50 protein-coding genes (2 of these 50 running past the window's edge) are annotated in these 56,621 nt (G+C 69.2%); 16 read left to right on the top strand and 34 right to left on the bottom strand.

Features of this window, described 5'->3' with window-relative positions:
* Positions 1-653, top strand: the 3' portion of a protein-coding gene (locus AC07NS_RS03370; RefSeq protein ID WP_494601443.1) for an NAD-dependent deacylase. It extends 52 nt beyond the left edge of the window; only the last 653 of its 705 coding nucleotides appear in the window; its start codon lies beyond the left edge, outside the window; the stop codon is at positions 651-653.
* 182 nt (positions 654-835) lie between these two features.
* Here the strand turns inward: AC07NS_RS03370 and AC07NS_RS03365 are convergent, their stop codons facing one another.
* From AC07NS_RS03365 to AC07NS_RS03345, 5 genes are all read right to left on the bottom strand, one after another.
* The gene (locus tag AC07NS_RS03365; RefSeq protein ID WP_494601442.1) at positions 836-1,321 is read right to left on the bottom strand and encodes a tetratricopeptide repeat protein; all 486 of its coding nucleotides are present in this window, start codon (positions 1,319-1,321) and stop codon (positions 836-838) included.
* Between the two features lie 34 nt (positions 1,322-1,355).
* Positions 1,356-2,249, bottom strand: a complete 894-nt coding sequence (locus AC07NS_RS03360; protein WP_494601440.1) for a LysR substrate-binding domain-containing protein — start codon at positions 2,247-2,249, stop codon at positions 1,356-1,358.
* Between the two features lie 28 nt (positions 2,250-2,277).
* Positions 2,278-2,469, bottom strand: coding sequence for a hypothetical protein (locus tag AC07NS_RS03355; RefSeq protein ID WP_494601439.1), 192 nt, complete (start codon positions 2,467-2,469; stop codon positions 2,278-2,280).
* A gap of 251 nt (positions 2,470-2,720) precedes the next feature.
* Positions 2,721-3,143, bottom strand: coding sequence for an SWIM zinc finger family protein (locus tag AC07NS_RS03350; protein WP_494601437.1), 423 nt, complete (start codon positions 3,141-3,143; stop codon positions 2,721-2,723).
* On the bottom strand, positions 3,140-3,541 hold the full coding sequence (locus AC07NS_RS03345; protein ID WP_494601435.1) for a metallopeptidase family protein: 402 nt from the start codon (positions 3,539-3,541) through the stop codon (positions 3,140-3,142). The genes AC07NS_RS03350 and AC07NS_RS03345 overlap by 4 nt, the downstream gene beginning before the upstream one ends.
* A gap of 123 nt (positions 3,542-3,664) precedes the next feature.
* Here AC07NS_RS03345 and divL point away from each other — a divergent pair, with 123 nt between their 5' ends.
* Complete coding sequence (gene divL / locus AC07NS_RS03340; protein ID WP_494601433.1) at positions 3,665-5,974, top strand: cell cycle protein kinase DivL; 2,310 nt, start codon at positions 3,665-3,667, stop codon at positions 5,972-5,974.
* Between the two features lie 4 nt (positions 5,975-5,978).
* On the opposite strand, the gene AC07NS_RS03335 is transcribed toward divL, so the two are convergent.
* From AC07NS_RS03335 to AC07NS_RS03315, 5 genes are read right to left on the bottom strand one after another with little or no spacing between them, the layout of a single operon-like run.
* Positions 5,979-6,794 (bottom strand): hypothetical protein, encoded by an 816-nt coding sequence (locus AC07NS_RS03335; RefSeq protein ID WP_494601432.1) that lies wholly within the window; start codon positions 6,792-6,794, stop codon positions 5,979-5,981.
* Positions 6,795-6,825: 31 nt separating this feature from the next.
* Positions 6,826-7,404: a GNAT family N-acetyltransferase gene (locus tag AC07NS_RS03330; RefSeq protein ID WP_494601430.1), complete on the bottom strand. Its 579-nt coding sequence runs from the start codon at positions 7,402-7,404 to the stop codon at positions 6,826-6,828.
* Positions 7,379-7,906: a phage tail protein gene (locus tag AC07NS_RS03325; RefSeq protein ID WP_494601429.1), complete on the bottom strand. Its 528-nt coding sequence runs from the start codon at positions 7,904-7,906 to the stop codon at positions 7,379-7,381. The genes AC07NS_RS03330 and AC07NS_RS03325 overlap by 26 nt, the downstream gene beginning before the upstream one ends.
* A 15-nt stretch (positions 7,907-7,921) precedes the next feature.
* Entirely contained in the window at positions 7,922-8,455 is a 534-nt protein-coding gene (locus AC07NS_RS03320) for a phage tail protein (RefSeq protein ID WP_494601428.1), read from the bottom strand.
* Positions 8,456-8,480: 25 nt separating this feature from the next.
* On the bottom strand, positions 8,481-9,023 hold the full coding sequence (locus AC07NS_RS03315; RefSeq protein WP_494601426.1) for a phage tail protein: 543 nt from the start codon (positions 9,021-9,023) through the stop codon (positions 8,481-8,483).
* Positions 9,024-9,502: 479 nt separating this feature from the next.
* Between AC07NS_RS03315 and AC07NS_RS03310 the strand changes: the two genes are divergently transcribed.
* Positions 9,503-18,109 carry a putative Ig domain-containing protein gene (locus AC07NS_RS03310; RefSeq protein WP_494601424.1) on the top strand — a complete coding sequence of 2,869 codons (8,607 nt, stop codon included), beginning with the start codon at positions 9,503-9,505 and terminating at the stop codon, positions 18,107-18,109.
* Between the two features lie 306 nt (positions 18,110-18,415).
* On the opposite strand, the gene AC07NS_RS03305 is transcribed toward AC07NS_RS03310, so the two are convergent.
* Complete coding sequence (locus AC07NS_RS03305; protein ID WP_494601422.1) at positions 18,416-18,742, bottom strand: hypothetical protein; 327 nt, start codon at positions 18,740-18,742, stop codon at positions 18,416-18,418.
* A 176-nt stretch (positions 18,743-18,918) separates the two neighbouring features.
* Positions 18,919-20,769: a DNA helicase RecQ gene (gene recQ / locus AC07NS_RS03300; RefSeq protein WP_494601421.1), complete on the bottom strand. Its 1,851-nt coding sequence runs from the start codon at positions 20,767-20,769 to the stop codon at positions 18,919-18,921.
* A gap of 313 nt (positions 20,770-21,082) precedes the next feature.
* Here recQ and AC07NS_RS03295 point away from each other — a divergent pair, with 313 nt between their 5' ends.
* The 4 genes from AC07NS_RS03295 to AC07NS_RS03280 all read left to right on the top strand — a co-directional run bounded on the left by AC07NS_RS03295 (position 21,083) and on the right by AC07NS_RS03280 (position 25,220).
* Positions 21,083-21,391 (top strand): metalloregulator ArsR/SmtB family transcription factor, encoded by a 309-nt coding sequence (locus tag AC07NS_RS03295; protein ID WP_494601420.1) that lies wholly within the window; start codon positions 21,083-21,085, stop codon positions 21,389-21,391.
* Positions 21,388-22,080 carry an SdpI family protein gene (locus AC07NS_RS03290; RefSeq protein ID WP_494601418.1) on the top strand — a complete coding sequence of 231 codons (693 nt, stop codon included), beginning with the start codon at positions 21,388-21,390 and terminating at the stop codon, positions 22,078-22,080. Before AC07NS_RS03295 ends, AC07NS_RS03290 begins: the two co-directional genes overlap by 4 nt.
* A gap of 117 nt (positions 22,081-22,197) precedes the next feature.
* Entirely contained in the window at positions 22,198-24,171 is a 1,974-nt protein-coding gene (locus AC07NS_RS03285) for a transglycosylase domain-containing protein (RefSeq protein ID WP_494601417.1), read from the top strand.
* A gap of 203 nt (positions 24,172-24,374) precedes the next feature.
* Complete coding sequence (locus tag AC07NS_RS03280; RefSeq protein ID WP_494601416.1) at positions 24,375-25,220, top strand: DUF1206 domain-containing protein; 846 nt, start codon at positions 24,375-24,377, stop codon at positions 25,218-25,220.
* Here AC07NS_RS03280 and AC07NS_RS03275 read toward each other — a convergent pair.
* Positions 25,217-25,603, bottom strand: coding sequence for a MerR family transcriptional regulator (locus AC07NS_RS03275; RefSeq protein WP_494601415.1), 387 nt, complete (start codon positions 25,601-25,603; stop codon positions 25,217-25,219). The two genes, AC07NS_RS03280 and AC07NS_RS03275, sit on opposite strands and share 4 nt — an antisense overlap.
* Before the next feature lie 69 nt (positions 25,604-25,672).
* On the opposite strand from AC07NS_RS03275, the gene AC07NS_RS03270 reads away from it, so the two are divergent.
* Entirely contained in the window at positions 25,673-26,422 is a 750-nt protein-coding gene (locus AC07NS_RS03270) for a MauE/DoxX family redox-associated membrane protein (RefSeq protein WP_494601414.1), read from the top strand.
* Positions 26,423-26,595: 173 nt separating this feature from the next.
* Here AC07NS_RS03270 and AC07NS_RS03265 read toward each other — a convergent pair whose 3' ends face one another.
* On the bottom strand, positions 26,596-28,344 hold the full coding sequence (locus tag AC07NS_RS03265; protein ID WP_494601413.1) for an acyl-CoA dehydrogenase: 1,749 nt from the start codon (positions 28,342-28,344) through the stop codon (positions 26,596-26,598).
* Between the two features lie 186 nt (positions 28,345-28,530).
* Between AC07NS_RS03265 and AC07NS_RS03260 the strand changes: the two genes are divergently transcribed.
* The 5 genes from AC07NS_RS03260 to AC07NS_RS03240 all read left to right on the top strand — a co-directional run bounded on the left by AC07NS_RS03260 (position 28,531) and on the right by AC07NS_RS03240 (position 35,829).
* A complete protein-coding gene (locus AC07NS_RS03260; RefSeq protein ID WP_494601412.1) occupies positions 28,531-29,154 on the top strand; it encodes a YceI family protein in 624 nt (207 codons plus the stop codon).
* A 27-nt stretch (positions 29,155-29,181) separates the two neighbouring features.
* A complete protein-coding gene (locus AC07NS_RS03255) occupies positions 29,182-30,528 on the top strand; it encodes a YceI family protein (protein ID WP_494601410.1) in 1,347 nt (448 codons plus the stop codon).
* Positions 30,459-31,436: an L-threonylcarbamoyladenylate synthase gene (locus tag AC07NS_RS03250; RefSeq protein ID WP_494601408.1), complete on the top strand. Its 978-nt coding sequence runs from the start codon at positions 30,459-30,461 to the stop codon at positions 31,434-31,436. The genes AC07NS_RS03255 and AC07NS_RS03250 overlap by 70 nt, the downstream gene beginning before the upstream one ends.
* A 138-nt stretch (positions 31,437-31,574) precedes the next feature.
* On the top strand, positions 31,575-33,179 hold the full coding sequence (locus AC07NS_RS03245) for a hypothetical protein (protein ID WP_494601406.1): 1,605 nt from the start codon (positions 31,575-31,577) through the stop codon (positions 33,177-33,179).
* A 241-nt stretch (positions 33,180-33,420) separates the two neighbouring features.
* Positions 33,421-35,829: a TonB-dependent receptor gene (locus AC07NS_RS03240; RefSeq protein WP_494601405.1), complete on the top strand. Its 2,409-nt coding sequence runs from the start codon at positions 33,421-33,423 to the stop codon at positions 35,827-35,829.
* Positions 35,830-36,036: 207 nt separating this feature from the next.
* Here AC07NS_RS03240 and AC07NS_RS03235 read toward each other — a convergent pair whose 3' ends face one another.
* From AC07NS_RS03235 to AC07NS_RS03215, 5 genes are all read right to left on the bottom strand, one after another.
* Positions 36,037-36,798, bottom strand: a complete 762-nt coding sequence (locus tag AC07NS_RS03235; RefSeq protein WP_494601403.1) for an ABC transporter permease — start codon at positions 36,796-36,798, stop codon at positions 36,037-36,039.
* The gene (locus AC07NS_RS03230; protein WP_494601860.1) at positions 36,795-37,739 is read right to left on the bottom strand and encodes an ABC transporter ATP-binding protein; all 945 of its coding nucleotides are present in this window, start codon (positions 37,737-37,739) and stop codon (positions 36,795-36,797) included. The genes AC07NS_RS03235 and AC07NS_RS03230 overlap by 4 nt, the downstream gene beginning before the upstream one ends.
* A 249-nt stretch (positions 37,740-37,988) precedes the next feature.
* Positions 37,989-38,453, bottom strand: a complete 465-nt coding sequence (locus AC07NS_RS03225; RefSeq protein ID WP_494601401.1) for an NfeD family protein — start codon at positions 38,451-38,453, stop codon at positions 37,989-37,991.
* 4 nt (positions 38,454-38,457) lie between these two features.
* Positions 38,458-39,435 (bottom strand): SPFH domain-containing protein, encoded by a 978-nt coding sequence (locus AC07NS_RS03220; RefSeq protein ID WP_494601858.1) that lies wholly within the window; start codon positions 39,433-39,435, stop codon positions 38,458-38,460.
* 77 nt (positions 39,436-39,512) lie between these two features.
* Positions 39,513-39,956 (bottom strand): TIGR02301 family protein, encoded by a 444-nt coding sequence (locus AC07NS_RS03215; protein ID WP_494601399.1) that lies wholly within the window; start codon positions 39,954-39,956, stop codon positions 39,513-39,515.
* A 215-nt stretch (positions 39,957-40,171) separates the two neighbouring features.
* On the opposite strand from AC07NS_RS03215, the gene AC07NS_RS03210 reads away from it, so the two are divergent.
* Positions 40,172-40,381 (top strand): hypothetical protein, encoded by a 210-nt coding sequence (locus AC07NS_RS03210; RefSeq protein WP_494601397.1) that lies wholly within the window; start codon positions 40,172-40,174, stop codon positions 40,379-40,381.
* A 296-nt stretch (positions 40,382-40,677) separates the two neighbouring features.
* The gene (locus AC07NS_RS03205; RefSeq protein ID WP_494601395.1) at positions 40,678-41,448 is read left to right on the top strand and encodes a Crp/Fnr family transcriptional regulator; all 771 of its coding nucleotides are present in this window, start codon (positions 40,678-40,680) and stop codon (positions 41,446-41,448) included.
* Between the two features lie 18 nt (positions 41,449-41,466).
* Here AC07NS_RS03205 and AC07NS_RS03200 read toward each other — a convergent pair whose 3' ends face one another.
* From AC07NS_RS03200 to AC07NS_RS03140, 13 genes are all read right to left on the bottom strand, one after another.
* Positions 41,467-42,807, bottom strand: a complete 1,341-nt coding sequence (locus tag AC07NS_RS03200) for a PI-PLC domain-containing protein (protein WP_494601393.1) — start codon at positions 42,805-42,807, stop codon at positions 41,467-41,469.
* 130 nt (positions 42,808-42,937) lie between these two features.
* Entirely contained in the window at positions 42,938-43,903 is a 966-nt protein-coding gene (locus AC07NS_RS03195) for an NAD(P)H-dependent flavin oxidoreductase (protein WP_494601392.1), read from the bottom strand.
* 112 nt (positions 43,904-44,015) lie between these two features.
* On the bottom strand, positions 44,016-44,162 hold the full coding sequence (locus AC07NS_RS03190) for a hypothetical protein (RefSeq protein WP_199228323.1): 147 nt from the start codon (positions 44,160-44,162) through the stop codon (positions 44,016-44,018).
* 179 nt (positions 44,163-44,341) lie between these two features.
* Positions 44,342-45,052 (bottom strand): PA4824 family protein, encoded by a 711-nt coding sequence (locus AC07NS_RS03185; RefSeq protein WP_494601391.1) that lies wholly within the window; start codon positions 45,050-45,052, stop codon positions 44,342-44,344.
* A gap of 22 nt (positions 45,053-45,074) precedes the next feature.
* Positions 45,075-46,388: an ABC transporter ATP-binding protein gene (locus AC07NS_RS03180; protein WP_494601389.1), complete on the bottom strand. Its 1,314-nt coding sequence runs from the start codon at positions 46,386-46,388 to the stop codon at positions 45,075-45,077.
* Positions 46,389-46,400: 12 nt separating this feature from the next.
* Complete coding sequence (locus AC07NS_RS03175) at positions 46,401-48,158, bottom strand: ABC transporter permease (protein WP_494601388.1); 1,758 nt, start codon at positions 48,156-48,158, stop codon at positions 46,401-46,403.
* A gap of 279 nt (positions 48,159-48,437) precedes the next feature.
* Entirely contained in the window at positions 48,438-48,869 is a 432-nt protein-coding gene (locus AC07NS_RS03170) for an NUDIX hydrolase (RefSeq protein WP_494601386.1), read from the bottom strand.
* Positions 48,866-49,939 (bottom strand): patatin-like phospholipase family protein, encoded by a 1,074-nt coding sequence (locus AC07NS_RS03165; RefSeq protein WP_494601385.1) that lies wholly within the window; start codon positions 49,937-49,939, stop codon positions 48,866-48,868. Before AC07NS_RS03165 ends, AC07NS_RS03170 begins: the two co-directional genes overlap by 4 nt.
* A 175-nt stretch (positions 49,940-50,114) precedes the next feature.
* Positions 50,115-50,912: a 3-hydroxybutyrate dehydrogenase gene (locus AC07NS_RS03160; protein ID WP_494601384.1), complete on the bottom strand. Its 798-nt coding sequence runs from the start codon at positions 50,910-50,912 to the stop codon at positions 50,115-50,117.
* Positions 50,913-51,017: 105 nt separating this feature from the next.
* Positions 51,018-51,785, bottom strand: coding sequence for a peroxide stress protein YaaA (yaaA, locus tag AC07NS_RS03155; RefSeq protein WP_494601383.1), 768 nt, complete (start codon positions 51,783-51,785; stop codon positions 51,018-51,020).
* Positions 51,786-52,024: 239 nt separating this feature from the next.
* Positions 52,025-52,771 carry a type I methionyl aminopeptidase gene (gene map / locus AC07NS_RS03150; protein ID WP_487290372.1) on the bottom strand — a complete coding sequence of 249 codons (747 nt, stop codon included), beginning with the start codon at positions 52,769-52,771 and terminating at the stop codon, positions 52,025-52,027.
* Positions 52,768-53,010, bottom strand: a complete 243-nt coding sequence (locus tag AC07NS_RS03145; RefSeq protein ID WP_494601381.1) for a ParD-like family protein — start codon at positions 53,008-53,010, stop codon at positions 52,768-52,770. The genes map and AC07NS_RS03145 overlap by 4 nt, the downstream gene beginning before the upstream one ends.
* A gap of 285 nt (positions 53,011-53,295) precedes the next feature.
* Positions 53,296-54,447 carry a lipase family protein gene (locus AC07NS_RS03140; RefSeq protein WP_494601379.1) on the bottom strand — a complete coding sequence of 384 codons (1,152 nt, stop codon included), beginning with the start codon at positions 54,445-54,447 and terminating at the stop codon, positions 53,296-53,298.
* Positions 54,448-54,598: 151 nt separating this feature from the next.
* On the opposite strand from AC07NS_RS03140, the gene AC07NS_RS03135 reads away from it, so the two are divergent.
* Entirely contained in the window at positions 54,599-54,907 is a 309-nt protein-coding gene (locus tag AC07NS_RS03135) for a hypothetical protein (RefSeq protein ID WP_494601377.1), read from the top strand.
* A gap of 6 nt (positions 54,908-54,913) precedes the next feature.
* Here the strand turns inward: AC07NS_RS03135 and AC07NS_RS03130 are convergent, their stop codons facing one another.
* The gene (locus AC07NS_RS03130) at positions 54,914-56,323 is read right to left on the bottom strand and encodes an FAD-binding oxidoreductase (protein WP_494601375.1); all 1,410 of its coding nucleotides are present in this window, start codon (positions 56,321-56,323) and stop codon (positions 54,914-54,916) included.
* 214 nt (positions 56,324-56,537) lie between these two features.
* Positions 56,538-56,621: the final stretch of a prephenate dehydratase gene (locus AC07NS_RS03125; RefSeq protein ID WP_494601373.1), read on the bottom strand. The gene runs 765 nt beyond the window's last position; the window shows 84 of its 849 coding nt (coding positions 766-849); its start codon lies beyond the right edge, outside the window; the stop codon is at positions 56,538-56,540.

Genomic DNA, 56,621 nt, shown 5'->3' with positions numbered 1-56,621 from the left:
GGCTGGGCACCTTCCGCGACGAGGGCGGGGTGTGGACCCAGTACGACCTTTCGGAAGTGGCCACGCCGCAGGGCTTCGCCCGCGACCCGGCCAAGGTGAGGGCCTTCTACAACGCCCGCCGCGAGAACCTGGCCGGGGCGGCGCCCAACCCCGCCCACTTCGCCCTGGCGCGGCTTCAGACCGAACTGGCGGCGCGGGGCGGGCGGCTCTTCCTCTGCACCCAGAATGTCGACGACCTGCACGAGAAGGCCGGCTCGACCGACGTCGTCCACATGCACGGCGAACTGGCCGTCATCCGCTGCCATGCCTGCCAGGCGATGCGGCCCGATCCGGGGCCGCTCGACGGCGAGGCGGTCTGCGCGGCTTGCGGCGAGGCCGGCATGGCGCGGCCGCACGTGGTCTGGTTCGGCGAGACGCCGCTGTTCCTGGACGAGATCTTCGACGCCCTGGAAGAGGCCGACCTCTTCGTCGCCATCGGCACGTCTGGCTCGGTCTATCCGGCCGCCGGCTTCGTGGGCGAGGCGCGGCGGATGGGGATCCGCACCTGCGAGATCAATCTCGAACCCTCCGACAACGCCCGGGCCTTCGACGAGCGCCTCTACGGTCCGGCCGGCGAGGTGGTGCCGCGCTGGGTGGAGAGCGTGCTGGCCTGAGGCGGCTCGGCATTCATCGGCCTGGGCTCATTTTTCGCCGAGCATCCCCGCGAAGGCGGGGATCCAAGCCGAGGTCGCAATCAATCCAGAGCCGCGCCTCATCCTGAAATCCAGCTTGGGTCCCCGCCTTCGCGGGGATGCTCGGATTTGAAAGTCGCGAACGTTTGATTGCCGATACGGCCCTAGGCCAGGCGCGGCCGGAACTGCTCCATCAGCGCCTCGGCCTCGTCAGTGTCGTCCTCACAGACGGTGTCGGACGACAGCACCTTGGCCAGGCACCGCACGGCCGCCTCGACCGAGCGCCGCACGCCGATGCCTTGCAGGTAGCACTTGGCCAGTTGCAGGCAGGCGGAGCCGTCGCCCGCCGCCGCGCCGCGCGCGAACCAGCGGACCATGGCGCGGTGGTCGCCGCGCTCGCGATAGAGGATGGCGATGTTGTTGGCCGCGACCGTGCAGCGGGCCTGCCGCCAGGCCCGCTGATAGAGGCGCATGGCCTCGTCCTTGTCGGGCGGGGCGCCCAGGCCCGTGTCGTGCATGTAGGCCAGGTTGGTCAGGCCGGTGATGTCGCCCAGGTCGGCGCAGCGGGCGTAGCCCTCTCGGGCGCGGGCGTAGTCGCCGGCCTGCTCGGCTTCGCAGGCGATGTGCAGCAGGGCTTCGGTCTCGATCATCGCCCCAGCTATGGCACAGGCGCGGCGGGGCGGCCTAGTCCTTCGCCGCCGGTTGCGGGATCAGTTCCAGGAAGTTGCGCACCAGTGGCGAGGCGTCGCCGGCCCGGGTGGCCAGGGCCAGGGGCACCTTCGGCGTCGCGCCGTCGAGCGGGCGATAGACCACCCCGCGCACGGCCAGTTGGGCGATCGAGCCGGGGATCATGGCCACGCCCAGGCCCGCGGCGACCAGGTTGATCATCGCCACGATGTGCGGCGTCTCTTGGGCGACGACGGGCTCGAAGCCCTCCTGGGCGCAAGCCTCGCGGATCAGCCCCAGGAAGGTGCGGCCGATCCCCTGGGAGAAGATCACGAACGGCTCGCCGCGCAGCGCCGCCACCGGCACGCGGGCCTGGGTCGCCAGGCGATGGCCGGCCGGCAGGGCCAGCACCAGTGGCTCCTCGCCCAGCGGCAGCAGGTCCAGCCCCTCGACCGCGACATTGCCCGGCCGCACGAAGGCCGCGTCCAATTCCGCGCGCCGCAGCCGCTCGGCCAGGCGGGCCGAATGGCTTTCCTCGACGATCAGGCTGGCGTCCGGATATTTCCAGTGAAAGACGGCGAAGGCCTCGGTCACCGCCGGGTGGAAATTGGCCGACGAGGTGAAGCCCACCCGCAGCGCCCCCACATGGCCGCCGCCGGCCCGGCGGGCGGCCTGCAAGGCGCGGTCGGCCTGCTCCAGGATCTGGCGGGCCTCGGCCAGGAAGACGCGGCCGGCCTCGGTCAGTTCGGCCCCGTGCGGGCGGCGCAGGAACAGCGGATAGCCGATCTCGGCCTCCAGGTCGCGGATCTGCTGGCTCAGCGGCGGCTGGCCGATGCCCAGGCGCGCGGCCGCCCGCGTGAAGTTCAACTCCTCCGCAAGGGCGACGAAATAGCGGACGTGGCGCAGTTCCATGGACGGGACGGGGACTCGAAAAGCGGGTTCAGGCTGGTGGAAACTTGCCCGGAGGCGCCGGCCGGCTGGCCTTCCACAGCATGACGGCCAGGGCCGCCAGCGCCGCGGGAACCAGGGCGACCAGCCATACCAGCACCACGGCCGTCAGTTGCAAGGCCGAGAGCAGGACCACGAGGGTCTTGTTCTCCGGCCTGTCGACCTTGGCGCGAGGGGTGAACACGGGACGCAATCTCTCGCAACGCGGCTGACCGCCACGCGTCCACGTCGTGGAGCGTCGGGCGGCCAGTCGTCAGCGGTGTTGCATCAACCTCCGACGAATCTGCGGAAAGTATTGCGCAGAATCCGTGATATTCAATCGCAAACTCTCGTGACGAGGGATATTGTGCTTTTACGCACCGATCATTGAGCGAAACCGGGCGATAATCGCCGTTTTATCCTCTGGTATCTCCAGTAAGTCTTGATCGATTGCTTTTAGCTATCGCTGTTACCCTCAAGCGTAGCCAGAACCTTCGGGTTGTGGCGGGCCAGGTCGATCAGGCGTTCGACCAGCGCCTCGCGGCTGTCCAGGGCTAGGCCGTCGCGCAGGCGGGCCATGCGGTCGCGCACCGCCTGCAGGCCCGGCTCGTCCAGGCCGTTGGACGCCACGACCACGGCCGCCTGGTGCTTGCAGGCGCCGAACTTCTCGAAGCCCGGACAGTCGCAGCGGCCCTCGCCGGCGGGGCTGCGCAGTTCGACCACATAGAGGTCGCCGGCGCTGCCGGTGACGTGGGCGGTCACCGCGTCGTCCTCGATCGCCACCAGGTCGACGTCGCCCTTCTCGGCGATGGCGACGCCGCTTTCGAACCAGCGCTCGTCCATGCGCTCGCGCCAGGTTTCGGTGTCGAAAAGGCTCATGCCTCGTCCTCGATGCGGTGGATGTCGTCGTCCGACAGTCCGAAATGGTGGCCGATCTCGTGGACCAGCACGTGCTCGACCAGTTCGCCCAGGGTGACGTCGCCGCGTTCGCTCCATTCGTCCAGGATCGGGCGGCGATAGAGGAAGACCATCGACGGGTTGGGCAGGCTGTCCAACACCGAGCGGCGCGACAGGTCCACGCCCTGGTAGAGGCCCGTCAGTTCGAACGGATCCTCGATGCCCAGGCTGGCCAGCACGTCGTCCGTGGCGAAGTCGTCGATGCGGAAGACGACGTCGCCGGTCAGGCGGCGGAAGTCCTCGGGCAGGGCGTCGAAGGCGGCCTTGGCCAGGGCGGCGAAGTCGTCCAGCGAGGGGGCGAGGCGGTCGGTCCAGGTCATGAGGATTGAAATAGCGTCATTCGCCGCGTGGGGAAGGGGTTGATCGCGCTTGCGACGTCGCCGGTCTAAGCTGCCAAATCTGATTCGACCTTTCCGCCTTGTTGGGGCCTAGCGACACGCCGGATGACATCGCTTGATCTGATCCTGGCCGCGGCGGCCGGCGCGGTCTGCCTGGCGATCTGCGCCACCCTGTGGGCCCTGGCCCAGCGGCGCGCCTTCGACGCCCGCATGGCCGCCATGCTGCGCCGCCTGCAAGAGCTGGAAAGCGGCTCGCTGGCCACCCAGGCCTCGTCCGAGGCCTTCGACAACGCCCTGGTCGCGGTCGAGGACGGCGCCGCCCGCCTGGTCTCCGGCGAGGACAGCCTGGCCGCCTGCGCCCAGGTGCTCGACGTGGCCGCCAACCCCGACGCGGTGGTTGAAGCCCTGACCGCCGGCGATCCCGACCACGCCGCCCGCCTGAAGGCCCTGTTCGAGCGCGGCGAGGCCTGCGCCTTCGAGGCCCGCGGTCCCGGCGGCCGGGTGATCGTCGAGGGCCGCGCGGCCGGCGCTCTGGCCTGGCTGCGCCTGGCCGCCCAGACCGGCGATGCGGGCCTGCCCAGCGCCGCCCGCTTCGCCGCCTTCGTCGATGGTTTGGCCGAACCGGCCTGGATCGCCGCCGCCGACGGCGCCCCGACCTGGGCCAACGCCGCCTATCTGCGCGCCACCGGCGTCGACAACGCCCTCCAGGCCGCCCGCGACGGCAAGACCTTCGACCGCGCCGTCGACGCCCTGGCCGTCGAGACCGCCGCCAAGGGCGAGCGCCGCGAGACCGTGCGCTGGACGCCGATCGACGGCCGCCGCCGGGCCTTCCGCTTCACCGTCAAGCCGCTGGAAGGCGGCGGGGCCGGGGTGTTCAGCGCCGACGTCACCGAGGTGGAAGACGTCCGCGAGACGCTGAAGAACCACGTCGCCGCCCACGACGAGACCCTGAACCACATCGCCGACGGCGTGGCGATCTTCAGCGCCAGCCGCCGCCTGTCGTTCCACAACACCGCCTTCGCCGACCTCTGGGGCCTGGAGCCCGCGTGGCTGGCCGAGCGGCCGACCCATGGCGAGGTGCTCGACCGCCTGCGCCAGCGCCGCCGCCTGCCCGAGACGGTCGACTACGCCAAGTGGAAGGCGGCCGAGCTGGCCCGCTACGAGGACCTGGGTCCCCAGGCCGACGAGCTGTGGGATCTGCCCGACGGCCGCACGCTGAAGGTGGTGCGCCAGCCCCACCCGCTGGGCGGCATGCTGCTTCTCTATTCCGACATCACCGGCGAGCTGCGCCTGAAGGCCCAGTACAACGCCCTGATCCAGGTGCAGCAGGCCACGCTCGACAAGCTGAACGACGCCGTGGCCGTGTTCGGTTCGGACGGCCGCCTGCGCCTGCACAACGAGGCCTTCGAGACCTTCTGGAACGTCACGCCCCTGGCTCTCCAGGCCGCCGGCGACTTCGAGGGCGTGGTCGAGCTGTGCGTGCGCCGCCTGCACGACCTGACCTTCTGGCGCGAGCTGAAGGGCCGGGTGGCCGATCCGGATCCGCAGATGCGCGCGCCGACCTCGGGCGAGGTGCGCACCTCGGACGGCCGCATCGTCGTCTACCAGAGCCGGCCGCTACCCGACGGCGCGACCCTGATCGCCTTCGCCGACGTCACCGACACCCGCCACCTGGAAAGCGCCCTGGCCGACCGCTCGGCCGCCCTGGCCGAGGCCGAGCGGCTGAAGCGCGACTTCGTCGGCAACGTCTCCTACGAGCTGCGCACCCCGCTGACGACGATCATCGGCTATTCGGAGCTGCTGGAGCGGGCCGAGGGCCTGCACGAGCGCGGCAAGGGCCACGTGGCCGCCGTGCGCGCCGCCGCCACCCAGCTGGCCCGCTCGATCGACGACGTGCTCGACATGGCCCAGATCGACGCCGGCGAGATGGCGCTGGAGATCGAGGACATCCGCGTCGGCGACCTGCTGCAAGGCGCCTTCGAGCGCGGCGGCAAGGACGCCGAGATCGGCGGCGTGACCCTGGAAGTGATCTGCGACGACGACGTCGGGCTGATCCGCGGCGACGCCAAGCGCCTGAACCAGACCGTCGACCACCTGGTCGAGAACGCCCTGCGCCAGACCCCGCCGGGCGGCAAGGTGACGATCTCGGCCACGCGGGCCCTGGGCGAGGTCAAGCTGCATGTGACCGACACGGGTCGGGGCGTGCCGTTCCACGTCCAGGCCCACATCTTCGACCGCTTCGTCGGCCGCGATCGCGGCGGTCCGGGCCTGGGCCTGGCCCTGGTCAAGGCGCTGGTCGAGCTGCACGGCGGCTGGGTGGCGCTGGAGAGCGAGCCGGGCGCCGGCTCGACCTTCACCTGCCACCTGCCCGAAACCCAGCACCCCGGCGCGGCCCAGCCGGAGTTCGGGTTCTAGCCCTTCAGCTCTCGGTGTAGCGCAGCAGCAGCCAGTCGCGGCCGGTCAGCAGGCGCGCCAGGGCCTCGGCCCCGCTCGGCGGCGTCCCGGCGTAGAAGGCGGCCAGTTCGCTGGCCACGGCCCGCGCCGTCTCGCCGTCCAGCGGCGCCACGCGGCGGAAGGCCAGGAAGCGCGAGCCGATCCCGAACAGGTCGAGGCCGTGGGCGGTCTCCAGCCGCCGGGCCAGGGCATGGTTCTGCATCGGGTTGAGGTCGGCGGCGAAATAGCCGTTGGGAAAGGCCGCTATCAGGTCGGCCGCCGCGGTCACGGGGACGAACTGGAACAGGACCTCCTTCTCCCGGGCGAGCCGCAGCGCGGCGTCGGGATCGCCGTTGACCGTCACCGGGTCGTTGGCGTCGCCGGTCGTTTCCCAGTCCAGCAGGCCGACCACCTGGTCGAATTCGACCTCGCGGGCGCGCGCCTGCAGATTGGCCAGGCGCAGCGGAAACTCGGCCGAGGTGCTGAACCAGCCCAGATGACGGCCGTCCTCGAACGCCTCGGCGGGCAGGGCGGAAAGGTCGTGGCCGGTGATGTCGTCCAGCTCGTGGGCGTCGACGCCGTGGCCGGAGGTGTAGAAGGCCTGGCCCAGGTCGTCGAGCGTGGCCAGGACGCGGCGGTCTGGATGCTCGGCCTGCAGCCGGGCGTGCAGCTCCAGCAGGGCGGCGAACGAGGGCAGGTGGTGCGCGGTCACGCCGTCGCACAGCAGTGGCGTGAAGCCGCGCGGCGGAGCTTCGGCGAACGGGACGAGCCTCAGGGGCTTCTTGCGCGGGAAACCGAACATCGCGGCATGACGATGGGCTGGGAGGCCGGTGTCAAGGCGGGGCGGGGCCCTGCGCGGTCCAGTCCATCCGCCAGTGGGTCGCGGTCTCGCCGGTGGTCGTAAAGCCGAGACGCTCGTAGAGCGTCCGTGCACGGATGTTGTCCTTGAGCACGTGCAGCCAGACGCCGGGCGCGCCCTGGCGGCGGGCCTGGGCCTGGGCGGCCTTCAGCAGGTCGCCGCCGATCCCCTTGCCGCGCACCAGCGCCAGCAGGCCGATGTCGACCACCAGCAGGCCCTCGGGCGTGTTGTCCAGATAGAGCCGGCCGACGGACTTGCCGCGCCGCTCGACGATCAGCCGCCAGGCGTGCGGATGGGCGCGGCCGAAATGGGCGTCCTGCAGGTCGTACTGGCTGTCGGTGAAGGCGCGCTTCTGGGCCGGCGGCCAATCGACGGCCGCCAGTTCCTCGGCGCGCAGGTCGGCGTAGAGGTCGCGCAGGAAGAACACGTCCTCGAAACGGATCGAGCGAAGGGCCAGGCCCTTCGCTCGCCAGTTCGCGGGTGCGAAGTGCGGCGGCGGGACAGGTCCCGCCGCCGACGCCGTCAGGTCAGTTGAAGCTGGGGAAGACGCCATAGAGCGCGATCGACCAGTTCAGAGCCAGAAGCGGCGAGTTGTTCTCGTGCGGCAGACCGCCGCCCGTGGGCAGGATGGTGTTGGGCGCCAGGGACGTATTAGGCGACTGGGCGGCCAGGAACACCTTGGTGGCGCCTTGCGAGATCAGCGCGCCCGAAGTGGGGGCGGCCGACCGCGTGGCGGTGCCGCCGCTATAGGTCTGGAAGGCGTGGGTGTGCTGCGGGATCGTGCTGGTCGTCAGGGTGACGGTGGACGTCCCGAAGCTCTCGCCGATGGTGCGGTCCGACAGGCCCGCGCCCTGGCCCTGGTTGGAGACGCCGCGGTTGACCAGGTTGGGCAGCTGGTAGGTGGTCGTGCCATTGCCGCCGTATTGGGTGCCCAGCAGGGAGAACAGCGCGGTGTTCTGCTGGATTGGCATGGTCACGCCGTTGCACAGAGCCCATTGGTAGGGCGCGTAGCTGAAGGCGAAGAGCTGGATCTCGCCGACGAAGGGTTCGCTCATGGTTGGATCTCCAGCTCAGTTTTGCGACGGGAAGACGCCGAAGGCGGAAATGCAGATCGACACGGTCAGGGTCGGGGCGCAGTTCTCGTGCGGCTGGCTGCCGCCCGTCAAGCCGACGGCCTCGGTGTCCATGGCGACCACCGTCGTGCCCGCGGCGTCCGGCAGGTAGAGCGTGTCGGCGCCGCCGATCGTGCCGGGGAACAGGGTCGGCCCGGGGGTGATGGCGGTGGCGGCGCCGGCGACCGCGACCATGGTGTGGTTGTGGGACGGGATCTGCTGGGTGATCAGCGTCACTTCTTCCGTGCCCGACTTCTGGCCCAGAACATAGGTGCTGCCGCCGGGCAGGGTGCCCCAGTGGATCGGGCGGCGGCCCTTCAGGTCCGGAATCCCGAAGGTGGTCACGCCGTCGCCACCGAAGGTGGTGCCGAGCAGGGTGTAGAGGACCTGGTAGTCCGCGATCGACAGCAGTCGTCCATCGCAGGGAAACCATCCCGTGGGCGTGCGCGAGAAACCGAACGCACGAATTTCGCCGACATACGGCTGGCTCATTTTAGAACTCCGTTCTGACGGCTGATCAGTTGCGCGAGGGGTAGATGCCCGACAGGGCGATCACGAACGTGATGGCCTCATAGGGCTGCAGGTTCGGGTGCGGCTGGGTGCCGCCCGTCACGCCGATCGTGGCCGGATAGAGCGGCTGCAGGGCGCCTCCGCCTTGGGCCACATAGGCCGACGTCGTGCTGACGCCCGAGGTCGCGAACAGGCCGCCGGTCGGGTTGCGCCCGCCGCCCACCTGGGTGGTGGCCGTCGCGGTATGGGTGTGCGACGGCAGGTTGCTGGTCAGCAGCGTGACGTTCTCCACGCCCGTGACCGTGCCTAGCTGGTAGGGCGAAGGCTGCCACGACGGATCCACCGAGCTGCCAAAGCCGACCGGCGTCCGGCCACGCAGGTCAGGCAGGGCGAAGTTGGTGGTGCCGTTGCCGCCGTAATAAGTGCCCAGCAGCGAAAACAGCGCCGTATTCTGATTGATGGGCAAAAGCTGCCCGTTGCAGAAGGCGAAATACTTCTGCGCGAAGTTGTAGCCGGTCATCATGACCTGGCCCATGAAGAATTCTGCCATAGCCCTCCCCCGGGATAGACGCGCAAAAAGTGCGCGCCCAGGCCAAGCATGGCCCGGGATAAAATCAACTGTAAAGCGAAAAACCGAGATCTCGGTTTTTGTCCGGACTGTCAGGTTCCAGACCGACAGCAACCAAAGAATGCGAATTTTTTGAAATCTGTGCATAAATGCACTGGAGCGGGCATTTAATTCGCTTTAGCGTTGAGATGGGGCGGCTGTGCGTTTTGGCCGCGAAACGCGTTTGGATTGTGCACCGCGGGGGCGGTGCGTTTGGGGGACGGCTTTTGAAAAGCGTCAGCATGCTTCGCGCCGGTTATCCGGCTGCGGAATCTTCGTCCGTGTTCGCCAAGATCTTTTCGGCGTTCGCGTCCCGGTTCGGCAAACTTCTCGCTGTTCCATTGGTCTTCGCCACCGTGCTTCTCGGGGCGAGCCTCGGTACGCCGACGGAGTCGAGAGCCGCTGACTGCACCCTCTCAGCCATGACCTTCACCTCGGTGGGAGCCACGCAGACGCTCAATGCGAGCAGCTGCGACATCTTCATCACCTATGCGGGCGACAGCTTCTGGACCGGGATCCACTCGATCCAGGGCGAGAACGGGATCGACTATCCGGGGGAGGGGTACAGCAACATCTACCCCTATCCATCCGCGGACACGACGGTCACGACGGCGAACGCGACCTACAAGTTCAGGTCCAACAGCGCCTATTCCGACGCCTCGGCCACCGACATCTTCACGGTGACCCTGATGTCGGTGAACGCCAACGCGCCGGCGACCGAGACCCTGACGCTTTATACCTGTCCGTCCTACGGCGGGGGGGCGACCTGTAACGCCACCAAGTCGGTGGGCATCACGGTGAACCTCAACGTTCCGCCGGCGGTGAGTTCGCTCAGCCCGACCAGTGGTTCGACGGCGGGCGGCACCAGCGTCGTTCTGACCGGCTCCAACTTCGTCAACATCACCGCCGTCACCTTCGGCGGCACGAACGCGACCGGCTACACGGTCAACAGCGCCACCCAGATCACCGCGACGGCCCCCGCCGGCTCGGCTGGCACGGTCAACGCCCGCGTCACCTCGTCCACCGGCGGCCAGAGCGCCACCGCGGCCGGCAACCAGTACACCTACGTGGCCCCGCCGACCGTGACGAGCATTTCGCCGACCGCCGGTCCGACAGCGGGCGGAACAAGCGTCGTCATCACCGGCACGAACTTGAGCGGCGCCTCGGCCGTGACGTTCGGCGGCACGGCGGCGACCGGCTACACGGTCAACAGCGCCACCCAGATCACCGCGACCGCCCCGGCCGGTTCGGCCGGTACGGTTGACGTTCGCGTCACCACCACCGGCGGCACCAGCGCCACCAGCGCGGCCGACCAGTACACCTATGTCGCGGCCCCGACCGTGACCGCTGTCTCGCCCACCGTCGGTTCCACCGCGGGCGGCACCAGCGTCGTCATCACCGGCACGAACCTGTCGGGCGCCACGGCCGTGACGTTCGGCGGCACGGCGGCGACCGGCTACACGGTCAACAGCGCCACCCAGATCACGGCGACCTCGCCGGCCGGTTCGGCCGGCACGGTGGACATCCGCGTCACCACCGTGGGCGGCACCAGCGCCACCAGCGCCTCCGACCAGTTCACCTATTCGGCGGCGCCGACCGTGACGGCAGTCTCGCCAACGGCAGGTCCGACGGGCGGCGGCACGAGCGTGACCATCACCGGTACGAACTTCACCGGCACGAGCGGTGCGGCGGGCGTGAAGTTCGGCGCGACCAACGCAAGCAGCTACACGGTCAACAGCAACACCCAGATCACGGCGACGGCTCCGGCCGGTTCGGCGGGCACGGTGGACATCACGGTCACCAACAGCAGCGTGACCAGCGCCACCAGCGCGGCTGACCAATATACCTATGTCGCGGCTCCGACCGTGACGGCGGTCTCGCCGACGGCGGGCCCGACGGGCGGCGGCCAGACGGTGACCATCACCGGCACCGGCTTCTCGGCCGCGGCCGGTACGGGCGCCGTCAAGTTCGGCGCGGCCACCGCCACCTACACGATCAACAGCAACACCCAGATCACGGCGACGTCGCCGGCCAACTCGGCGGGCACCTACGACATCACCGTGACCACGGCGGGCGGCACCAGCGCCACCAGCGCGTCCGACCAGTACACCTATGTCTCGGCCCCGACCGTGGCCTCGGTGTCGCCGATAGCGGGCCCGACGGGCGGCGGCACGAGCGTGACCATCACCGGCACCGGCTTCGCGGCGGCTCCGGGTACGGGCGCTGTCAAGTTCGGCGCCAGCAACGCCACCTACACCATCAACAGCAACACCCAGATCACGGCGACGTCGCCGGCCAATTCGGCGGGCACCTACGACGTCACCGTCACCACGCCTGGCGGCACCAGCGCCACCAGCGCGTCCGACCAGTACACCTACATCAGCGCCCCGACGGTGACCTCGGTGTCGCCGACGGCGGGTCCGACCGCGGGCGGCACGACGGTGACCATCACCGGCACGGGCTTCGCGGCGGCTCCGGGTACGGGCGCCGTGCTGTTCGGCGCGACCACCGCCACCTACACGATCAACAGCAACACCCAGATCACGGCGACGTCGCCGGCCGCCTCGGCGGGCACCTATGACATCACGGTGACCACGCCCGGCGGGACCAGCGCCACCGGCGCGTCCGACCAGTACACCTATGTCGCGCCGCCGGTCGGCAGCTCGCAGACCTACGGCTCGATCGTCGCCTATAACGACGGCTCGAACCTGACGACCAACATCGACCTGTCGCTCTACATCACGGGCGGCGGCACGCCGACCAACTACGCCGTGGGCTCGGCCACGACCGCCCAGGGCGGCTCGGTCAGCGTCAACAGCAGCGGGATCGCGACCTACACGCCTCCCATCGGCTATCGTAACGCCAACGACAGCTTCACCTACACGGCGTCCAACGTCGGCGGCACCTCGGCGCCGGCCACGGTCACCGTCACGATCGGCAATCCGACGATCACCGTGACCCTGCCGTCCAGCACGGGCACGGTCGAACGCGTCTACAATTCGGGCGCCGCCGCCGTGACCTTCTCGGGCGGCCGGGCCAGCTACACCGTCAACAGCATCAGCGGTCTGCCCTCGGGCCTGACCGACGCCGGCGGCGGCGTCATCAGCGGCACGCCGGCGGTGAACGGGGTCTTCACGGTCACGGTCAACGTCACCGACAGCTCGCTGGGCGCGGGTCCGTACAACGCCAACACCACGGCGACCCTGACGGTCAGCCTGCCGCCGGCCCCGGTGGCCTCGTCCTTCTCCATCAGCGGCCTGACCTACAATAGCGGTTCGGCCACGGCGACGACCTTCAGCGCCGCCCCGCACGCCACCGAAAGCCCGACCGGCTACCAGGTCGGCGCCTCGTCCTACGGCGGCACGGTCAGCGTCGATAGCGCCGGCCTGATGAGCTACACTCCGCCGGTCGGCTTCCGCGGCACCGACACCTTCAACTGGGTCGCCACCAACGCGGGCGGCACGTCGAACGTCGGCCAGGTCTTCGTGACCGTGAACGACCCGGTGTTCTCGGTCACCCTGCCGGCCTCCACCGGCACGGTGGGCGTCGCCTACAACACCGGCGCCTCGACCGTGACCATCAGCGGCGGCAATCCGCCCTACAACAACTTCTCGGCCACGGGCCTGCCCGCCGGCCTGACGATGGACAGCTCGGGCGTCATCAGCGGCACTCCGACCACGGCGACCACCGCCACGGTCGTGGTCACCGTCACCGACAGCTCGGGCGGCAACGGCAGCTACACCAGCTCGGCCTCGGCCAACCTGACCATCGCCGCGCCGACCATCGCCCTGTCGCCCGCCGCGGGGGCCCTGCCGGGCGCCCAGGCCGGCGTCAGCTACAGCCAGACCTTCACCAGCACGGGCGGCGTCACGCCGACGACCTTCGCCGTCACCGCCGGCGCCCTGCCTCCGGGCCTGTCGCTGGGCGCCAGCGGCGTGGCCTCGGGCACGCCGACGTCGACGGGGACCTACAACTTCACGGTCACCGCCACCGACAGCAGCGGCAACAACTACACGGGCTCGGCCAGCTACAGCATCACGGTGAGCGCTCCGACGATCGTCGTGTCGCCCTCGAGCCTGCCGGCCGGAAACGTTGCGGCCGCCTACAGCCAGACCTTCACCGCCAGCGGCGGCACGACTCCCTATGTCTTCTCTCTCGACAGCGGGACTCTGCCTGCCGGCCTGACCCTGACGACCGGAGGGGTGCTCTCGGGCACGCCGACGGAAGGCGGCTCGTTCCCGATCACCATCAAGGCGACGGACGCGACCACGGGCGGCTCCTATAGCGGCACGCAGGCCTACACCCTGGTGATCGGCGCCCCGTCGATCGCCCTGTCGCCCGCCTCGGGCGCCCTGGCCGGCGGTCTCATCGCCACGGCCTACAGCGATACGATCACCGCCAGCGGCGGCACGTCGGCCTACACCTTCCAGGTGACCGCCGGCAGCCTCCCGCCTGGTCTGACCCTGTCGACCGGCGGCGCCATCTCCGGCTCGCCGACGGGCGGCGGAACCTACAACTTCACGATCACCGCCACCGACTCCAGCACGGGTTCGGGTCCCTATACGGGCGCGGCCGCCTACAGCATCACCGTCGCCTCGCCGACGATCACGCTGTCGCCGACCTCGCTCGCCAACGGCATGGTCGCTTCGGCCTACAGCGCCACGATCACCGCCAGCGGGGGCACCACGCCCTACAGCTACGCGGTGAGCAGCGGCGCCCTGCCGGCCGGCCTGACCCTGTCGACCGGCGGCGCGCTCTCGGGCACGCCGACCGCTGGCGGTACCTTCACCTTCGACGTCACCGCCACCGACAGCTCGACGGGGACCGGCGCGCCGTTCGCCGGCGTGCGGAGCTACAGCCTGACCATCGTGACGCCGACCATCACGGTCTCGCCGACGACCCTGACCTCGGTCGCGGTCGGTACGAGCGTCAACGAAACGATCACCGCCAGCGGCGGCACCAGCGGCTACACCTACGCGGTGACCGCCGGCGCCCTTCCGGCCGGGGTCACCCTGTCCGGCGACGTGCTCTCGGGCGCGCCGACGGCCGCGGGTTCGTTCAACTTCACGATCACCGCCACCGACTCCAGCACCGGTACGGGTCCCTATACAGGGGTGCGCGCCTACAGCTGGACCATCGGCGCGCCCACGATCACGGTCGCCCCGACCTCGGTGTCGAACGGCCAGGTCGGCGTCGCCTACAGCGCCACGATCACCGCCAGCGGGGGCACCGCGCCCTACAGCTACGCGGTGACCAGCGGCGCCCTGCCGGCCGGCGTCACCCTGTCGACCGTCGGCGCGCTCTCGGGCACGCCGACCGCGGGCGGGACCTTCACCTTCGACGTCACCGCCACCGACAACTCGACGGGGACCGGCGCGCCGTTCACCGGCGTGCGGAGCTACACCCTGACCGTTTCGGCGCCGACCATCACGGTCTCGCCCACCACCCTGGGCACGGTCGTGGTCGGCACGGCGGTCAACCAGACGATCACCGCGTCGGGCGGGACCAGCGGCTACACCTACGCGGTGACCAGCGGCGCCCTGCCGGCCGGTCTCACCCTGACCGGCGACCTGCTCTCGGGCACGCCGACGGCCTCGGGTTCGTTCAACTTCACGATCACCGCCACCGACTCCAGCACCGGCGTCGGTCCCTATACGGGTTCGCGGGCCTATAACGTCACGGTCGACGCGCCGACCCTGAACATGAGCCCGGCCAGCCTGTCGGCGGCGACCCAGCACACCGCCTACAACGAGACGCTCACCGCCACTGGCGGCACGGCGCCCTACACCTACACCTTGACGTCCGGCACGCTGCCGACCGGTATCACCCTGTCGACCGGCGGCGCGCTCTCGGGCACGCCGACCGTCACGGGAACCTTCAGCATCATCATCCGGGCCACCGACTCCACGACCGGCGGCGGACCGTACATCGTCGAGAACTCCTACAGCCTGGTCGTGAACGTGCCCGCGCCGCCGACGCCGGGGGCGGTCTCCACGACCGTCGCCGCCAACAGCAGCGACAACGTGATCACCCCGGCCCTGTCCGGCGTGCCGGCGACCTTGGTCACCGTCGCCACCGGCCCGGCTCACGGGACGGCCACGGTCAGCGGCATGACCTTCCTCTACACGCCGACGGCCGGTTACTCGGGCGCCGACAGCTTCACCTACACCGCCTCCAACGCCGGTGGAGCTTCGGCTCCGGCCACGGTCTCGATCACCGTGACCGCCCCGGTCCTGGTGGTCGCCGGTTCGCCTCCGGGCGGCACGGTGGCGGCGGCCTACGCCGGCGCGACCTTCACGGCCACGACCGGTACGGTTCCCTACACCTTCACGGGTGCGGGCCTGCCGCCCGGCCTGACCCTCAGCACCGCCGGCGTCCTTTCGGGCACGCCGACCGCCGGGGGGACCTACAGCACGGTGATCACCGCCACCGACGCCTACGGCGCCACCGGTTCGGCGATCTTCTCGATCACCATCGCCGCGCCGACCCTGTCGGTGACGCCGACCTCGCTGCCGACGGCCGACTACGGCACCGCGTATAGCCAGACCTTCCACGGGGTCGGCGGCGTGGCGCCCTACACCTACGCCCTCACCGGGACCCTCCCGACGGGCGTGTCGTTCAACACCTCGACCGGCGTGCTCTCGGGCTCGCCGACCGAGGACGGCAGCTTCCCGCTGACGGTCACGGCCACCGACTCGGCCGGCGGCTCTGGTCCCTACTCGGCCAGCGTCTCCGTCACCCTGTCGGTCAACGTGGCTCCGCCGCCGGTGGTCGAACCGACCAACACCTCGACCCCGGCCGGCGCGCCGACCACCATCGACGTCGCTCCGCTGATCGACGGCTTCTACGACACCGTCATCATCGTCGACCCGCCGCAACACGGCACGGCGACGGTCAGCGGCAGCGCGTCGCGGATGCACTCGCAGGGCTCGGGCTCGGTCCAGATCATCTACACGCCGAACCCCGGCTACTATGGTCCGGACAGCTTCACCTACGCCGCCACCGGTCCTGGGGGCACCTCGTCGCCGGCCGCGATCAGCGTCGCCGTCGCCGCCCCGGCCCCGGTCGTCGTCAACGACACCGCCACGCTCGCCGCCAATGCGACGGTGAACATCGCGGTGACCGCCAACGACACCGGTCCGATCAGCACCATCGCCATCGCCACGGCTCCGAGCCACGGCACGGCGACGGTGTCGGCCCTGACCGTCAACTACGTGCCGGCCACCAACTTCTTCGGTACCGACACCTTCACCTACACGGCCACCGGCGAAGGCGGCACGGGCGGTCCGGCGACGGTCACCGTCACGGTCACCCCGCTGGCCACGCCGACCCAGACCGCTCAGGTCATCACCGTCCTGGCCGGCCAATCGGCCACCCTGGCGGCGACCCAAGGCGCCACGGGCAGCCCGTTCACGAGCGTCACCGTCGCCACCGCCCCGACCAAGGGCACGGCCACGATCAACGGTCTGAACATCGTCTACACCCCGGCCGCCGGCTTCTCGGGCGCCGACGCCTTCACCTACCGGATCAACAACCCCTTCGGGGCCTCCGATCCGGTGCCGGTGACGGTGACGGTCAACCCGGCGCCGCTCACGGCCCCGCCGATCACCGTCGAGATCCTCGCCGGCCAGAAGGCGGTCGTGAACCTGGTGACCAACGCCAGCGGCGGGCCGTTCATCGGCGCGGCTGTGGTCAGCGTCACCCCGGCCAACTCCGGCGCGGCGGTCATCACCAACCCCTCGACCGGCGCCTACACCCTGACCTTCACCCCCGACAACGCCTTCGCGGGCACGGCGGTGGTGACCTACACGCTGAGCAACGCCTTCGCGACTTCGGCCCCCGGCCGGATCAACGTGATCGTCACCGCTCGTCCCGATCCCTCGCAGGATCCGGAAGTGAAGGGTCTGGTCGCGGCTCAGGACGCGGCGGCCATCCGGTTCGCCGACGCCCAGATCAGCAACTTCAGCCGTCGCCTCGAGCAGCTGCACAACGGCGGCGGCGCGGGTCGCGGGTTCGGGGTCAGCGTCCGCGGCGGCAACACCGAGCGGGAAGATGGGCTGGAAGCGCGCGAGCGGTTCCGCAAGTACGCCAGCCTCGGCATGAACGACGCGGCCGATCCGTCCTCGCCGCTGCTGCCGGCTGCCTCGTCGGCCGACGCGGCGCCCGGGAACGACGGCGAAGACGGCCAGGCCGGTCCCCAGCGCTGGGGCGTGTGGGCCGCGGGTTCGGCCGACTTCGGGATGCGTGACACGGTCGGTTCGCAAAGCGGCTTCCGCTTCACGACCGACGGCATCACCGCCGGCGTCGACTACCGGGTCAACGGGCAGTTCGCCTTCGGGGTGGGCCTCGGCTACGGCCGAGACTCCAGCCGAGTGGGCAAGAACGGCACCAAGAGCCGGGCCGAAAGCTACAGCGCCGGCCTCTACGCCAGCCTGCAGCCGAGCGAGAAGACCTTCGTCGATGGTGTGGTCGGCTTCGGGTCGCTCGACTTCGACAGCCGCCGCTACGTCACCACGACGGGCGAGCTGGTGACCGGCAAGCGTGACGGCGACCAGACGTTCCTGGCTCTGACCTTCGGGTACGAGCACCGGACCCCGACCAGCCTGCTGTCGCCCTACGGGCGCATGGCCTACAGCCGGTCGGTTCTGGACGCCTTCTCGGAGAACGGCGGCGGACCGTACGGTCTGACCTACCACGAGCAGACCGTGCGCAGCCTGACCGGCACGCTGGGCCTGCGCGGGGAGTTCGCCCGCAAGACCGCCGCCGGCCTGCTGGCGCCGCGCTTCCGGGTCGAGTACTCGCACGACTTCGAGAAGGCCGCTGACGCCATGCTCAGCTACACCGACTGGGTGGGCGGTCCGACCTACCGCTTGGCGGTGGATCCGATCGACCGCGACCAGCTGCGGCTGGAGCTCGGGGCCGACCTGACGGTCAAGAGCGGCTGGAAGATCGGTCTGGACTTCGACAACTCGGTGTCGAAGGACAGCGACAGCCAGGGGGTCCGCCTCTCGGTCCAGTCGCCCTTCTGATCCTGACCCGGAGCCCTCTCCCCTTGCGGGAGAGGGTGGCCCCCGCGAAGGCGGGGGTCGGGTGAGGGGTCTCTCAGACGTCGAACGCCGCGACAGCCGATCAGCTGTCGCGGCGTTTTTCGTGGGTGCGACCCCTCATCCGTCGGCGGAGTTTATCCTCGGGCCGGCCTTTGGCCGGACCAGGGGGGGCGACACCCCGGATCAAGTCCGGGGCAGGCTCTTCTCCCGCAAGGGGAGAAGGAACACACGAAAAACGCCCGGCGGGTCGGACCCGCCGGGCGTTCTCGTCTTCAGTGATGCGGATGATCAGCGGTCGAAGTTGCGGGCCAGCAGGAAGCCGAACACCGCGCCGGCCACGAAGGTGCCCAGCGCCAGGGCCAGGGGATGGTCCTCGGCGGCCTTGTGGGCGGCTTCGGCGCGGGGCTTGGACCAGGCGATGGCCGCGTCGGTCTTGTCGTGCACGTAGTCGCGGGCGACCTGGGTCTTTTCGCTGGCGGTCTCGGCGACGGTGGCGGCGGCCTTCTTCACCGCGGCGGTGGCCTTGGCGGCGGTCTTCTTGGCGCTGCTCTTGGCGCGGGCGGAAGCGGCGCTGGCCTCGCCGGCGAGATCGGTCTTGATGGTGGCGTCGGTCATCGGCGTCTCCCAATCTGGGGGTGTGTTCTAGGGCGCGGCGCTACGGCGCGCGCGGCGGTGCGTCTGGAGACTAACACCTGGCGAGCCGGTTTGGTTCGGACAAGAGGCGCGGGCGACAGCTTTTGCGTGCATCGCCTCCTGGCCGTCCCGCAGGCGTTCGCCGAGGGGAGGCGACCTCAGTTGTCGCGCACCACCTTCAGCACCGCCTCGCCGTAGCGGTCGAGCTTGCCCTGGCCCACCCCGCCCGACTTGCCCAGGGCCGGCAGGGTGAGCGGCCGGGCGGCGGCGATCTCGGCCAGGGTGGCGTCGTGGAAGATGACATAGGGCGGCACGTGCTGGGCCGAGGCCTGCTCCTTGCGCCAGGCGCGCAGGGCCTCGAACAGCATCTGGTCGCCCGGCGGCACGGTCAGGGCCTGGCGTCGGCGCAGGCTCTTGCCGCCGGAACCAGCCTTGCCGCCGCCGGCGTCGCCGCCCGGGGCCTGGCGAAGCGACACCTGCCGCTCGCCGCGATAGACGGCCCGCACGCCCTCGCCGTCGCCCAGGCCGATCAGCGGCCGACCGTCATTGGGGTCCTCGCGCAGCAGGCCTTCGAACACCAGGGTGTCGAGCAGGTCGCGCCAGCCTTGCGGGCTGAACTCCTTGCCGATGCCGAAGGTCGACATCTGGGCTTCCTGCTGGGTGACGTCCTTGGTCTTGCCCAGCAGGTGATCGATCAGGCGGCCGCGTCCGAAGCGCCCGCCGAGACGATGCGCGGCCGACAGGGCCTTCTGGGCGGCCTGGCTCGCATCTATTCCCGTCGGCGGCGAGACGCAGATGTCGCAGGTTCCACAGCGCTCCACCCCTTCCTCGCCGAAATAGCGGCGGACGGCAGCGGCGCGGCAGGTCATGCCTTCCAGCATGGCGTAGAACTGCCGCAGCTTGCGGCTCTGCACCTGCTTGACCTCGTCGGGGGCCTCGCGGCTGTCGATGCGGCGGCCGGCCCAGGCCAGGTCGGCGCTGCTGTAGAGAGTGATGCCCTCGGCCGGCTGGCCGTCGCGCCCGGCCCGGCCGATCTCCTGCCAGTAGGCTTCGATGGCGGCCGGCGGATCGGCGTGGATCACGAAGCGGACGTCGGGCTTGTCGACCCCCATGCCGAAGGCGATGGTCGCCACCATCACCGCCTCGTCGGCCTCGAGGAACTGCTCCAGGCGGCGGGCGCGGACGGTCTTGTCGAGGCCGGCGTGATAGGCCAGGGCCGGCACGCCGTTGTCGATCAGGGCCTGGGCCAGCTTCTCTGTCGAGTCCCGGCTGCCGGCATAGACGACGCCGGCGCGGCCCGGACGCTCGGTGACGAGCTCGATGACCCGGTCGTGACCCTTGCCGCGCTTGCGTTCGGCGTTCAGGGCCAGCTCCGGCCGGGCGAAGCTGTCGACGAACTCGGCCGCGCCCTGCAGGCGCAGTTCGGTGCGGATGTCGTCGCGGGTGCGGGCGTCGGCGGTGGCGGTCACCGCCAGGCGCGGGGCGTTGGGGAAGACTTCCGCGATGCGGCCCAGCATCCGGTATTCGGGCCTGAAGTCGTGACCCCACTGGCTGACGCAGTGGGCCTCGTCGACGGCCACCAGCGACAGCGGCAGGCGCGACAGCCGCTCCAGCATCCAGCCCTGCATCAGGCCTTCGGGCGACAGATAGAGAAGGTCGAGCTGGCCGGCCTCGATGCGTCGCCAGATCTCGGCGCGCTCCTCGGGCAGGGTGTTTGAGTCCAGGCGCTCGGCGGCGACCCCGGCCTGTTGCAGCCCGGCCACCTGGTCGGCCATCAGGGCGATCAGCGGCGAGACGACCAGGCCCAGGCCCGGGCGGACCAGGGCGGGGATCTGGTAGCACAGGCTCTTGCCGCCGCCGGTGGGCAGCACGGCCAGGGCGCTGCGCCCTTCCAGCAGTTCGCCGACCACCTGGGCCTGCAGGCCGCGGAAATCCTGGTGGCCGAAGGTGCGGCGCAGGACATCGCGCGCGGCGTCGAGCGAGGGCGGGGAGGCGAGGGCGGTGGACACGTGGCTCTTCTGGCAGGGGGAGGCTGGCCCGCCAAGTGCGGAAACGGCGGATTTTTACTCCTCCCCCGTGAAACGGGGGAGGGGGACCACGAAGTGGTGGAGGGGGCGAGACTGGGCTCGACGCATGCCGATTTCCCGTAAAATCCCCGCGAAAGCGGGGACCCAGGCTTTTTCTGAAACCACGGCGCTCGACGATAAAACACCTGGGTCCCCGCTTTCGCGGGGATTTTACGGATTGGGGGAGCGCCGACGGTCGAGCGCGAGCGCAGTCGTTCTTGACTCTTAGTTAATCGACTAATTAGTCTCTTGACTCATGAACGAGGTGTTCAAGGCCCTGTCGCATCCCGCCCGCCGCCGCATGGTCGCCATGCTGCGCGACGGGCCGCTGGCGTCGGGCGAGATCGCCTCGCGGTTCGAGATGGCCTGGCCGACGGTCACCGCTCACCTGGCGGCGCTGAAGGCGGCGGGGCTGGTCGAGGCCGAGAAGGACGGGGCCTCGGTCCGCTACCGCCTCGTGATCTCGGCGGTCGAGGAGGCGGTGGCCTTCATGATGGACCTGATGGGCGCGGGCGAGCCCGCCGGCGCGGCCGACGGGTCTCTGCAAGGGGAGAACAAGGCATGAGCAGCGAGCATCCGCGCGGCCTGACGTCGCTGGACGGCGTCTCGATCCTGGTGACGGCGGCGATCGGCGCCGCCGCCCTGGCCGTCTGGCGCCTGGGGCCGCCCGGCCCGATGCCGATGCACTTCGACCTGGCCGGCCAGGTCGACCGCTGGGGCGATCGGGCGGAGATGGCCCTGGCCATCGGCTTCATCGGCCTGGTGGCCGGCGGCGTCGCCTTGCTGTGCGCGGTGCTGGAACGGCAGGCCAAGGACCCGCTGGCCGAGCGCTTCACCTGGCGCCTGGGGCGGATCGTCGGCCTGGCCGCGCCCGCCTTCACCGCAGCCCTGCTGGCCAGCGTGGCCTTCGACCTGCTGCCGCGCGTCGGCGGCCAGGACCTTTTCCTGCGGCTGATGATGGGCGGGATGGCGGCGCTGTTCCTGGGGCTCGGCGCCTTCGTCGGCCGGGTCAAGCCCAACCCCGTGGTCGGCGTGCGCACCTATTGGGCGCTGCGCAGCCGCCTGGCCTGGGACAAGTCCAACCGCCTGGCCGGACGGCTGCTCAGCCTGACGGGCCTGCTCGGCCTGGTCGCCGCGCCGGTCGTCCCCCAGCCCGTCGGCTTCCACGTGATGATGATCGGCGTCGTCGCCTCGGGTCTGGCCGCCGGCGTCGAGAGCTGGCGGGTCTGGCGCACCGATCCCGACCGCGCCTGAGGCGGCGAGCATCTCGGTTAAACCGCGTTCATCTCTCGTCAATCCTATCGCGTGTTTGGTCGGCGTGAGCTATGACACCGCCACACGGGCGGGGTTGCACGAGACCTAGGGTTACAGATGGCTAACGGCGCCTTCGGCGGAAACAAGCCGGCGAAGACTTCTCGCACGCCCCTCCAGGCGGCGCTCTATTGGGCGACGGTGCTGGGGGTCTGGGGGCTGATCTTCGTGGTCACCTTCTTCGCGGTGTTCGCGCGCGACCTGCCCGATACCTCGAAGCTGTACGACGTCACTCGACAGCCCTCGATCAACTATCTCGATCGCTCGGGCGCCCTGCTGGCCGTGCGCGGCAGCCAATATGCGCCGCCGGTCGACATCGACGCCCTGCCGGAATACGTGCCGGCCGCCTTCGTCGCCATCGAGGACCGCCAGTTCTACCACCACTTCGGGTTCAACCCCTGGGGCATCGGCCGCTCGCTGATCTGGAACCTGACCCACGAGGGCGGTCCCCAGCGCGGCGGCTCGACCATCACCCAGCAGCTGGCCCGGAATCTCTTCCTCAGCCCGGCCCAGAACTACAAGCGCAAGGCCCAGGAGTTGATCCTGGCCGTCTGGCTGGAGCTGAAGTTCAGCAAGAAGCAGATCCTGGCTCTGTACATGAACCGGGTCTATTTCGGCGCCGGCGCCTACGGCATCGAAGCCGCCTCGCAGCGCTATTTCAACAAGCCCGCCTCGCAGCTGACGATCGGCGAGAGCGCCCTCCTGGCCGGCATGATGAAGGGCCCGGCGCGCTATTCGCCGGTCAGCGCCAGCGAGCGCGCCGCCCGCCGCGCCACCGTCGTGCTCGACGAGATGGTGCGCATCAAGGCCATCACCGCCGAGCAGCGCGACGAGGCCTTCAAGACGCCCGTGCAGGTTTCGGCCACCCTGGCCAACCAGCGCGCCCAGTACTTCACCGACTATGTCGACGCCCAGGTGCGGTCGCTGGTCGGCGAGCCCACCGAGGACCTGGTCGTCGAAACCACGCTCGATCTGCCGATCCAGGTCGCGGCCGAGCGCGCCGTGCAGCTGGGCGTCGAGGGCCACCTGAAGCAGGGCGTGCAGCAGGCCGCCCTGGTCGCCATCGACGGCGAGGGCCGCATCCGCGCCTATGTCGGCGGCGAGGACTACGGCGAAAGCCAGTTCGACCGCGCCACCAGCGCCCGCCGCCAAGCCGGCTCGGCCTTCAAGCCGTTCGTCTACCTCACCGCCATGGACCAGGGCCGCAACCCGTCGGTCATGGTGGTCGACGAGCCGGTGAAGATCGGCAACTGGGAGCCGAAGAACTACAGCAACACGTTCCTCGGCCCCATGACCCTGCAGACGGCCCTGGCCCAGTCGATCAACACGGTCGCAGCCCGCCTGGCCAACGAGGTGGGCACCAGCAACGTCGCCGCCACGGCCCGTCGTCTGGGCATCACCAGCAAGATCCAGCTCGACCCGTCGATGGCCCTGGGCGCCGTCGAGGTCAGCCCGCTGGAGATGGCCCAGGCCTACGCCCCGTTCGCCAACGGCGGCTTCCTGGCCAAGGGCTACGGCATCGAGCGCATCCGCACCGCCTCGGGCAAGGTCCTCTACGACCACAGCGTCGACAAGCAGCCGCGCTCGTCGGTGATCGGCTCGCCGTCGCTGCAATACATGAACCAGATGATGCGCCAGGTGGTGAACGGCGGCACCGGCGGCCGCGCCAAGGTCGCCGGCTACGACATCGCCGGCAAGACCGGCACCACCAGCGACTACAAGGACGCCTGGTTCGTCGGCTACACCGGCGGCTTCGTCGCCGCGGTGTGGACCGGCAAGGACGACAACACCGCCATGAAGCGGGTCAGCGGCGCGGGTCCGCCGGCCGAGATCTGGAAGGTGTTCATGAGCTCGGCCCTGCCGCGCCTGAAGGCCACCCCGATCCCCGGCGGCTTCGCCGAGGCGCCGGCCCCGACCGAGGACCCGATCGGCGACATCCTTGGCGGCGGCGAGACGCCGACCGCCGATCCCGGCGCGACCCCGCCGCCGGCCGGACAACCGGCCCAGCAGACGGCGCCGGAACTGCCTTACTGATCGGGCTTCCTTCTCCCATAGGGAGAAGGTGGCCTGCGAAGCAGGTCGGACGAGGGGTTAGGGACTTTCGACGGCGTGCCGGCACGCCGGTTGACGCCGTAACCCCTCACCCTCCCAGGCTATCGCCTGGGCCCCTCCCTCTCCCTCTGGGAGAGGGGCTGCTCGTGCGGAACATCTTCCCGCGACGCGCCGTTGAGCGCCCGATGGGCCTGTTCTTCCGAAAATCCCGACCACGCCTCGACCTGCGCAAGCCGCTCGAATGGGCCTCGCGGCTGGGCTACGCCGCGCGGGGGACGGTCTATGTCGGACTGGGCGGCCTGGCCCTGCTGGCGGCGGCCGACCTCGTCCCCCGGGCGCGCGGCGCGACGGCGATGCTGGCGGCCTGGGCGAAGTGGCCGCCAGGCCTGGCTTTGATCGCCGTGGTCGCGGCCGGGCTGATCGGCTTTTCGCTCTGGCGGGGCTTGCAGGCGGTGTTCGACGCCGACCGCCACGGAGCCTCGCCCAAGGCCTGGGCGATCCGCGTCGGCCAGGCGGTCAGCGGCGTGGTCTATGGCTCGCTGGCCTGGTCGGCGCTGGAGCTGCTCGACGCCTTCGAGGACGTCGGCGAGGCCGACGAGGAGCAGACCGCCGACGCCACGGCAGCGACCATTCTGGCCCTGCCCCACGGCGACCGCCTGCTGATGGCGGCCGGCCTGGTTTTGCTGGGCGTCGGGATCGGCGGCGTGGTGCAGGGCCTGGCCCAGGACTTCGCCAAGCGCCTGGACTGCGGCGAGGCGGCCTGTCGCCGGCTCGTGCCCCTGGCGCGGTTCGGCTATGCGGCGCGTGGCCTGGCGACCCTGTGCGTGGGCCTGTTCGTGGTCGGCGCCGGCTGGCACGCCCGCAGCAGCGAGGCGCGCAGCTGGGCCGGGGCCTTGCAGGCCCTCGAACGCCAGCCGTTCGGCGCCTGGCTGCTGGGCGTGGTGGCTCTGGGGCTGGTGGCGTTCGGCGTGTTCGGCTTCGGCGAGGCCGTCTGGCGGCGGATCCGTCCGCCGGCGGAGATCATCCCTTAAGTCTCGAACGCCGCGATGATCGGGCAGGGGCCTTCGTCGCCGGCGCTGCAGGTGTGCAGCAGGCGTGACAGGCCGGCCTGGGCGGCCTGCAGCTCGGCGATCTTGGCGTCGAGGTCGGCGATGCGGTCGCGGGCCAGTTCGCGGGCCCGGGCGCGGTCCTGGCCGGCGTCCAGGGCCAAGAGCTCGTTGATCTGCTCCAGGGTGAAGCCCGCGCCCTGGGCCGAGCGGATGAAGCGCAGCCGGCGCACGGCCTCGTCGCCATAGCGCCGCACGCCTTCCCCGCGCTCGGGCGTCTCCAGGAGGCCCCGGCGCTGGTAGTAGCGGACGGTCTCCACCCCCACCCCGCCGGCCCGGGCCAGCCCTGCAATGGTATCCGCCGCCATGCCTTGACTCCGTACCATGGTACGGAACCCATATGAGGCGGGTCCGGTTCGCGTACAAGGAGACCCGCCGTGAGTTCAGCCGCCCCGAAGACCGCCGTCCTCTACCGCATGGTGATGGACAAGCACGTCTGCCCCTACGGCCTGAAGGCCCGCCACCTGCTGCGCGCCCGGGGCTACGTGGTCGAGGACCATCACCTGAAGACGCGGGAAGAGACCGACGCCTTCAAGGCTGAGCACGGGGTCAAGACCACGCCGCAGGTGTTCATCGACGGCCAGCGGATCGGCGGCTTCGACGACTTGCGGCGGTTCTTCGGCGGCAAGCCCCGCGATCCCAAGGCCAAGACCTACCAGCCGGTGATCGCTCTCTTCGCCATGACCGCCCTGCTGGCCCTGGCGGCGACCTATGTGGTGGACGGAACGCCGTTCACGGCGCGGGCTGTCGAATGGTTCATCAGCTTCTCGATGGTGGTGCTGTCGATCCAGAAGCTGCGCGACGTCGAGAGCTTCTCGTCGATGTTCCTGGGCTACGACCTGCTGGCCAAGCGCTGGGTCCCGTACGGCTATGTCTATCCGTTCGCGGAGGGTCTGGCGGGCGTGCTGATGACGGCCGGGGTGCTGACCTGGTTTTCCGCGCCCTTGGCCCTGGTGATCGGCGGGATCGGCGCGGTGTCGGTGTTCAAGGCCGTCTATCTCGACATGCGCGACCTGAAATGCGCCTGCGTCGGCGGCGACAGCAACGTGCCGCTGGGGTTCATCTCGCTGACCGAGAACGTGATGATGGTGGCGATGGCGGTGTGGATGCTGGTTCGCGGCCACTAATTCCTTCTCCCCTTGCGGGAGAAGGTGTCGGCGAAGCCGACGGATGAGGGGTCTCTCAAACGAAAACCGCCGCGACAGCCGATCAGCCGTCGCGGCGGACAGGTCTTTCGACCCCTCACCCGACCTCCCTCCGGGAGGCCACCCTCTCCCGCAAGGGGAGAGGGGGCAGATCGTCAGTGAACCCCCAGCGCCTCCGGCGTCACCGCCACGAGGTCTTCCGCGCCCAGGGTCACCGCCGCCAGCTGGCCGGGGACCTGGGCCAGCACGCTCTCGGCATAGACCCGCAGCAGCTGGCCGCGCAGGGCCTCGGCCCCCGGGGCCAGGGCGCCCTTGGCCAGCATCCAGCCGCCGACCGTGTCGCCCAGCAGCTTGAGGTAGGCCGTCGCGCCGCTGAGGGCGTCGGGCATGGCGCGGGCGCGGCGGTCGACCAGCCAGGCGGTGGCCGAGGCGGCGGCGTTCAGCGCGGCTTCCAGGCGGCCGGCGACCGGGGTCAGCGAGGCGTCGGCGGCCTTCAGGGCCTCGATGGTGTCGCGGATGTCGTCCATCAGGTCGGCCACGGCCTGGCCGTCGGCCAGACCCAGCTTGCGGCCGATCAGGTCGATGGCCTGGATGCCGTTGGTGCCCTCGTAGATCGGGGTGATGCGGGCGTCGCGATAGTGCTGGGCAGCGCCCGTCTCCTCGATGAAGCCCATGCCGCCGTGGATCTGCACGCCCAGCGAGGCGACCTCGACGCCGACGTCGGTGGACCAGGCCTTGGCGATCGGGGTCAGCAGCTCCTCGCGCAGCTTGGCGGTGGCGCGCACGGCCTCGTCGGTCGCGGCGTGGGCCAGGTCGGCGGCGACGGCGGTCGACAGGCAGATGCCGCGGGCGGCCTCGATCTTGGCCTTCATCAGCAGCAGGGTGCGGCGCACGTCGGGGTGGTCGTACAGGCGCGAGGGATAGGCGCCGGTCCAGGCCGAGCGGCCCTGAACGCGCTCCAGGCTGAAGTTCAGGGCCTGCTGGTAGGCGCGCTCGGCGATGGCGGTGCCCTGGGCGCCGACCTGCAGGCGGGCGGCGTTCATCATCGTGAACATGTGGGCCACGCCCTGGTGCAGCTTGCCGACCAGCTCGGCCTTGGCGCCTTCGAACAGCATGACGCAGGTGGGCGAGCCGTGGATGCCCAGCTTGTGCTCCAGCCCGCCGACGCGCACGTCGTTGGCCGCGCCCGGCTTGCCGTCCTCGTCGATCAGCACCTTGGAGGCCAGGAACAGCGAGATCCCCTTCACGCCGGGAGGGGCGTCGGGGGTGCGGGCCAGCACCAGGTGGACGATGTTGTCGGTGGCGTCGTGGTCGCCCCAGGTGATGAAGATCTTCTGGCCCGACAGGGTGTAGCCGCCCTGGCCGTCCGGCGTGGCCATGGTGGTCAGGGCCGCCAGGTCCGAGCCGGCCTGCGGCTCGGTCAGGTTCATGGTGCCGGTCCATTCGCCCGAGACCAACTTGGGCAGGAACACCGACTTGTGGCGCTCGGTCCCGTGCAGGGCCAGGGCCTCGATGGCGCCCAGGCTCAGCATCGGGCACAGGCCGAAGGCCATGTTGGCCGCCTGCACCATCTCCAGCGTGGCGATCTCCAGCGCTTTCGGAAGACCCTGCCCGCCGTGCTCGGGCGCGGCCGCCAGGCTGGTCCAGCCGGCCTCGGCGAAGGCCTTGTAGGCGTCGGCGAAGCCGGGCGCCGAGCGCACCACGCCGTTCTCCAGCTTGGCGCCGACCAGGTCGCCCTGGCGGTTGATCGGGGCCAGCACCTCGGCGGCGAACACGCCGGCGGCTTCCAGCACGGCGTCCACGGTGTCGGAATCGGCCTCGGGATAGGCCTCGGCGAGCTGGTCGAAGCCGGCCACGTGGCGCAGGGCGAAGGCGAGGTCGCGGACGGGGGCGCGGAAGGTCATGCAGGGGCCGATCTGTTCAAGCGTCGGGTTGGGGGTATGTGATCCCTGTTTAGATCGCGCGACCCGCCGCGCCAAGGACCGCCAGGCGATCACGGCTTCGTGAGAAGACGCCCCTTCAACTGGACGGTGAAGTTCCTAAGTCGGGAAATCGCAACCGTCACTATGACAGTTTGGAGAATTGAACCCATGGCTCGCCCCTTCGCCTACGCCATTCTGGCCGGCGCCCTTCTCGCCGCTCCCCTCGCGGCCCCGGTCGCCGCCCTGGCGCAACCGGCGACGGATCCCGCCGCCGCCCCGGCCGGGACCTGGGCTCTGGACAAGCGCCACGCCAGCCTGACCCTGCGCGTGCGCCACTTCGGCACCTCGAACTACACCTTCCGCCTGTCGGGCCTCGACGGCTCCTACAGCTTCGACCCGGCCAAGCCGCTGGACTCCAAGGTGTCGATCACCGTCGACCCGAAGTCGGTCGACACCGGCCTGCCCAACTTCAACAAGGAAATCTCGGACGATCCGAAGTTCTTCGACTCGGCCAAGTATCCGACCATCACCTTCGTCTCGACCAAGGTCGAGCAGACCTCGCCCGGCAAGGGCAAGCTGACCGGCGACCTGACCTTCCGCGGCGTGACCAAGCCGGTGACCCTCGACGTCACCTACAACGGCTTCGCCAAGACCCCGTTCGGCTCGCAGATCATGGGCTTCTCGGCGACCGGCAAGATCAAGCGCTCGGAGTTCGGCTTCACCCACCTGGTGCCGATGGTGGGCGACGACGTCGACCTGGCGATCGAAGCCGAATTCAATCCGAAGAAGTAAGACAGATCTCGAATTAGGGACGGCCCAATGACCGCCGAGACGCTTTCAAAACCCGCCTCGGCGGCGGGTCCTTCCCGTTATTCGACGGTGGCGATCATCCTGCATTGGCTGATCGCCGCCGCCCTGATCTTCCAGGTGATCCTGGGGTGGCGGGCCGATGACGGCCCCAAGGGCGCGACCACCTTCGCCCTCTTCCAGCTGCACAAGTCGATCGGCATCACCATCCTGGTGCTCAGCGTCGCGCGCCTGATCTGGAAGCTGACCCACAAGTCGCCGCCGGCCCCGGCCGGCCAGCCGACCTGGGAAAAGATCGCCGCCCACGCCGTGCACGTCGGCTTCTACGTGATCATGATTGGCCTGCCGCTGACCGGCTGGATCATCGTCTCGACCAGCCGCATCAACATCCCGACGATCCTGTTCGGCGCCATCCCCTGGCCGCACCTGCCGGGTCTGCCCGAGCTGGCCGAAAGCGCCAAGCAGGCCTGGAACGATTTCGGCCACCTGGGTCACGGCCTGCTGGTCAAGTTCACCTATCTGCTGCTGGCCCTGCACCTGGGTGCGGTGGCCAAGCACCAGATCCTCGATCGCGACGAGGTGTTCGGCCACATGGCCGCCGGCGCCAAGCCGGGCCTGAAGGAGCCGCGCCTGTGGCTGGCCGCCGCCGGCTTCGCCGCCGTGGTCGCCGCCGCCTATCTCTACACCCCGGCCAAGGCCAAGGCCCCCGCGCCGGCCCCGGCCGCCAGCGCCGCCGACGATCTGGCCCTGCCGGACGAGACGCCCGCGCCCGCCGTAGCGGCTCCTGCCACCACCGGCGCGACGCCCGCCGCTCCGGCTGAAACGGCGGAAGCCGTTCCGGCCGCCGACAGCGCCCTGAAGGACCCGGTCGCCTGGGCCGTGCAGAAGGGCTCGCACCTCGACTTCGACCTGGCCTGGGCCGACACTCCGATCCACGGCACGTTCAGCCGCTGGACCGCCGACATCCTGTTCTCGCCGGAAGCGCTGGACCGTTCGAAGCTGACCGTCAGCGTCGACCTGGCCTCGGCCGGCACCGGCGACGGCCAGCGCGACGAGAGCCTGCAAGGGCCCGACTTCTTCAACAGCTCGGCCACGCCCAAGGCGACCTTCACCGCCACCAAGTTCCGCAAGACCGCCGAGGGCCGCTTCGTCGCCGACGGAACGCTGGACCTGCGGGGCGTGAAAAAGCCGCTCAGCCTGCCCTTCAGCCTGAAGATCGACGGCGACACGGCCAAGGCGCGCGGTGTAACCACCGTCGACCGGACCGTGTTCGGGGTTGGACAGGGCGAATGGGCGTCGACGGATCAGATACCGGGCAAGATCAAGGTGAGCTTCGCCCTGACGGCCAAGAAGAAGTAGTCCGCGCGGCGCAGGCCCTCGCCGCCGGGGTCCTCGTCCTGCTGCCCACCGAAACCGTCTATGGCCTGGGGGCCGACGCGTCGAACCCCACGGCCGTGGCGGCGATCTTCGAGGCCAAGGGCCGCCCGCGCTTCAACCCGCTGATCGCCCACGTCGCCGACGCCGCCACCGCCGCCCGCATCGCCGCCTTCGACGACCGGGCGAGCGCCCTCGCCGACGCCTTCTGGCCCGGCCCCCTGACCATCGTCGCCCCGATCGCCGACGTCTCGGCCGTCTGCGACCTGGCTCGCGCCGGGCTCGAGACCGTCGCCATCCGCGTGCCCGGCCATCCGCTGGCGAGAGCCGTGCTGGCGGCCTTCGGCGGACCGGTCGTGGCCCCCTCGGCCAACCGCTCGGGCCGTCCCAGCCCCACCACCTACGCCGACGCCTACGCCGAAACCGGCGACAAATGCGCCGCCGCCCTCGACGGCGGCCCCTGCCAGGTAGGTCTTGAATCCACTGTCGTCGCCGTTGTCGACGGCCCCGTGCGCCTGCTGCGCCCCGGCGCCGTCACCCGCGCCCAGCTGGAGGCCATAGTCGGCCCCCTCGCCGAAGCCGACGACGACGCCAAGCGCTCCCCCGGCCGCCTCGCCCTCCACTACGCCCCCGACGCCCCCGTGCGCATCGACGCCGAGGCGCCGAGGGCGGGGGAAGCGTTCCTGGCCTTCGGGGCATGGCCGGCCGGGGAGGGCGTCCTGAACCTCAGCCCGTCAGGCGACCTCGCCGAAGCGGCGGCGAACCTCTTCGCCTACCTGCGGGCGGCGGACCGGCTCAAGCCGACGGCCATCGCCGTGGCGAAGATCCCCGACGAAGGCCTCGGCGAGGCGATCAACGACCGCCTGCGTAGAGCGGCGGGGTTCGTGGGGTAGTTAAATTCCAGCACTTCGGAGCGTTGTGTCTTTCCCCGTGACCCTGGGGCTGCCAAGCTATCTGTAAGATAAGAATATAGATTCAGGGCTGGAAAGATGGATGGGGAAGCTAAGCGCGACCGTGGGCAGATAGCGTCTGTGCGACTGCTGGAAGGGGCACCCTCAGGTCGTGGTCCGATGATCCGATCTGTATCCCAAGCGATGTTTCAGATTTTGGGCGAGGCGCCTTTTGAAGCCGCTGTGCGGGAAGCAGTCGCATGGATGCGTAAGCGCAACTTATCAATCCCGCAGGCTGCGCTTGAGGGGCAGTCATTTGAAGTTGGTGGAGGTGGCGTTTCTCCTGCTCAGGCGGTGAATTTAACTTTCGAAGGCGGTAGGGTCTGGGCGGCGAGTCTTGATGACCCAGATAAGCAGGTGGTTGGGCGCACGTGGGTAACTGAGATCACTGTCGGCGAACGCGAAGGGCGAGTGCTCTTCGGAACTCGGCTCATCAACGTTACGGGGCGCGGGGACGACCCGTTCGTGCCGAGCCTTCCTGGAGTTTCCCGACAAATTGTTGGGCGTCTTCCTTCGCGCGCTGACGAAATGGACCTGTCGGAGCGAGCCTGGAGGGTCGTTACCCCTGATCAAGTCGATGATTTAATAGCGCTTCTGGATGATGGCGGGCGGACCTTGCCCGTACTTGTTATTTCCGACGCTATATCCCGCCCTCCATTCGTTCTACCGGACGTCGTCGCTGGAAGGCTCGCGGGTGCAGCTCACGTCGTAAGTCTTCATAATCAAGCTGCGCAAGAAATGATATCTAGGTGGGGTAAGCAGTTATCCGTTTATGATGGTGCTGCTAGACTTTATAGGCCGGGATTTTGGTCCGATAAATCCGATCCATTTGAGCATCCATTGTGGATGTCTTGGTATGGAGGGAATCCAAACAGTAGAGCTGATTTTCTCGTTGCTAGGGTTTTGTCGAGCGTCGTTGCATCGAGTCACAACGATTATGCACGGTTTGATGTCGTTCGACAGGCCGCGGCTGCTAATGCAATTAGCAAAATTCGAAATACAGCTTCGGATACGGACCTTAGCCATCTGTTTGAGGAAGAAAATCAGAAACTTACTGACGAACTTCGAGCGGTTAGAGCCGAATTCAAGCAGTGGATGGATGATTTTGATTTGAATGAGCGCAATGTAGAGCGTGAAATCGGCGAAATAAAATCGGAACTGGCGAGGGCTAGAGCTCAAAATGACAGTTTAAGGTTGGCCATTGCGAGTGGGTTGCCCGTAAGGGTGCGGGATAATCTTGAAAGTATTCCCGATATTGGTGTTTGGTCTCGTGATAATTTGACAACAAATATATGGATTGCGCCAAAGGCCATAAAGGAGGCTGAAAAGAGGGGCGTATTCGAGGATCCAAAATTGATCGGTGATGCGTTAATAATGTTGGACGAATTGTATGTTCCAATGAGGCGCGATCCGGGTGAGGATAGGCGGGCGATGTACGAAGCAAAACTGGTTGAGTTGAATTGCCAGGACCAGCCATGCTTTTCGAATCCTGGTAGTATAAAATCATTTCCTGAATATAGTGTCGTGTATCAGGGGCAAAAATTTTGGTGCGAACATCACATAAAGTACGGTGGTGGTGCGGACCACAGAAGGTTTTTCCGTATTTATTATCATTGGCACGAGGGGGAGCAGATATTGCTGATCGGTCATCTGCCTACTCACCTCGATAATAAGCTTACAAATTAAAGCTCGCAGCTGAGGAAGGTGGGGGCAGGCTGCAAGGGCTTGGGTCGCTCCGATGGGGGCGCTCCCTCAAGAGCGCTGCTACAAGCCACATGGGGGCCGCGAGGGGTTCACCCCACCCCTCCGTACACCCCGCAGAAAAACTCTCCCCCCGCCCACCCATTCTCTATTTCACCGATAGGAATAGGTAACTATTACGCTCCCCAACACGCCGAATGGCGTTATCTCAATCGAGGGGGCTCTCGTGACCATCGGACTTTCGGCCAAAGGCGTTGGCCGCGCCGCGCTGCTGAGCGTGCTTCTTTCCACCACCGCCGGCGCCGCTCTGGCCGCCGATCTCGCGCCCGTCGCTGACGCCGTCGCGACGCCCGCCGCCGCCGATCCGGCCGATCCCACGGCGACCGACGCCTCGGCCGTCGGCCAGATCTTCGTCACCGCCCGCCGCCGCGAGGAGAGCGCCCAGGAGGTGCCGATCGCCCTGACCGTGACCTCGGCCGAGACCCTGACCCAGACCGGCGTCAACAGCATCGTCGCCCTGACCCAGCTGGTCCCGACGCTTCAAGTCCTGTCGCCCAACCCGCGCAACACCGCCCTGACCATCCGCGGTCTCGGCGCCAGCTACGGCCTGGCCAATGACGGCCTGGAGCAGGGCGTCGGCATCTATGTGGACCAAGTCTACAATTCGCGTCCGGGCGCCGCGACGCTCGACTTCATCGACATCCAGCAGATCGAAGTGCTGCGCGGTCCGCAGGGCACGCTGTTTGGCAAGAACACCACGGCCGGCGCGCTGAACATCACCACCCGCGACGCCACCCAGAAGTTCGAGGCCGACGCCGAGGCCAGCTACGGCAGCCTCAACTTCCGCCAGTTCAAGGCCACGGTGGCCGGACCGCTGATCGACGGCGTGCTGGCCGGGCGCCTGTCGTTCGTCGGCACCTGGCGCGACGGCGACCTCTACAATCCCAAGAGCAACACCTGGCAGAACGCCCGCTCGAGCACGGGCTATCGCGGCCAGCTGAAGTTCACTCCCAACGAGCAGCTGACGGTCCGGCTCTACGGCGACTACGCCGTCCAGCAGCCCGAGTGCTGCACCCAGGTCTATGTCACGGTCGGCACGACCCTGAAGCCGACCGCCCAGCAGTACGCCGCCCTGGCCGCTGGCAAGAACTACACCGTCGCCAGCACCAACCCCTATGACCGGATCTCCGACATCGACGATCCGATCCAGGCCGACCAGTGGGTCAACGGCCTGTCGGCCGTGGCCGACTACGACTTCGGCCCGGTGACCCTGACCTCGGTCACCGCCCACCGCGAATGGGACTGGGAGCCGCGCAACGACCGCGACTACACTGCGCTGGACGTCACCCGCCGCTCCAACAACCCCTCGCACCAGAAGCAGTTCAGCCAGGAGTTCCGCCTGTCCAACAACGAGGGCGAGCGCTTCGACTGGACCGTGGGCCTCTACTATTTCGACCAGAACGTCACGACCCACGGCGTCACCGAGTACGGTTCCGACGCCTCGTACTGGCTGCTGCCGGCCACCAACACGCCTTCGTCGCTGCTCGACGGCTACACGGTGTTCAACGACAGCACGATCGACACCACCAGCTACGCCGCCTTCGGCCAGCTGACCTGGAAGGTCAACGACCGCCTGAGCGTCACGCCCGGCGTGCGCTTCACCCAGGAAAAGAAGGACGGCACCTACATCCAGACCACCACGGGCGGTTCGGTGACCACCGACACCACCCTGCTCAACCGTCGCCTCGGCATCGCCCGGCCGCAGAGCTTCTCGGCCAAGACCGACGACGGCGCCTGGTCGGGACAGATCGCCGTGGTCTACCAGCTGACCGACGACATCAACGCCTACGCCACGGTGTCGAGCGGCAACAAGTCGGGCGGCATCAACATGACGTCGCTGCCGCTGACCAGCAGCAACACGGTGTCGACCTCGGCCGCGGTGATCCGTCCGGAAAAGGTGTCGACCATCGACATCGGCCTGAAGACCCAGTGGTTCGAGCGCCTGCTGACGGCCAACCTGGCGCTCTTCGCCACCGACGTGAAGGACTACCAGGCCAACGTCGTCGACAGCGGTCCGGGGGCCCTGCGCGGCTACCTGGCCAATGTCGAGAAGGTCGAGGTGCGCGGCGTCGAGCTGGACGCCACCACCCGCTCGATCGGCGGCTTCAAGTTCTACGGCAACCTGGCCTGGACCGAGGGCAAGTACGCCGACTTCAAGAACGGGCCGTGCCCGCTGGAGAAGATCGGCACCTCGACCGCCCAGTGCGACCTGTCGGGCCGTCCGCTGCCGGGCCTGTCGAAGTGGGCCGGTTCGGCCGGCGGCGAGTATCGCCAGGAGGCCACCCTCGGCCGCTTGTCGGGCGAGGTCTATGCCGGCGTCGACGCCAGCTTCCGCTCCAACTACTACGCCGACAGCTCGGACTCGCGGTACACGGTCATCAAGGCCTACGAGATCGTCAATCTGCGCGCTGGCTTCAAGTCGGAAGCGGGCTGGGAAGCCTTCGTCTCGGTGCGCAACGCCTTCGACGCCGAGTACCTGCAGAACATCACCGTGGTCTCGGGCAACTCCGGCCTGGTGGTCGGCACCCCCGGCGACGCGCGGGCTTTCGCCTTCACCCTGAAGGCCAGCTACTGACCTAGATCCCTCTCTCTGAGAGAGAGGGAGGGGCCCGCCGCGAAGCGGTGGGAGGGTGAGAGGTTTCACCGCCGGCCGGTGAACCTCGATCCCTCCCGCCAGCCTTCGAGGCGGGCTGCGCCTTGTTCGGAGAGGGTGTAACCTCTCACCCTCCCACGCCCTTGGCGTGGGCCCCTCCCTCTCTCAAAGAGAGAGGGATCAAGGGGATCACTGCTTCAGCCGGTAGCCGGTCTTGAAGATCCAGCTGATCACCGCCAGGCACAGGGCCAGCACCCCGACCGTGGCCGCCAGGCTGATCCCCACGCCCACGTCCGACGTGCCGAAGAAGCTCCAGCGGAAGCCGCTGATCAGGTAGACGACCGGGTTGAACAGCGAGGCCGTCCGGAAGGCGCCCGGCAGCATGTCGATCGAATAGAAGCTGCCGCCCAGGAACGTCAGGGGCGTGATCACCAGCAGGGGCACGATCTGCAGCTTCTCGAAGCTGTCGGCCCAGATGCCGATGATGAAGCCGAACAGGCTGAAGGTCACCGCCGTCAGCACCAGGAAGGCGGCCATGAACAGCGGGTGCTCGATCTCGAACGGCACGAACAGGCGCGCCGTGGCCAGGATGATGGTCCCCAGCATCAAGGACTTGCTCGCCGCCGCTCCGACATAGCCCAGCACGATCTCGAACGGCGAGACCGGCGCCGACAGCACCTCGTAGATCGTGCCCGACCACTTGGGCATGTAGATGCCGAACGAGGCGTTCGACAGGCTCTCGGTCAGGATCGACAGCATGATCAGGCCCGGCACGATGAAGGCGCCGTAGGGCACGCCGTCGACGGCGGTCATGCGCGAGCCGATGGCCGCGCCGAACACCACGAAATAGAGCGAGGTCGACAGCACCGGGGCTGCGATGCTCTGGGCCAGGGTGCGGAAGGTCCGCGCCATCTCGAAGCGGTAGATGGCGGCGATGGCGTGGATGTTCATGGCCGGTCCTTCACCAGGCTGACGAAGATCTCTTCGAGAGAGCTCTGGCGGGTGTTGAGGTCGGTGAAGTCGACGCCCTCGGCGTGCAGCCGGCGCAGCAGCGGGGCGATGCCGGTGGCCTCGGCCTGGGCGTCGAAGCTGTACACGAGCTCGCGGCCCTCGTCGGCCAGGGCCAGATCGTACTCGTCCAGGCCGGCCGGCACGGCGTCCAGCGGCGATTGCAGGTGCAGGGTCAGCTGCTTCTTGCCCAGTTGGCGCATCAGCACCTTCTTGTCCTCGACCAGGATGATCTCGCCCTTGCGGATCACCCCCACCCGGTCGGCCATCTCCTCGGCCTCCTCGATGTAATGGGTGGTCAGGATGATGGTGACGCCGGTCTCGCGCAGCTTGCGGACCATTTCCCACATGTCGCGGCGCAGCTCGACGTCGACGCCGGCGCTGGGCTCATCGAGGAACAGGATCGAGGGCTCGTGCGACAGGGCCTTGGCGATCATCACCCGCCGCTTCATGCCCCCCGACAGGGTCATGATCTTGGCGTCCTTCTTGTCCCACAGCGACAGGTCGCGAAGGATCTTCTCGATCAGGGCCGGGTTGGCCGGCTTGCCGAACAGGCCGCGGCTGAAGGTGACGGTGGCCCAGACGGTCTCGAAAGCGTCGGTGGTCAGCTCCTGCGGCACCAGGCCGATCTTGGTGCGGGCCGGGCGGTACTCACGGGCGATGTCGTGGCCGTCGGCGACGACCGCGCCCGTCGAGGGGCGGACAATGCCGCAGATGATGCTGATCAGCGTGGTCTTGCCGGCGCCGTTGGGACCCAGCAGGGCGAAGATCTCGCCGCGCTTGATCTCCAGGTCGACGGTCTTCAGGGCCTGGTGGCCCGAGGCGTAGGTCTTGGTCAGGCCCGAGACCTTGATGATGGGGTCCACCCGGTCGTTCCCTTCGATGCGTGCGGTCCCGCGCCAGATGGGGGCGGGGAGGGGCAAAAGCCAGTGCCTTACATTTCTCCCGTCATTCCCGCCCTTGTGGCGGGAACCCCTGGTTCCGCTTCCACGTGAGGTTCAAGCGGACTGCTAAGCAGTCCGCCTCTACTTCCCTTGCGGCTGACAGAGGGTTTCCCGCCACAAGGGCGGGAATGACGGGGATAGAGGTCGGGGCTCTAGCGTCGTTACGCGCCGGAACCTGTCAGCAGCCTGTCACCGCACCGTCAGCACCGCCCCGTGCACGCCCACCACCGAGACGCGGGTCCCGGTGGTCGGGGCGCTGTCGTCCTCGGCCTCGCCTTCCGTCTGGGCCGCCCATTCCTTGCCGTCGACGAACACCCGGCCGCGGCCGTTCTCGAAGGCGGCGACCACCTCGGCCGGGCGGCCGAGCAGGCGCTGGGTCGGGTCGTTGAGGTCGGGGTCGGGCCCGGCCAGGGCCGGCCGCAGGAAGCGGCGGGCCAGGTAGGTCGAGGCGATGGTCAGCACGGCGAAGAGCGCGATCTCCACCGGCAGGCTGGTCGGGAGGAGGAGGGCGACGACGCCGATCACCGCCGCCGAGGCGGCCGGCCACAGCAGCCAGCCGGTGCCGGTGCCCACCTCGATCGCCAGGAACGCGGCCGCGATCGACAGCCACAGCCAGAAGGGATGGGCGACGAAGAAATCGATCAGGCCGGTCATGGGATCAGGCTCCCTTGCGCGGCGCGGACGGAACCGCGCTCGAACGCGACGTCGCCGGCGGCGGCGTCGGACGCGGCGGGGCGTCGGGGCCGCCCAGCGAGCGGATCAGCTCGCCGACCCCGGCCACCGTGCCGGTGATGCCGGCGAAGTCGGCCGGCACGATCACGGTCTTGGCGTTGGGCGAGCGGGCCAGGTCCCCGAACGCCTCGACGTACTTCTGGGCGACGAAGTAGTTGATGGCGTTGACGTCGCCGCGGGCGATGGCTTCCGACACGAAGGCGGTGGCCTTGGCTTCGGCCTCGGCTTCCCGCTCGCGGGCCTCCGCGTCGCGGAAGGCGGCTTCGCGCCGGCCCTCGGCCTCGAGGATGGCCGCCTGCTTGGAGCCCTCGGCGCGGGCGATCTGGGCCTGCTTTTCGCCCTCGGCCTCGGTGATGACGGCGCGGCGCTCGCGCTCGGCCTTCATCTGGCGGGCCATGGCGTTGGTGATGTCGGCCGGCGGCGTCAGGTCCTTGATCTCGATGCGGGCGACCTTGACGCCCCAGGGGCCGGTGGCCTCGTCGATGGTGGCCAGCAGGCGCGAGTTGATGTGGTCGCGCTGGCTCAGCACCTCGTCCAGCTCCATCGAGCCGACCACGGTGCGCAGGTTGGTCTGGGCCAGCTGGGTGATGGCGTAGATCAGGTTGTCGACGCGATAGGCCGCGGCGGCCGCGTCCATCACCTGGATGAAGACGATGGCGTCGACGGTCACCGACACGTTGTCCTTGGTGATGACCTCCTGCTTGGGAACGTCGAGCACCTGCTCCATCATGTTGACCCGGCGGCCCACCGTCTCGACGAACGGGGTCAGGATGCTGATGCCGGGCTTCAGGGTGCGGGTGTAGCGGCCGAACCGCTCGACGGTGAATTCGCGGCCTTGCGGCACGATCTTGATGACGTTGACGACCAGCAGGATCGCCAGCACCAGAAGCACCAGGGGGACCAGAAAAGCGGTCACGAAAGCCTCCCGAGACGCGGCCCGGCGGCCCAAGCCGCCAGTCGCCGTGCGCCCATGGGTGGAACTTAGCGCGCGCCTCGCCCTTCCGCCACGGAATCCGGCGCAGCTTGCTCGTTGACCCGCACCGTCTGCGACAGCTTTGTGGCCAGGGCGCGGCCGCGCAGGGCGGCCTGGCGCTCGGCCCGGCGGCTTTCGGGGCTGCAGTCGGGATGGGCGGCCTGGGCCGCGGCGTAACCGCCGTTGAAGCGGTCGCGCAGCTGGCCGTCGAAGGCCTGGTCGGCCTGCTCCACCTCGGTCAGCCGCACCATGCGGGCCCGCCAGAACTGGTCGCCGGCGCCCTCGCAGGCCTGGCGCAGGGCGTGGCTCTGGCCGATGGCGTAGGCCAGGTCCAGCAGCCGCTGGCGCTCGGCCGGGGCGCGGTCCTGGGCGCTCGCCGAAAGGGGCGTCAAGGCGGGCGCGGCCAGCATCAGGGCGGTCAGGAGCGAAGCGGCGAGGCGGGCGCGAGGCATGCGCGCACTATCGCCGCAAGCGCCCCGTCTGTCATCGCCTCGCCCGCGAGGGGCGAAATCAACCTTGAGGATATCCACAGCGGCGCTTGCCAATTTCGAGTCGAAACTTCGACTCTTCAGGGCCTTGCTATCGACAAGGATCGGGATCAGGCTGTGGATAAGTCAGGGGTGGCGAGAAACGACCAACTCCGACAGCGCAGAAGGGAGGACGTGTCATGGCCGAAGTGCATTACGGCGTCGTCCAGGTGGGCGACCGGTGGACCATCATCGGCGACCAGCTCAGGTTCGGGGCCTATCGCAGCCGCCACGAGGCCGAAAAGGCCGCCACCCGCTTGGCCGAGCAGGCCACGGGCGTCGGCATTCCGGTGCGCATGCACCTCCAGGACGAGACCGGCCAGCTGCACCGGCCCACGCTGATGAGTTGATGGAATGAGCTGACGCGCGGCGCGTGTCGGCGTTCGTCTGCTCGCCGCCGCCCCCAAATCCGTTCCTCCCCGCGAAGGCGGGGATCCAAGCTGACTCTCCGGAGGCGGCGCGGCGGTGGGCGAAAGACAGCCTCGGCTTGGGTCCCCGCCTTCGCGGGGATACGCGGTCAATAGATCGGTTCGAGCTTGTGAGGGTCGATCCGGCCTGGCCCGCGATGGACGCACGGGCTCCACGCAACGAAACCCTCGGTCCGCGCGCTTTATCCGACGAGCAAGCGCCGCCGTTGGATGCCGCCATGGCCGACTCCGCAGAAATGAACGACCGAGACACCCGCGCCGAGCGCGTCCATCACGCCTATGCGGGCAACCGCCTGCTGCTGGCCATGCCCGAGGACGCGCGCGCGGCCCTGAAATCGGCCATGTCGCTGACCGCCCTGGCGCGCGGCGCGGTGCTGTTCGATGTCGGCGAGGACGTGCGCACCACCTATCTGCCCTGCCGCCCGACCATGGTCTCGCTGCTGGTCCTGACCCCCGAGGGCCGCGAGGTCGAGGCCGCCACGGTCGGCTGGGAGGGCGCGCTGGGCGGCGTGGTCAGCGGCGGCCTCAAGCCCGCCTACGGCCGGGCGGTGGTGCAGGCGCCGGGGCCGGCCTTCACCGTCCCGACCGCGCGCCTGGACGAGATGCGCCAGCGCTTTCCGGCTCTGGGCGACCTCTTCACCCGCTACGCCGACGCCATGATCGCCCAGATGATGCAGTCGGTGGCCTGCAACGCCCTGCACACCATCGAGCAGCGCTGCTGCCGCTGGCTGCTGGCCGCCCACGACCGGGCCGGCGAGGACATCGTGCGCCTGACCCAGGAGGCCCTGGCCGACATGATGGGCGTGCAGCGCACCACCGTCACCGCCGCGGCCAAGGTGTTGCAGGCCGACGGCATCATCCAGACCCGCCGCGGCCGCGTCGAGATCCGCGACCGCCGCAAGCTGGAGCGCCGGGCCTGCGAGTGCCACGCCCAGGTCGAGGCCCACTTCCACAAGCTGCTGCCGGAACTGGCGGTCGACGTCGGCTGACCGCCAGTCCGCCGGCGCTCAGCTCGGATAGCCGAAGTTCGAGGCGATGATCGCCTCGACGGCGTTGATCGGGCCAAGGTCGGTCGAGGCGCTGGTCTCTTCGTAGTCGAACAGCGACCAGCCCAGCGTGGCGGGGCGGTTCTGGGCGATATACTCGATCACCGGCACCTGGATGTAGACGCCGCTCAGCGCCCAGGTGCCGCTGGCGAAGTTGATCAGCAGGCCTCCGGCCGGCTTGTGGGGCAGGGCGTCGATGAACAGGTTGTACTTGACGATGTAGGCCACGGGCGGCGTTTTCGCGAGTTTCTCGTACTGGTCCTGCACGTAGATCTCGAAGGCTCGCCGGGGATCGGCGGGCATCAGCTGGCCGGGGGTGTTGTCGTCGATGCCGAGCGGAACGCCGTAGCCGTGGGTGGCGACCTGCGCGGCGACCGACGGCGACAGCGGCGGCTGGCGGTTGGGATCGAGCAGGGCAGGCACGATGCGGTCGAGCAGGTAGATCTTCCCCCGCATCGTGTCCAACGGCAGCATCGCGGTGGGCCAGGAGGGGGCGATCAGCTCCTTGGCCAGGACCGCGTCCAGGGCGGTCAGGACGGCCGGCATGTCGGCGTCCGGCACGGCGTTCTGGTCGTCGATCTTCAGCGACATGGCGATGAATTCGCTGGGATAGGCGGCGAGGAAGTCGCGGCACTCGACGAGCAGGGAGTGGAACGTCTGGAAGACGTGCGCCTCGCGGCCCTGGCCGATGTTTCCGTGGCAGGTCATGAAGGTGTAGGTCGGCGAGCCGGAAGGATTGGTCTTGATCATCAGCCGCACGTCCAGAAGCCGAACGCCGGCCTGCAGCTGCTGGGTGATGGTCCGGTAGTGGCAGGAATAGGAAGTGACCATCTTCTTGTCGATCGCGGCGCTGTCGTGCGTGCCCGGCAGGTTGATATCGCCGATCAGGGTCGTTCCCGGCACGTTGGCGAGCCAGGCGCGGGGGTGGCCGAGGTCGATCTGTAGGATGTCGGGGGCGGTGTCGTCGTCCGACCAGTAAACCCTGTCGTCGCCCGACGGCAGGCGCAGTCGCCGCTCTGGGGCCGAGGCCAGAGAGACCGAGCTGTCGGCGTTGTAGATCACCGGCTCGCAGTAATTGCCGGCCCACAGGCCCCAGTCGGCGCGCTTGTCGCCGGCTTCGCCCAGATAGCGGGCGGGCGAGCTGTTCTTGGTGAGGTAGAGGTCCGAGCCGTAGTGGTACCAGTTGAAGGGGGTGGCGTCCTTCTGGTCCGAAACCACGGTCACGTTGTTGCCGTGGGTCGAGAGATAGCCGGCGAAGGCGCCGCTGAGGCGGTCGTAGCACTTCACGATGCGGTAGGTCATCCAGGTCCCCTGACTGTGGCGCGGACCCGATGGGAGCAGGGGCGCGGCCGAGCCGGGCGACCTTAGCTGCGACCTGGAGGCGTCTGTGTGAAAATCGTCACCTCAGATTGCATTTGCATTGGTTGACGCCTCAGGCGAGCAGCGCCGCCGTGCGCCGGATCGCCGCTTCCGCCTCCGCGACCAGGCTGGCCACGATCTCGCCGGCTGGGCGGACGTCGCTGATCCCGCCGGCGCTCTGGCCCATGGCCAGGCACGAGCGGTCGGGGTCGAGGCCCTCGGTCTGGCCGGCGATGCCGCCCAGCACCCCGGCCTGCACGCTGGCCATGGCCTGAAGCGGGAAGGGCTGGATGTCGCCGGCCCGGGTCTCCCAGTCGTCGACGTAAGGGTTGGCGCGCACGCGCATGGGCTTGCCGGAGTAGCAGCGGGTGCGGACGGTGTCCTCGTCGCGGGCGGCCAGGATGGCGTCCTGGTAGAGCGCGCCGGCGTGGGCCTCGGCGCTGGCGATGAAGCGGGTGCCCATCCAGACGCCCTGCGCCCCCAGGGCCAGAGCCGCCGCCAGACCGCGCCCGTCGTAGAGGCCGCCGGCCGCGATCACCGGGATGTCGACCGCCTGCACCGCCTGGGCCACCAGCGGCAGGGTGCCGACCAGGCCCGTATGGCCGCCGCCTTCGCCGCCCTGGCAGATCACCGCGTCGCAGCCCGCCTCCTGGGCCTTCACCGCATGGCGCACCGTGCCGCACACCACCATCACCTTCAGCCCCGCCTCGTGCAGCCGGGCCAGGATCGGCGAGGGCACGCCCAGGCCCGCGATGAAGGCGCTGGCGCCCTCCTCGATGATCACCTCGACGCTGGCGGTCAGGGCGTCGGGCGTGGCGGCCAGCAGGTCGACGCCGAACGGCCTGTCGGCCAGGGTTTTGACCTGCCGCATCTGCTCGCGGATGAAGGCGGGCGAGGTTCCCGCCATGCCCAGCACGCCGTAGCCGCCGGCGTTGGACACCGCCGCCGCCAGCGGCGCGTAGGAAACCCCGCCCATGCCGGCCAGCAGGATCGGGTGGTCGATGTTCAGCAGGTCGCAGATCGGCGTGCGCAGGGCCATGGCGGCGTCTCCCTCTCTCGGCCCTCTGGCGAGGCCGTCGGGGGGAGAGTGCGCTCAGCCCAGATCGCGGCAAGCGTGCCGCGAGGTCAGGCGCGGGGCGGCGGCCTCGGCGCTATTCGTCGAGGATGCGCTCGGGGTCCAGCTCCGGCGTCCAGAAGCAGGCGGCCATCGCCGCCAGCATGACGGCGACCATCGCCAGGAAACCACGCGGCGGGGCCAAACCCGCGATGTAGGGGCCCACGATGTCTTGCGGGGTCATCTCTCTCGTTTCCTCGTGAGACGGCGCCGCGCTCTGACGTCGAGGCTGCCGTTCACGGAGGAAAGCGTCTCACCGAAGCGAAGGTTCGACAAGTCCCCATTTTTCAAGGGGTTATTGTGGACTCGCGGGTCCAGGATTGAGACGGGGCAGGCCATGACGGCCCGCCCCGCCTCGCGTGTCTAGCGCCGTACGGTCAGGCCCAGGGACAGCGCCCGCGGGCTTTCGCCGTCGGCGCGGCGGCCGGCGACCAGATCCAGGTCGAAGCGACCGCCGCCCGGCGTCCAGCGCAGCCCGACCTGCCCGCCGGGACGGCCGCCGTCCCGTTGGAAGGCCTCGACCATCAGGACGAGGTCGCCGATCGGCGAGAGCTCGGCCTGGGCGCCGTAGAACAGCGCGCCGCGCCGCGCCGCCGCGCGGGTGTAACTCCAGCCGGCGTTGAGGTTGATCCGCAGCCGTCGGCCGACCGGGAGGGTCATCGGAACCAGCAGGCCGGCGGTCTCCAGCCGCCCGGCGCCTAGGCCGTAGGCGGCCGATCCCGCGATCCCGAGGCCCAGGCCGTGGTCCTCGGGCAGCAGGTTCAGTTTCACCGCCGGCCCGATCGTCGTGTCCGAGATCCCGTCGGCGGCCCAGGCGTGCTGGATCCCCGCGCCCAGCTCCAGCCGCGGCCAGGCCTGACGCGTGCAGGCCGGCGACAGGTTCACCAGCCCCTGGCGCGCCGCGAAGCGCGTCGTCCAGGCTTCCAGGTGGCAGACGCCCGGCGTCTCGACGGCCGCGTCGTCGACGACGTGTTCGGCGCCGGACGCCCGAGCGCCTGACGCGACCAGGAGACCGGCCGCGACGAGGAGGCTGGACGCGACGACGGCCGCGCCCAGGAGGGTCTTCACGATCATGGTTCGCCCTCTTCGTCGGCGTCTAGGCCGGGTCGTCCAGCGAGAAGCGGTCGGCGCCCTCGTCGTAGGAGAAGACCTCGGCGTAGCGGCTCCAGTTGGTCGCCGCGCGCAGGGTCTGGTCGGCGTAGTCGGGGGACATGAAGTCCTCCAGCTCGTCGCGGAACCGGCTGGCGGGGGCGGCGTGGCTGGGCCGATCGTCCAGCACCCGGCGCACGTGGGCGGCCAGGGGAACGTGGGCCAGCAACTGCTGGGCGAAGATCGACTTGCGCGCATCGACGTCGGCCTCGGCGTAGCGGCGGGCCGTGGGCGTCAGCACCAGGTCGCCCTCGCGCAGTTCGGCCAGGCGCAGCAGCTGCAAGGTCTCGGCGATCGGAAAGAGCGCGTCGGCCTCGTACCGCAGCACCCGGGCCAGGTCGGGCATGTGCGCCCGGCCGTCGAACGGAGCGGCGCAAACCGCCTCGATCAGGCCGGCCATGACGTTGGTCGAGACGCGCGGCAGCACCATGCCAAGGCCCATGCCGGGAAAGACCCCGTCGCGGGCGGCGGTCGCCGCCTGGTCGGGCCGGGTCATCTGGGCGTAGATCCGCTCGACCAGGGCCCGGAAGGCCGGGTCCTGGCGGTTGCGCGGCTGCGGCAGGTCGACCTTGACCGTCGACGCCACCCGGCCCGGATTGGACGAGAACACCAGGATGCGGTCGCACATCAGCACGGCCTCCTCGATGTTGTGGGTGACCATCAGGATCGACTTGATCGGCATCCGGCCCTCGTTCCACAGGTCGAGCAGGTCTGTGCGCAGGGTCTCGGCGGTCAGCACGTCCAGAGCCGAGAACGGCTCGTCCATCAGCAGGATCGAGGGATCGACCACCAGGGCGCGAGCCAGGCCCACGCGCTGGCGCATGCCGCCCGACAGCTCCTTGGGATAGGCGTTCTCGAAGCCGTCCAGACCGATCAGGTCGATGGCGGCCAGGGCCCGGCGACGGCGCTCGTCCGCGCGCACGCCCTTGGCCTCCAGGCCGACCTCGACGTTCTGCAGCACGGTCAGCCAGGGAAAGAGCGCGAAGCTCTGGAACACCATGCTGACCGTGGTCGGGCCGTCCTCGCGCGGCGGGAAGACGATGTCGCCCGAGGTCGGCTTGATCAGGCCGGCGATCGACCGCAGCAGGGTCGACTTGCCCGAGCCCGAGCGGCCCAGCAGGCCGACGATCTCGTTCTCGTCGAGGGTCAGGTCGACATTGTCGAGCACCAGCAGGTTCGCGCCTTCGGCCTTGCCGTACAGGTGACGGACGGCCTTGGCTTCGACCAGGGCGGGCGATTGGATGGGGGTGAAGCAGGTCATGGACGCTCTCCCTTAGGCCAGACGGAGGCGGTGCTCGGCGAAGCGGTACATCGGCCGCCAGAGCACGCGATTGAAGACGATGACGAAGACGGACATGACGGCCACGCCCAGAGCGACGCGGGCGCTGTCGCCGGCGGTGGTGGCCCTGGCGATGTAGGCGCCCAGGCCCGCCGCCTCGAGCCGCTGGTGGCCCCAACTGACCGCCTCGGCGACGATGCTGGCGTTCCACGACCCGCCCGAGGCGGTGAGCGCGCCGGTCACGTAGTAGGGAAAGATCCCGGGGATCGCGACCTGCCGCCACCACTGCCAGCCCCTGAGGCCGAACATGCCGGCGGCCTCCTTCAGGTCGCCCGGAATGGCGCTGGCCCCGGCGATGACGTTGAACAGGATGTACCACTGGGTCCCGAACACCATCAGCGGCGAGAGCCAGATGTTCGGGTCCAGCCGCAGGGCGACGATGGCCGCCACCGCGAACGGGAACAGCACGTTGGCCGGGAAGGCGGCCAGGAACTGGGCGATCGGCTGCAGGCGCTCCGCCCAGGCCGGGCGCAGGCCGATCCAGACGCCGATCGGAACCCAGACCAGGGTGGCCAGGACGATCAGCACGACGACGCGGACCAGGGTCGCCAGGCCCAGCAGGACGACCTGGCCCAGGTCGCCGAGGGTCAGGCGCTGGCCGAGGAACGACCACAGCAGCCCGGCGCCGCCGACGACCGCGATGGCGACCAGCGCCAGCCAGAGGCCGTCCAGGACCCTGCCCAGCGCCGGCGGCGGCGGGGGCAGGCGCGGGGTCGGCAGGCGGACCGGCGGGCGCAGGGCGGAGGCCGCGCGGGACAGCCTGGCCAGCGGCCGGGCCAGCGACCGGATCCAGACGGCCCGGCGCAGCAGGTCGTACAGCCACGAGGCCGGGCGCCGCTGGCTGGCGGTCTGTTCGAAGCGGAACTTGTCGGCCCAGGCCACGACGGGACGGAACACCAGCTGGTCGTAGAGCACGATGATCACGGCCATGGCGGCCACGCCCAGGGCCAGGGCCCGCATGTCCTGGCGGGCGATGGCGACCGACAGCCACGAGCCGATCCCGGGCAGGGTGACGGTGGTGTCGCCCACGGTGATGGCCTCGGACGCCACGACGAAGAACCAGCCGCCCGACATCGACATCATCACGTTCCAGACCAGGCCGGGCGTGGCGAACGGCAGTTCCAGCCGCACGAACCGCCGCCAGGGCGAGAAGCCGAACTGGCGGCTGACGTCGTCCAGGTCGGCCGGGATGGTCCGCAGCGACTGGTAGAAGCTGAAGGCCATGTTCCAGGCCTGGCTGGTGAAGATGGCGAAGATCGCCGCGCATTCCACGCCCAGCTGGCGGCCGGGGAACAGGCCCATGAAGAAGGTGACCGTGAAGGTCAGGAAGCCCAGCACCGGCACGGACTGCAGGATGTCCAGGGCGGGCGCGATCAGGAGCTCGGCCTTGCGGCTCTTGGCGGCCAGGGTGGCGACCGTGAACGTGAAGACGAGCGAGGCGAAGAGGGCCAGGAACATGCGCAGCGTCGTGCGCAGGGCGTATTCAGGCAGGCGGGCGGGATCCAGCGTGACCGGGGCGGCCTGCAGGGCCGCCAGGGGCTGGCTCATGTCTTCGGCCCCGCGCACGACCAGGACGGCCGCGGCGGCGAGCAGGAGGAAGGCGGCCAGATCCGCCCACGAGGGAACGGTTCCGGCGCGAAGAAAGCGCGCGAGCGGACGCGCGGCCTTGAGGTCTCCGGAGAGGAAAACCATGGGGCTTGTCCTTGTGACTGTGGCCGCGACCGGCCGTCAGCAAGGAGCCCGTTGAACCCCTAGCGTGACGCCGTTCGCGGCGTGTTGGATCGACTGTGACTGTCGCTGGGCATGGGGTTCGGGTTTCCGTTGAAAGCGTCGTTGCCGCGTCGCGGCATCGAGCGCGGCGGCGGGATGCGCCCGTCGACCGACGTTGTCAAGTTGCGGTGGAGAAGATCCGTCGATCGGCCGTCTTTTTCCGAAGCCCGCGCTCCGGGGCGCGGCGATCGGGCGATGCGCCTACCGCCCGAACAGCGCGTACGTCTGCTCGATGACCTGCCGGGTCAGATCCCATTCCACCGCCGCCATGGCCTCCTCCCGCGTGAAGAAGCGGGCGTCAGCGGCGTCGTCGCCGGCCTTGGGCTCGCCGCCGGTCCATTCGGCGGCGTAGTCGAACATCACGAAGTGGCGGGTGGTCTCGCCGGTCTCGCGCGAGGTGAAGACGCCGTCGACGACATCGATCAGGCCCAGCAGCCGGGCCTCGACCCCCGTCTCCTCGCGCAGTTCGCGCAGGGCCGCATGTTCGGCCGTCTCGCCGAACTCGATCCGCCCGCCCGGCAGGCTCCACTGGCCAAGACGCGGCGGCGTGCCGCGCTTGATCAGCAGCACCTCATGCCCCCGCAGGCAGATGACGCTGGCGGTGGGAGAAGGGATCGGAGCGGGGGTGTTCATGCGAAACCAGACTTCAAATCGACTGTCGAGCGCTCCCCGACCAGGGGCAAGCACTCGCCGAGCCAAGCTTCCGCCGCCTTGCGCCCACGGGCCTTGAGGTCGGTCAGAAAGCTCCACTCGGTATTGAACTTGGACGCCAGCGACAGGTCGGCCAGCGGCTCGTCGGCCTTGATGGCGTGCAGCAGCATCCGCCGATAGCGCCCCCGGGCGTTGTCTTTCAAGAGGCCTTCGTCGAGCAGCTTCTGCACGAAGCCGATGGCGCGCAGTTCCGAGGACAACGCCGCGTTGAAGGTGATCTCGTTCAGGCGGTCCATGATCTCGCCCGGGGTCTTGGGCGTCTCGTCGCGGACGAAGGGATTGAGGCTGACCAGCAGGATGTCGTCGGGGGTCTTGTCGTAGAACAGCGGCCACAGGGGCGGGTTGGCCAGAAAGCCGCCGTCCCAGTAGGGCTCGCCGTCGATCTCCACGGCCTGGAACACCTGCGGCAGGCAGGCGCTGGCCAGCACGTGGCGGGCGGTCAGCTCGGCCTCGCGGAACACCTTGGCCTTGCTGGTGCGCACGGCGGTGGCGGCGATGTAGAGCTTGACCGGCGAGCGGGTGCGCAGGGCTTCGAAGTCGATCGCCGCGTCGAGGATGTCGTTCAGCGGATTGAGGTTGAACGGGTTGAACTCGTAGGGGCTCATCGACAGGGCGAGGGTCTCGGCCAGCCGCCAGCCCGGGGTGTTCTTGATCCAGTCGGCCGCGCCGCCGAACGCGCCCCCGAAGGCGCTGGTCCAGATGCTGGTGTCGCCGAAGACGTTGCGGCCGCCGTTGCGGTTGACCTGCTTCCAGAAGTCTTCGAGCGAGGCCTTGGCCCCCTCGCGGCCGCCGGCGATCAGGCCCGAGGCGTAGGCCACCGCGTTCATCGCTCCGGCCGAGGCGGCGGTGATGGCCTGGATCTCCAGGCTCTCCTCCTCCAGCAGCCGCTCGATCACGCCCCACTCGAAGGCGCCGTGCGAGCCGCCGCCCTGCAGCGCCAGGCTGATCGGACGCGGCCCCTTGGGCTTCCTCTTCAGCGGCGCGATGGGCATGGGGTCTGCCTTTGCCTCTAGAGCGGATCGATAGTCACAGCCTCGACCCTCTTCTCCGAGCCTCCCCGCGAAGGCGGGGATCCAAGCCGAGTCTGTGGGCCTGACGCGGGAAGCGCCTCATCCTGAACGTCAGCTTGGATCCCCGCCTTCGCGGGGATCTTACGGCTGAAAAGAGCTACTGCGCGGTCCAGCCGCCGTCGATGGCGAAGGAGGCGCCGTTGGCCGAGGCCCCCAGGTCGCTGACCAGGTACAGGAGCTGGCCCGACAGCTGCTCGAAGGTGACGAACTGCTTGGTCGGCTGGGCGGCCAGGATCACGTCCTTCATCACCGCCTCCTCGCTGATGCCGCGGGCCTTGGCCTGGTCGGTGATCTGGGCCTCGACCAGCGGGGTCTTCACGAAGCCGGGGCAGATGGCGTTGCAGGTGATGCCCTGCTGGGCCACTTCCAGGGCGATGGTCTTGGTCAGGCCGAGGATGCCGTGCTTGGCGGCCACATAGGCCGACTTGTAGGGCGAGGCGACCAGCCCGTGCGCCGAGGCGATGTTGACGATCCGCCCGCGGCCCTGCTCGCGCATGATCGGGATCGCCGCCTTGCTGGCGTGGAAGGCCGACGACAGATTGATGGCGATGATCAGGTCCCACTTGTCGTCGGGGAATTCCTCGACGGGGGCCACGTGCTGCACGCCGGCGTTGTTCACGAGAATGTCCAGCTCGCCGAACTCGGCCTTGGCGGCCTTGACCATGTCGGCGATCTCGACCGGCTTGGTCATGTCGGCGCCGTGGTACAGCACCTCGACGCCGTGCTTCTTGGCCAGTTCCGAGCGGGTGCGCTCGATGGCGGTCATTTCGCCCAGACCGTTGAGCACGATGTTGACGCCTTGACCGGCCAGGGCGTCGGCCAGGGCATGGCCGATGCCGCTGGTCGAGCCGGTGACGATCGCGACCTGCCCCTGCAACCCGAAATCAACCGCCATGACGCGCTCCTGCTGGCCTGCCTGGGCCGCTCGAATTGTTGCAACGCAACATATAGCCCGCCGTTGCGAAAGAACGAGGGGCTATAAATTCATCGTTAGATGAATTCAGGGCTGCGGGCGAGCGAAAACCCAGTCGGCCTCGGTGGAGAGCTCGGGCCGGAAGCGATAGCCGTCGAGGTCGAAGGCCTTGAGGTCGGCGGCCTTCTCGATGCGGCCGTCGATGATGTGGCGGGCCATGCGGCCGCGCGCCTTCTTGGCGTAGAAGCCCAGCACCTTCAGGGTTCCGGCCTTCTCTTCCTTGAAGTGGCAGGTGACCACCGGCAGCTTCAGGGCCTTGGCGTCGACGGCGCCGAAATATTCCTGGCTGGCCAGGTTCACCAGCGTCGGGTCGGCGTGGCCCACGGCCGCCTCGTTGAGGGTCTTGGCGATGGTCTCGCCCCAGAAATCGTAGAGGGTGGCGCCGCGCTTGGTCTTCAGGCGGGTGCCCATCTCCAGGCGATAGGGCTGGAGGGCGTCCAGCGGCCGCAGCACGCCGTAGAGGCCCGACAGGATCCGCAGGTGGTCCTGCGCCCACTCCAGCGAGGCGCGGTCGAGTTCGCGCGCCGCCAGGCCGGCATAGACGTCGCCATTGAAGGCGATCACGGCCTGCAGCCCCTCTTCGACCTGAGGGTCGAAGTGCTGAAAGCGCTCGCGGTTCAGGTCGGCCAGCTTCTCGGAGATGTGCATCAGCCGGCGCAGGTCGGCGGCCGTCAGCTTGCGGGTGACCTTGGCCAGTTCGGCGATCTGCGGCTTCAGAGCCGGCGTCGTCAGCGGCAGCACCTCGCTGGGCGCGGTGAAGTCGAGCGACTTGGCGGGAGAGATGACCATCAGCATGGGGGTGCAGATAGAGGCTTTGGTCCCGCTTCGCCAGCGGTGCGGGTGTCGGAGCTGACCCTTAAGGCGTATCGCTCCGCACGCCGCTCCCTTCTCCGAGCATCCCCGCGAAGGCGGGGATCCAAGCCGAGTCGGCGGTCTTGACGCGGAGCGCGCTCCATCCTGAACGTCAGCTTGGATCCCCGCCTTCGCGGGGAACTGACGCTTGAAAATCAGCCTCGTTTGGCTAGGGAGCCCCCTTACGCCAGCGTCAGCACCAGCGGTCCGTTCCGTGTCGCCACCAGGGTGTGCTCGTACTGCACGGTGGGCTGGCCGCGCGGCGGACGCAGGGTCCAGCCGTCGTCCAGCTCCTCGACCCAGTCGGCGCCCAGCGACAGGAACGGCTCGATGGTGAAGACCAGGCCCTCGGGGATGGTGCGGCGGTCGCGCGGCTCGCGCCAGGTGGGGATCTCCCGGGGCTCGTCGTGCAGCGAGCGGCCGACCCCGTGGCTGGCGAGGTTGCGCACCAGGCTGTAGCCGTTCTTGTCGGCGAAGGTCTCGATGGCGCCGCCGATCGCGTTCAGCCGCGCGCCAGGCTGCACGGCCCGGATGCCCGCCCACATCGCCCGCCGGCCGTCGCGGCACAGCCGCTCGATGCGCTTCGTCGTGGGCGGCACGGAAAAGCTGGCGCCGGTGTCGCCGAAATAGCCGTCCAGCTCGGCCGAGACGTCGATATTGATCAGGTCGCCGGCCTTGATCACCGTGTCGCCGGGGATGCCGTGGGCGCAGTCGGGACCCACCGAGATGCAGGTCGCGCCCGGGAAGTTGTAGGTCAGTTCCGGGGCCGAGCGCGCCCCGTCCTTTTCCAGCAGGGCGCGGCCGATGTCGTCCAGCTCCCGGGTGGTCATGCCAGGCTCCAGGGCCGCGCCCATGGCCGCCAGGGTGCGGGCCACCAGGGCGCCGATGACGCGCAGCTTCTCCAGCTGGTCTTCGTGCTCGATGGTCACGGCAGGGTCTCGACGGCCTTGGCCGCCTTCGGGCCGTCAGGCGCCGGATCGTCGCCGTCCACGCCGGCCTCCCGCAGCTCGCGGGCCACCAGTTCCTGGAAGGTCAGGTGCGGATGCAGTTCGCACAGCATGCCGATCCTGATCCAGAACGCCGCCTGGCCGTTGATCGACCGATACGACGCCTTGCTGGCCCGCCGCAGCTGCTCGTGCAGCTCGTCCTCGATGTTGACGATGCCCATGGGATATCTCGATCATATACGTTTCGTATATGCGGTATATGTGTTGGGCATAGGCGAGGCAAGCCCACCCGAACCCTCTCTCATGGAGAGAGGGAGGGGCCCGCGCCGAAGGCGTGGGAGGGTGAGAGGGTACAAACTGTCAGAACGAGGCGAGGCCAAAGGGGGCGTTGGCAAGCGAGAGCGGGCGAAGGGTATCGAGGTTTTTCCGGCCAGCGGTGAAACCTCTCACCCTCCCACCGCTTCGCGGCGGGCCCCTCCCTCTCTCTAAGAGAGAGGGATTTTCCGCTACTCCGCGGCCGCCGACGATGTCGAAGCCTGCTGTCCCTTCGCCGCCGCGATCAGTTGGCGGGCGTGGGTCTGGACCTGGCGCAGGGTGGCGTTGGTCATGACCTGGGTGGTGTCGTTCAGCGCGTCGGTCACCCCGAAATAGGTCGGGTAGGCCGCCAGGTGGTTGGCGACGATCAGGCCGAAGAAGTCCTGCAGGCTGGCGTAGTCGATGTCAGGCGGGCTGGCCGCGAAGGTCTTGTGGGCGATCGGGGTGTAGGTCTTGAAGGCCAGCAGACCGTCGGCCAGCAGGTCGATCGAGCCCAGCAGGGCGTCCATCTCCAGCTTGAACGCCAGGTCGCCGGTGTTGGTGAAGAAGCCCTTCAGGTGCACGTCGTTCCAGGCGGTGGGCACGATGTCGTGGGCGTTGACGATGTCGGTGTTGAAGGGCGTGGGGCCGGTGTCGGCCGGCTGCGGGTAGAAGTGGGTGTAGAGGGCCGCGAAGTCCGGATTGCCGGGCGTCGGGCCGGCGCTGGGCAGGGCCAGGTGAGTGACGCCCGGGAACGGGCCGCCGTTCTGACCGATCACCGCCGTCGCCAGGGTCGGCGACAGCGCCCCGCCCAGGCTGTGGCCGGTGAAGATGATCGTGCCGCCGGTGTTGGCTTTTGCCCAGCTGGTGACGAAGGCCTGGATGCCGCCGCTCTTGGCGTCGCTCATCGCCAGCAGGGCGGTGATGCCGGTGTGGGTGGCGTGCGAGATCTTCGGCGACGGCGCGCCGGTGAAGCCGCCGTTCCCATAGGCCCAGTCGACCTGGCGGACGATCGCGAAGTCCTCGGCCAGCCAGTCGTAGGCGTCGTCCTCGTTGGTGCCGGCCATGGCCACCACCAGGCAGGGCGCCCCGTCCACCGAGGCCTCGGCCGCGAAGAGCAGGTTGTCGGCGTAATAAAGCGCGGTCGGGTCGTCGCCGTCGTGGCTGGCGGCCTCCGGACCCCAGACGACCGACCAGTCGGCGATCTGGCCGGCGTTGTCGGTGACGAAGGCGGCCACCGCCTGGGCCACGATGGCTTCCAGATTGGCCAGGGTGTCGACCTTGTCGCCGGCGGCGTTCGACAGCCAGGACAGGCAGAAGGCCTGCTGTTGCAGGGTCAGGCTCGAAGCGGGCGTGTCCGTCATGATCGCCTCCCGTGTTGATTTTTGATGGCGCGCGGATCGGCCGACGCCGAAGGCACGGTATCACGACTTCAACTTGAGGATGTGAACTGTCGCACAAGGCGGCGTGCGGAAACCGCTCCCGCTTTCGCCTGGCGCCCGCTAGGAAGGGGCCATGAACCAAACCCTCGCCCTCGCGGCCGCCCTGGCTTGGCCCCTGCCGATGATCGCCGCCCTCTACTTCGTGGCCCGCACCAAGGCGCTGAAGTTCCGGGTGATCTGGGCGGTGCTGGCCTTCGTCGGCGTCGGGGCGTTCTGGATGAAGCCCTCGACCGGCGAGTGGGGCTTCGTCCCGTTCGCGATCAACATCCTGGGCCCGGGCGCGGCCAATGGCCTGCTGAAGGCCACCTTCCCGGCCGGCGCCGTGCTGTCGCTGATCATGGTCTATTTCGCTCGCCGCAGGGCGAAGGCGGCCCAGGGCTAGGGGCGCCTAGAACAGCACGCGGGGGTTCATGATCCGCTGCGGGTCGAGCGCCGCCCGGATCGCGCGCAGGGCGGCGACCTCGATGGGGTCCTTGTAGGCCAGGGCCTCGGCCGTCTTCATCGCGCCCAGGCCGTGCTCGGCGCTGATCGAGCCGGTGAAGCCGGCGGCGATGTCGTGGACGATGCGGGCGCCCTGCTCGCGCAGGGCGTCGTGGGCGTCGTCGTCGTCTCCGGAGGCCTTCAGCACGTCGTAGTGCACGTTGCCGTCGCCCACATGGCCGAAGGCGACGATGCGGGTTCCGGGGAACGCCTTGTCGATCGCCGCATTGGCCTGACCGATGAACAGCGGGATCTTCGAGACGGGCACGCTGACGTCGTGCTTCCACACCGCGCCTTCCGGCTTCTGGCCGGCCGAGTGGCCTTCACGGATGTGCCAGAAGTCCTTCATCTGAGTCTGCGTCTGGGCCACGGCCGCGTCGGCGATCAGGCCGTTCTCCAGGGCGCCGGCCAGCAGGCGCTCCAGCGCCGCCTCGGCCGCGCCGGGCTCGCCGCTGGCGATCTCGATCAGCACGTACCAGGGATGCTCCGTGGGCAGAGGATCGCGCAGGCCCGGCACGTTGCGCACGGTCAAGGCGAAGCCCAGGCGGCCCATCAGTTCGAAGGCCTCGACCGCGCCGCCGGTCTCGTCCTTGGCGCGGGCGAGCAGGGTGATGGCGTCTTCCGGCGAGACCAGGCCGACGATGGCCACGGCCCGCGAGGCCAGCGGCGCGTGCAGCTTCAAGGCCGCGGCGGTGACGACGCCCAGCGTGCCCTCGGCCCCGATCAGCAGCTGCTTGAGGTCATAGCCGGTGTTGTCCTTGCGCAGGCGCTTGAGGCCGTTCCAGATCTCGCCGTTGGGCAGCACCGCCTCGATCCCCAGCACCTGCTCGCGCATCATGCCGTAGCGCAGCACGGCCGTGCCGCCGGCGTTGGTCGAGATCAGGCCGCCGATCGTGCACGAGCCTTCCGAGGCCACGCCCACCGTGAACCGCCGCCCGACGCTCGCGGCCTGCTGATGGGCTTCGTACAGAGTGACGCCGGCTTCCAGCACCATGACGTCGTCCAGGGCATCGACGTCGCGCACGGCCCGCAGCTTCTCGGTCGACAGCAGGATCTCGCCCTGCGGGATTTGGCCGGCGACCAGGCCGGTGTTGCCGCCCTGCGGGGTGATCGCCACGCCCTCGGCCGCGCAGATCCCAACGACGGCCGCCACCTCGGCGGTGGTGCGCGGGGTGACCAGCAGCGGCGTCTCGCCTTTCCAGCGCCCACGCCACTCGACCAGCTTCGGCGCCAGCCGCTCTGGATCCTGGCTCCATCCGCCCTCGCCCAGCACGGACTTCAGGCGCGAGACGACATCTGCGGGAACGGGCTTGGTCATGGCCAGGGAGAATAGGGCGGAACGGGGAGGGGGTGAAGGCGGGGGATGAACTCCGCCCCATCCTCCCGTCATTCCCGCCCTTGTGGCGGGAAGCCCTCTCTCAGCCGCAAGGGCGGATGGGGCGGCGTGCTCAGCACGCCGCTCGAACTTCACGTGCGAACGGAAGCAGGGGTTCCCGCCACAAGGGCGGGAATGACGGGTAAATAAGGGAGCCCTACTTCCCGTCGCGGAACGGGTCGGCCGGGTAGACGCCCAGGATCTCGAACTTCTCGGAGAAGAACTGCAGTTCGTCGAAGGC

Source organism: Caulobacter sp. GW821-FHT10A10, from assembly GCF_059415745.1.
This window is presented reverse-complemented; position numbering and strand designations above follow the sequence as displayed.

What these genes read in the sequence shown, in the direction of transcription:
- divL (WP_494601433.1), top strand. Translation starts at nt 3,665, where the DNA reads ATGACATCGCTTGATCTGATCCTGGCCGCGGCGGCCGGCGCGGTCTGC.
- AC07NS_RS03275 (WP_494601415.1), bottom strand. Translation starts at nt 25,603, where the DNA reads ATGGCGGCGGATACCATTGCAGGGCTGGCCCGGGCCGGCGGGGTGGGG.
- AC07NS_RS03180 (WP_494601389.1), bottom strand. Translation starts at nt 46,388, where the DNA reads ATGACCTGCTTCACCCCCATCCAATCGCCCGCCCTGGTCGAAGCCAAG.
- AC07NS_RS03235 (WP_494601403.1), bottom strand. Translation starts at nt 36,798, where the DNA reads ATGAACATCCACGCCATCGCCGCCATCTACCGCTTCGAGATGGCGCGG.
- AC07NS_RS03170 (WP_494601386.1), bottom strand. Translation starts at nt 48,869, where the DNA reads ATGAACACCCCCGCTCCGATCCCTTCTCCCACCGCCAGCGTCATCTGC.
- AC07NS_RS03225 (WP_494601401.1), bottom strand. Translation starts at nt 38,453, where the DNA reads ATGACCGGCCTGATCGATTTCTTCGTCGCCCATCCCTTCTGGCTGTGG.
- AC07NS_RS03135 (WP_494601377.1), top strand. Translation starts at nt 54,599, where the DNA reads ATGAACCAAACCCTCGCCCTCGCGGCCGCCCTGGCTTGGCCCCTGCCG.
- AC07NS_RS03325 (WP_494601429.1), bottom strand. Translation starts at nt 7,906, where the DNA reads ATGAGCGAACCCTTCGTCGGCGAGATCCAGCTCTTCGCCTTCAGCTAC.
- AC07NS_RS03215 (WP_494601399.1), bottom strand. Translation starts at nt 39,956, where the DNA reads ATGCCTCGCGCCCGCCTCGCCGCTTCGCTCCTGACCGCCCTGATGCTG.
- AC07NS_RS03315 (WP_494601426.1), bottom strand. Translation starts at nt 9,023, where the DNA reads ATGGCAGAATTCTTCATGGGCCAGGTCATGATGACCGGCTACAACTTC.
- AC07NS_RS03280 (WP_494601416.1), top strand. Translation starts at nt 24,375, where the DNA reads ATGGGCCTGTTCTTCCGAAAATCCCGACCACGCCTCGACCTGCGCAAG.
- AC07NS_RS03330 (WP_494601430.1), bottom strand. Translation starts at nt 7,404, where the DNA reads ATGGCGTCTTCCCCAGCTTCAACTGACCTGACGGCGTCGGCGGCGGGA.
- AC07NS_RS03320 (WP_494601428.1), bottom strand. Translation starts at nt 8,455, where the DNA reads ATGAGCCAGCCGTATGTCGGCGAAATTCGTGCGTTCGGTTTCTCGCGC.
- AC07NS_RS03260 (WP_494601412.1), top strand. Translation starts at nt 28,531, where the DNA reads ATGGCTCGCCCCTTCGCCTACGCCATTCTGGCCGGCGCCCTTCTCGCC.
- AC07NS_RS03160 (WP_494601384.1), bottom strand. Translation starts at nt 50,912, where the DNA reads ATGGCGGTTGATTTCGGGTTGCAGGGGCAGGTCGCGATCGTCACCGGC.
- AC07NS_RS03285 (WP_494601417.1), top strand. Translation starts at nt 22,198, where the DNA reads ATGGCTAACGGCGCCTTCGGCGGAAACAAGCCGGCGAAGACTTCTCGC.
- AC07NS_RS03165 (WP_494601385.1), bottom strand. Translation starts at nt 49,939, where the DNA reads ATGCCCATCGCGCCGCTGAAGAGGAAGCCCAAGGGGCCGCGTCCGATC.
- AC07NS_RS03295 (WP_494601420.1), top strand. Translation starts at nt 21,083, where the DNA reads ATGAACGAGGTGTTCAAGGCCCTGTCGCATCCCGCCCGCCGCCGCATG.
- AC07NS_RS03195 (WP_494601392.1), bottom strand. Translation starts at nt 43,903, where the DNA reads ATGGCCCTGCGCACGCCGATCTGCGACCTGCTGAACATCGACCACCCG.
- AC07NS_RS03305 (WP_494601422.1), bottom strand. Translation starts at nt 18,742, where the DNA reads ATGACCGACGCCACCATCAAGACCGATCTCGCCGGCGAGGCCAGCGCC.
- AC07NS_RS03255 (WP_494601410.1), top strand. Translation starts at nt 29,182, where the DNA reads ATGACCGCCGAGACGCTTTCAAAACCCGCCTCGGCGGCGGGTCCTTCC.
- AC07NS_RS03190 (WP_199228323.1), bottom strand. Translation starts at nt 44,162, where the DNA reads ATGACCCCGCAAGACATCGTGGGCCCCTACATCGCGGGTTTGGCCCCG.
- AC07NS_RS03345 (WP_494601435.1), bottom strand. Translation starts at nt 3,541, where the DNA reads ATGACCTGGACCGACCGCCTCGCCCCCTCGCTGGACGACTTCGCCGCC.
- AC07NS_RS03140 (WP_494601379.1), bottom strand. Translation starts at nt 54,447, where the DNA reads ATGACGGACACGCCCGCTTCGAGCCTGACCCTGCAACAGCAGGCCTTC.
- AC07NS_RS03250 (WP_494601408.1), top strand. Translation starts at nt 30,459, where the DNA reads ATGGGCGTCGACGGATCAGATACCGGGCAAGATCAAGGTGAGCTTCGC.
- AC07NS_RS03360 (WP_494601440.1), bottom strand. Translation starts at nt 2,249, where the DNA reads ATGGAACTGCGCCACGTCCGCTATTTCGTCGCCCTTGCGGAGGAGTTG.
- AC07NS_RS03185 (WP_494601391.1), bottom strand. Translation starts at nt 45,052, where the DNA reads ATGATCGTGAAGACCCTCCTGGGCGCGGCCGTCGTCGCGTCCAGCCTC.
- AC07NS_RS03365 (WP_494601442.1), bottom strand. Translation starts at nt 1,321, where the DNA reads ATGATCGAGACCGAAGCCCTGCTGCACATCGCCTGCGAAGCCGAGCAG.
- AC07NS_RS03200 (WP_494601393.1), bottom strand. Translation starts at nt 42,807, where the DNA reads ATGACCTACCGCATCGTGAAGTGCTACGACCGCCTCAGCGGCGCCTTC.
- AC07NS_RS03350 (WP_494601437.1), bottom strand. Translation starts at nt 3,143, where the DNA reads ATGAGCCTTTTCGACACCGAAACCTGGCGCGAGCGCATGGACGAGCGC.
- AC07NS_RS03145 (WP_494601381.1), bottom strand. Translation starts at nt 53,010, where the DNA reads ATGGGCATCGTCAACATCGAGGACGAGCTGCACGAGCAGCTGCGGCGG.
- AC07NS_RS03205 (WP_494601395.1), top strand. Translation starts at nt 40,678, where the DNA reads ATGGCCGACTCCGCAGAAATGAACGACCGAGACACCCGCGCCGAGCGC.
- AC07NS_RS03290 (WP_494601418.1), top strand. Translation starts at nt 21,388, where the DNA reads ATGAGCAGCGAGCATCCGCGCGGCCTGACGTCGCTGGACGGCGTCTCG.
- yaaA (WP_494601383.1), bottom strand. Translation starts at nt 51,785, where the DNA reads ATGCTGATGGTCATCTCTCCCGCCAAGTCGCTCGACTTCACCGCGCCC.
- AC07NS_RS03130 (WP_494601375.1), bottom strand. Translation starts at nt 56,323, where the DNA reads ATGACCAAGCCCGTTCCCGCAGATGTCGTCTCGCGCCTGAAGTCCGTG.
- AC07NS_RS03210 (WP_494601397.1), top strand. Translation starts at nt 40,172, where the DNA reads ATGGCCGAAGTGCATTACGGCGTCGTCCAGGTGGGCGACCGGTGGACC.
- AC07NS_RS03335 (WP_494601432.1), bottom strand. Translation starts at nt 6,794, where the DNA reads ATGTTCGGTTTCCCGCGCAAGAAGCCCCTGAGGCTCGTCCCGTTCGCC.
- AC07NS_RS03265 (WP_494601413.1), bottom strand. Translation starts at nt 28,344, where the DNA reads ATGACCTTCCGCGCCCCCGTCCGCGACCTCGCCTTCGCCCTGCGCCAC.
- AC07NS_RS03175 (WP_494601388.1), bottom strand. Translation starts at nt 48,158, where the DNA reads ATGGTTTTCCTCTCCGGAGACCTCAAGGCCGCGCGTCCGCTCGCGCGC.
- AC07NS_RS03310 (WP_494601424.1), top strand. Translation starts at nt 9,503, where the DNA reads ATGACCTTCACCTCGGTGGGAGCCACGCAGACGCTCAATGCGAGCAGC.